The 57,671-nt window shown below is 48.4% G+C and carries 54 protein-coding genes, 1 tRNA gene and 1 pseudogene (2 of these 56 running past the window's edge); 19 read left to right on the top strand and 37 right to left on the bottom strand.

Annotated features, from left to right (window positions below; all coding sequences use genetic code 11):
- Positions 1–50: transfer RNA gene (locus tag M4I31_RS18610), tRNA-Thr, on the top strand; it begins 26 nt to the left of the window's first position.
- Positions 51–64: 14 nt separating this feature from the next.
- On the opposite strand, the pseudogene M4I31_RS18605 reads toward M4I31_RS18610, so the two are convergent.
- From M4I31_RS18605 to M4I31_RS18565, 9 genes and pseudogenes are all read right to left on the bottom strand, one after another.
- A pseudogene (locus M4I31_RS18605) lies at positions 65–363 on the bottom strand (tyrosine-type recombinase/integrase); the annotation flags it as partial.
- Between the two features lie 281 nt (positions 364–644).
- Positions 645–1,274, bottom strand: coding sequence for a hypothetical protein (locus M4I31_RS18600; protein WP_139815548.1), 630 nt, complete (start codon positions 1,272–1,274; stop codon positions 645–647).
- Positions 1,275–1,385: 111 nt separating this feature from the next.
- Positions 1,386–1,742 (bottom strand): DUF4156 domain-containing protein, encoded by a 357-nt coding sequence (locus tag M4I31_RS18595; RefSeq protein WP_071888110.1) that lies wholly within the window; start codon positions 1,740–1,742, stop codon positions 1,386–1,388.
- Between the two features lie 234 nt (positions 1,743–1,976).
- Positions 1,977–2,513 (bottom strand): Ail/Lom family outer membrane beta-barrel protein, encoded by a 537-nt coding sequence (locus tag M4I31_RS18590; RefSeq protein ID WP_085047714.1) that lies wholly within the window; start codon positions 2,511–2,513, stop codon positions 1,977–1,979.
- Positions 2,514–2,714: 201 nt separating this feature from the next.
- Positions 2,715–3,203 (bottom strand): hypothetical protein, encoded by a 489-nt coding sequence (locus tag M4I31_RS18585; protein ID WP_085047713.1) that lies wholly within the window; start codon positions 3,201–3,203, stop codon positions 2,715–2,717.
- The gene (locus M4I31_RS18580) at positions 3,176–3,913 is read right to left on the bottom strand and encodes a response regulator (RefSeq protein WP_085047712.1); all 738 of its coding nucleotides are present in this window, start codon (positions 3,911–3,913) and stop codon (positions 3,176–3,178) included. The genes M4I31_RS18585 and M4I31_RS18580 overlap by 28 nt, the downstream gene beginning before the upstream one ends.
- 56 nt (positions 3,914–3,969) lie before the next feature.
- Complete coding sequence (locus M4I31_RS18575) at positions 3,970–5,532, bottom strand: EAL domain-containing protein (RefSeq protein ID WP_085047711.1); 1,563 nt, start codon at positions 5,530–5,532, stop codon at positions 3,970–3,972.
- Between the two features lie 61 nt (positions 5,533–5,593).
- Entirely contained in the window at positions 5,594–5,929 is a 336-nt protein-coding gene (locus M4I31_RS18570) for a hypothetical protein (RefSeq protein WP_233638875.1), read from the bottom strand.
- A gap of 137 nt (positions 5,930–6,066) precedes the next feature.
- Positions 6,067–6,813 (bottom strand): hypothetical protein, encoded by a 747-nt coding sequence (locus M4I31_RS18565; RefSeq protein ID WP_085047709.1) that lies wholly within the window; start codon positions 6,811–6,813, stop codon positions 6,067–6,069.
- Positions 6,814–7,278: 465 nt separating this feature from the next.
- Between M4I31_RS18565 and M4I31_RS18560 the strand changes: the two genes are divergently transcribed.
- The 5 genes from M4I31_RS18560 to M4I31_RS18540 are packed head-to-tail and all read left to right on the top strand — an operon-like array spanning position 7,279 to position 13,212.
- Positions 7,279–7,815: a fimbrial protein gene (locus M4I31_RS18560; RefSeq protein WP_085047708.1), complete on the top strand. Its 537-nt coding sequence runs from the start codon at positions 7,279–7,281 to the stop codon at positions 7,813–7,815.
- Between the two features lie 60 nt (positions 7,816–7,875).
- Positions 7,876–8,634, top strand: coding sequence for a fimbria/pilus periplasmic chaperone (locus tag M4I31_RS18555; protein ID WP_085047707.1), 759 nt, complete (start codon positions 7,876–7,878; stop codon positions 8,632–8,634).
- Positions 8,618–11,173 (top strand): fimbrial outer membrane usher protein, encoded by a 2,556-nt coding sequence (locus M4I31_RS18550; RefSeq protein ID WP_085047706.1) that lies wholly within the window; start codon positions 8,618–8,620, stop codon positions 11,171–11,173. Before M4I31_RS18555 ends, M4I31_RS18550 begins: the two co-directional genes overlap by 17 nt.
- A gap of 4 nt (positions 11,174–11,177) precedes the next feature.
- A complete protein-coding gene (stbD, locus tag M4I31_RS18545; protein WP_085047705.1) occupies positions 11,178–12,512 on the top strand; it encodes a fimbrial usher protein StbD in 1,335 nt (444 codons plus the stop codon).
- On the top strand, positions 12,478–13,212 hold the full coding sequence (locus M4I31_RS18540) for a fimbrial assembly chaperone (protein ID WP_085047704.1): 735 nt from the start codon (positions 12,478–12,480) through the stop codon (positions 13,210–13,212). The genes stbD and M4I31_RS18540 overlap by 35 nt, the downstream gene beginning before the upstream one ends.
- Here M4I31_RS18540 and M4I31_RS18535 read toward each other — a convergent pair.
- From M4I31_RS18535 to M4I31_RS18495, 9 genes are all read right to left on the bottom strand, one after another.
- Positions 13,162–13,413 carry a glycosyltransferase gene (locus M4I31_RS18535; protein WP_233638874.1) on the bottom strand — a complete coding sequence of 84 codons (252 nt, stop codon included), beginning with the start codon at positions 13,411–13,413 and terminating at the stop codon, positions 13,162–13,164. The two genes, M4I31_RS18540 and M4I31_RS18535, sit on opposite strands and share 51 nt — an antisense overlap.
- Before the next feature lie 191 nt (positions 13,414–13,604).
- Positions 13,605–13,997: a VOC family protein gene (locus tag M4I31_RS18530; protein WP_085047703.1), complete on the bottom strand. Its 393-nt coding sequence runs from the start codon at positions 13,995–13,997 to the stop codon at positions 13,605–13,607.
- Between the two features lie 31 nt (positions 13,998–14,028).
- On the bottom strand, positions 14,029–14,283 hold the full coding sequence (locus M4I31_RS18525) for a zinc ribbon domain-containing protein (RefSeq protein ID WP_038637880.1): 255 nt from the start codon (positions 14,281–14,283) through the stop codon (positions 14,029–14,031).
- Between the two features lie 298 nt (positions 14,284–14,581).
- Complete coding sequence (locus M4I31_RS18520) at positions 14,582–15,754, bottom strand: MalY/PatB family protein (protein ID WP_085047702.1); 1,173 nt, start codon at positions 15,752–15,754, stop codon at positions 14,582–14,584.
- A 12-nt stretch (positions 15,755–15,766) separates the two neighbouring features.
- A complete protein-coding gene (gene nhaC / locus M4I31_RS18515) occupies positions 15,767–17,218 on the bottom strand; it encodes a Na+/H+ antiporter NhaC (protein ID WP_038637884.1) in 1,452 nt (483 codons plus the stop codon).
- A 140-nt stretch (positions 17,219–17,358) separates the two neighbouring features.
- Positions 17,359–18,369 carry a LacI family DNA-binding transcriptional regulator gene (locus M4I31_RS18510; RefSeq protein WP_038637887.1) on the bottom strand — a complete coding sequence of 337 codons (1,011 nt, stop codon included), beginning with the start codon at positions 18,367–18,369 and terminating at the stop codon, positions 17,359–17,361.
- A 101-nt stretch (positions 18,370–18,470) separates the two neighbouring features.
- Positions 18,471–19,082: a LysE family translocator gene (locus M4I31_RS18505; RefSeq protein WP_085047701.1), complete on the bottom strand. Its 612-nt coding sequence runs from the start codon at positions 19,080–19,082 to the stop codon at positions 18,471–18,473.
- Between the two features lie 236 nt (positions 19,083–19,318).
- Positions 19,319–20,125 carry an AraC family transcriptional regulator gene (locus M4I31_RS18500; RefSeq protein WP_085047700.1) on the bottom strand — a complete coding sequence of 269 codons (807 nt, stop codon included), beginning with the start codon at positions 20,123–20,125 and terminating at the stop codon, positions 19,319–19,321.
- A gap of 117 nt (positions 20,126–20,242) precedes the next feature.
- On the bottom strand, positions 20,243–20,692 hold the full coding sequence (locus M4I31_RS18495) for a GNAT family N-acetyltransferase (protein ID WP_038637894.1): 450 nt from the start codon (positions 20,690–20,692) through the stop codon (positions 20,243–20,245).
- A gap of 126 nt (positions 20,693–20,818) precedes the next feature.
- On the opposite strand from M4I31_RS18495, the gene M4I31_RS18490 reads away from it, so the two are divergent.
- Entirely contained in the window at positions 20,819–22,288 is a 1,470-nt protein-coding gene (locus tag M4I31_RS18490) for a PLP-dependent aminotransferase family protein (RefSeq protein WP_085047699.1), read from the top strand.
- 364 nt (positions 22,289–22,652) lie between these two features.
- On the opposite strand, the gene M4I31_RS18485 is transcribed toward M4I31_RS18490, so the two are convergent.
- The 3 genes from M4I31_RS18485 to M4I31_RS18475 are packed head-to-tail and all read right to left on the bottom strand — an operon-like array spanning position 22,653 to position 24,453.
- Positions 22,653–23,477 carry a hypothetical protein gene (locus M4I31_RS18485; protein WP_085047698.1) on the bottom strand — a complete coding sequence of 275 codons (825 nt, stop codon included), beginning with the start codon at positions 23,475–23,477 and terminating at the stop codon, positions 22,653–22,655.
- Positions 23,470–23,937: a CaiF/GrlA family transcriptional regulator gene (locus tag M4I31_RS18480; protein ID WP_085047697.1), complete on the bottom strand. Its 468-nt coding sequence runs from the start codon at positions 23,935–23,937 to the stop codon at positions 23,470–23,472. Before M4I31_RS18480 ends, M4I31_RS18485 begins: the two co-directional genes overlap by 8 nt.
- 57 nt (positions 23,938–23,994) lie before the next feature.
- Positions 23,995–24,453 (bottom strand): hypothetical protein, encoded by a 459-nt coding sequence (locus M4I31_RS18475; RefSeq protein WP_223229535.1) that lies wholly within the window; start codon positions 24,451–24,453, stop codon positions 23,995–23,997.
- Between the two features lie 597 nt (positions 24,454–25,050).
- On the opposite strand from M4I31_RS18475, the gene M4I31_RS18470 reads away from it, so the two are divergent.
- The 4 genes from M4I31_RS18470 (at position 25,051) to M4I31_RS18455 (ending at position 29,921) form a co-directional block, all read left to right on the top strand.
- Positions 25,051–25,641: a fimbrial protein gene (locus M4I31_RS18470; protein ID WP_085047696.1), complete on the top strand. Its 591-nt coding sequence runs from the start codon at positions 25,051–25,053 to the stop codon at positions 25,639–25,641.
- Between the two features lie 70 nt (positions 25,642–25,711).
- The gene (locus M4I31_RS18465) at positions 25,712–28,180 is read left to right on the top strand and encodes a fimbria/pilus outer membrane usher protein (protein ID WP_233638877.1); all 2,469 of its coding nucleotides are present in this window, start codon (positions 25,712–25,714) and stop codon (positions 28,178–28,180) included.
- Positions 28,181–28,192: 12 nt separating this feature from the next.
- Complete coding sequence (locus M4I31_RS18460; protein WP_085047694.1) at positions 28,193–28,924, top strand: fimbria/pilus periplasmic chaperone; 732 nt, start codon at positions 28,193–28,195, stop codon at positions 28,922–28,924.
- A 43-nt stretch (positions 28,925–28,967) separates the two neighbouring features.
- The gene (locus M4I31_RS18455; protein ID WP_161668145.1) at positions 28,968–29,921 is read left to right on the top strand and encodes a fimbrial protein; all 954 of its coding nucleotides are present in this window, start codon (positions 28,968–28,970) and stop codon (positions 29,919–29,921) included.
- 83 nt (positions 29,922–30,004) lie between these two features.
- Here M4I31_RS18455 and cbdX read toward each other — a convergent pair whose 3' ends face one another.
- The 13 genes from cbdX to puuD all read right to left on the bottom strand — a co-directional run bounded on the left by cbdX (position 30,005) and on the right by puuD (position 42,869).
- Complete coding sequence (gene cbdX / locus M4I31_RS18450) at positions 30,005–30,094, bottom strand: cytochrome bd-II oxidase subunit CbdX (RefSeq protein WP_069323885.1); 90 nt, start codon at positions 30,092–30,094, stop codon at positions 30,005–30,007.
- A gap of 13 nt (positions 30,095–30,107) precedes the next feature.
- Positions 30,108–31,244 carry a cytochrome d ubiquinol oxidase subunit II gene (appB, locus tag M4I31_RS18445; RefSeq protein WP_085047692.1) on the bottom strand — a complete coding sequence of 379 codons (1,137 nt, stop codon included), beginning with the start codon at positions 31,242–31,244 and terminating at the stop codon, positions 30,108–30,110.
- Positions 31,245–31,255: 11 nt separating this feature from the next.
- Positions 31,256–32,800, bottom strand: coding sequence for a cytochrome bd-II oxidase subunit 1 (appC, locus tag M4I31_RS18440; protein ID WP_085047691.1), 1,545 nt, complete (start codon positions 32,798–32,800; stop codon positions 31,256–31,258).
- Between the two features lie 90 nt (positions 32,801–32,890).
- Positions 32,891–33,748: a hydrogenase expression/formation protein gene (locus tag M4I31_RS18435; protein ID WP_085047771.1), complete on the bottom strand. Its 858-nt coding sequence runs from the start codon at positions 33,746–33,748 to the stop codon at positions 32,891–32,893.
- Positions 33,748–34,149, bottom strand: coding sequence for a hydrogenase-1 operon protein HyaE (gene hyaE / locus M4I31_RS18430; protein WP_085047690.1), 402 nt, complete (start codon positions 34,147–34,149; stop codon positions 33,748–33,750). The genes M4I31_RS18435 and hyaE overlap by 1 nt, the downstream gene beginning before the upstream one ends.
- A 5-nt stretch (positions 34,150–34,154) precedes the next feature.
- Positions 34,155–34,736, bottom strand: a complete 582-nt coding sequence (gene hyaD / locus M4I31_RS18425; protein ID WP_085047689.1) for a hydrogenase 1 maturation protease — start codon at positions 34,734–34,736, stop codon at positions 34,155–34,157.
- A complete protein-coding gene (hyaC, locus tag M4I31_RS18420) occupies positions 34,733–35,467 on the bottom strand; it encodes a Ni/Fe-hydrogenase b-type cytochrome subunit (RefSeq protein ID WP_069323888.1) in 735 nt (244 codons plus the stop codon). The genes hyaD and hyaC overlap by 4 nt, the downstream gene beginning before the upstream one ends.
- Before the next feature lie 19 nt (positions 35,468–35,486).
- On the bottom strand, positions 35,487–37,280 hold the full coding sequence (hyaB, locus tag M4I31_RS18415; RefSeq protein ID WP_085047688.1) for a Ni/Fe-hydrogenase large subunit: 1,794 nt from the start codon (positions 37,278–37,280) through the stop codon (positions 35,487–35,489).
- Positions 37,277–38,404, bottom strand: a complete 1,128-nt coding sequence (gene hyaA, locus M4I31_RS18410) for a hydrogenase 1 small subunit (RefSeq protein WP_071888112.1) — start codon at positions 38,402–38,404, stop codon at positions 37,277–37,279. Before hyaA ends, hyaB begins: the two co-directional genes overlap by 4 nt.
- 208 nt (positions 38,405–38,612) lie before the next feature.
- The gene (locus M4I31_RS18405) at positions 38,613–39,893 is read right to left on the bottom strand and encodes an FAD-binding oxidoreductase (protein WP_038637921.1); all 1,281 of its coding nucleotides are present in this window, start codon (positions 39,891–39,893) and stop codon (positions 38,613–38,615) included.
- Between the two features lie 2 nt (positions 39,894–39,895).
- Positions 39,896–41,383 carry an aldehyde dehydrogenase PuuC gene (puuC, locus tag M4I31_RS18400; RefSeq protein WP_038637924.1) on the bottom strand — a complete coding sequence of 496 codons (1,488 nt, stop codon included), beginning with the start codon at positions 41,381–41,383 and terminating at the stop codon, positions 39,896–39,898.
- Positions 41,384–41,521: 138 nt separating this feature from the next.
- Positions 41,522–42,079 carry an HTH-type transcriptional regulator PuuR gene (gene puuR / locus M4I31_RS18395; RefSeq protein ID WP_038637926.1) on the bottom strand — a complete coding sequence of 186 codons (558 nt, stop codon included), beginning with the start codon at positions 42,077–42,079 and terminating at the stop codon, positions 41,522–41,524.
- A 25-nt stretch (positions 42,080–42,104) separates the two neighbouring features.
- Positions 42,105–42,869, bottom strand: a complete 765-nt coding sequence (puuD, locus tag M4I31_RS18390) for a gamma-glutamyl-gamma-aminobutyrate hydrolase (protein ID WP_003838709.1) — start codon at positions 42,867–42,869, stop codon at positions 42,105–42,107.
- 211 nt (positions 42,870–43,080) lie between these two features.
- Between puuD and M4I31_RS18385 the strand changes: the two genes are divergently transcribed.
- Together M4I31_RS18385 and M4I31_RS18380 are read left to right on the top strand one after the other, a co-directional pair.
- Positions 43,081–44,499 (top strand): glutamine synthetase family protein, encoded by a 1,419-nt coding sequence (locus tag M4I31_RS18385; protein WP_085047687.1) that lies wholly within the window; start codon positions 43,081–43,083, stop codon positions 44,497–44,499.
- 343 nt (positions 44,500–44,842) lie between these two features.
- The gene (locus M4I31_RS18380) at positions 44,843–46,231 is read left to right on the top strand and encodes an APC family permease (protein ID WP_038637934.1); all 1,389 of its coding nucleotides are present in this window, start codon (positions 44,843–44,845) and stop codon (positions 46,229–46,231) included.
- 186 nt (positions 46,232–46,417) lie between these two features.
- Here M4I31_RS18380 and M4I31_RS18375 read toward each other — a convergent pair whose 3' ends face one another.
- Positions 46,418–48,640 (bottom strand): EAL domain-containing protein, encoded by a 2,223-nt coding sequence (locus tag M4I31_RS18375; RefSeq protein ID WP_085047686.1) that lies wholly within the window; start codon positions 48,638–48,640, stop codon positions 46,418–46,420.
- 952 nt (positions 48,641–49,592) lie between these two features.
- On the opposite strand from M4I31_RS18375, the gene M4I31_RS18370 reads away from it, so the two are divergent.
- Positions 49,593–50,168 (top strand): DJ-1/PfpI family protein, encoded by a 576-nt coding sequence (locus tag M4I31_RS18370; protein ID WP_085047685.1) that lies wholly within the window; start codon positions 49,593–49,595, stop codon positions 50,166–50,168.
- A 43-nt stretch (positions 50,169–50,211) separates the two neighbouring features.
- On the opposite strand, the gene M4I31_RS18365 is transcribed toward M4I31_RS18370, so the two are convergent.
- Both M4I31_RS18365 and M4I31_RS18360 read right to left on the bottom strand, forming a co-directional pair.
- Positions 50,212–50,958, bottom strand: coding sequence for a cyclopropane-fatty-acyl-phospholipid synthase family protein (locus tag M4I31_RS18365; RefSeq protein WP_069323894.1), 747 nt, complete (start codon positions 50,956–50,958; stop codon positions 50,212–50,214).
- Between the two features lie 10 nt (positions 50,959–50,968).
- Positions 50,969–51,226: a YjhX family toxin gene (locus M4I31_RS18360; protein ID WP_042310296.1), complete on the bottom strand. Its 258-nt coding sequence runs from the start codon at positions 51,224–51,226 to the stop codon at positions 50,969–50,971.
- Between the two features lie 1,400 nt (positions 51,227–52,626).
- Here M4I31_RS18360 and pepT point away from each other — a divergent pair.
- From pepT to M4I31_RS18335, 5 genes are all read left to right on the top strand, one after another.
- Entirely contained in the window at positions 52,627–53,883 is a 1,257-nt protein-coding gene (pepT, locus tag M4I31_RS18355; RefSeq protein WP_085047684.1) for a peptidase T, read from the top strand.
- A complete protein-coding gene (dcuC, locus tag M4I31_RS18350; RefSeq protein ID WP_038637951.1) occupies positions 53,880–55,241 on the top strand; it encodes a C4-dicarboxylate transporter DcuC in 1,362 nt (453 codons plus the stop codon). Before pepT ends, dcuC begins: the two co-directional genes overlap by 4 nt.
- Positions 55,242–55,540: 299 nt before the next feature.
- Complete coding sequence (locus M4I31_RS18345) at positions 55,541–56,170, top strand: DUF2913 family protein (protein WP_069323895.1); 630 nt, start codon at positions 55,541–55,543, stop codon at positions 56,168–56,170.
- A 15-nt stretch (positions 56,171–56,185) separates the two neighbouring features.
- Positions 56,186–56,434 (top strand): hypothetical protein, encoded by a 249-nt coding sequence (locus M4I31_RS18340; RefSeq protein ID WP_038637956.1) that lies wholly within the window; start codon positions 56,186–56,188, stop codon positions 56,432–56,434.
- Between the two features lie 315 nt (positions 56,435–56,749).
- A protein-coding gene (locus M4I31_RS18335; protein WP_161668043.1) for a methyl-accepting chemotaxis protein crosses the window boundary here: on the top strand, positions 56,750–57,671 show its 5' portion. 662 nt of this gene lie beyond the right edge of the window; 922 of the gene's 1,584 nt are visible here — the first part of the coding sequence; it begins with the start codon at positions 56,750–56,752; its stop codon lies off the right edge, out of view.

The following is a 57,671-nucleotide window of genomic DNA, read 5'->3' as shown; positions in this document are numbered from 1 at the left end:
GCGCATTCGTAATGCGAAGGTCGGAGGTTCGACTCCTCTTATCGGCACCAGTAATCACGCGGCTTCACGCGATATTCACAAAGTCTGCAAACGTGTCTTGTGCCGTATTTGTGTCATTTCCTGTCGGAAATGAATCAATTTGCATCGCATGCTGCGTCAGCCGATCGGGGGCCAGATGAGCATAATGCTTAACCATTTCAATGCTCTTCCATCCTTCTATTTCCTGAGGCGCTGATAGCGGAACTGGGCAAGCCAGCTTGTCCATGTGTGCCGCAAATCGTGGAAGCGGAAGTTTTCAATTCCTGCTCTACTTAACGTCGCCCTCCACGCTGTGTTCGCGTCGTTCCTCATTTTCCTGACCTCTTTAATCCCACTTCCATAGGGACGACTGAGGATTTAGTTTGAACAACTATGGGAAATACATTGAAAGTGTGTTCGAGAAAAATAGTCGTTTAGCCGCAAGTTAACTAAAAGGAGTTGAGCTGGGTATACGTTTTCTGCATGGAGAAATCAGTGTGCTGAAAATAATAGCATCCTCGGGGACGGGACTGAATCTGAAAAAGCTTCCAGATTTACGGCATCAAATTGCGCATCGATCGATGCTGATATACAAGGGAACGTAAACAATCAGGCTGCGTGTTTTCCTAATAGTAGTGATGAAAATGGTTAATAAATAGTTTTTTCAGATTTGGTAAATTCCCCAGTTTTTTACATAAAGAATAATGATAATTATAGACGTTCTTTAATGAACAATTCAGAATAAAAGCCATTGTTCTGATAGACTTTCCTGCTATCTGCTTACGTAATACAAGAATTTCATTTTCTGTTACGGCGGTAACACCATTGAGCACAATGTTTTCCCCATCCAGAATACGATCTAAATTGTGTAAGAAAGTTGTTATCCCTTCGCTTGTTACGGGAAGTAACGCTATGTCAGGATACCTGGCATACCAATATTGGGCTATTGGTTTCATGAAACTATCGATGACCAGCACGATACGCATCCTCGTTTTTTTTAAGCTTACCATCCAGTCTTCATCAATAAAATACGCAATATTATCTCTACTGAAGTCAACAAACAGAACACCTTCGGGCATTTTTGTATTTCTGTTTATAAGGTGATAAATAGAATCAATGAATAAGGGATTTGTCTCGGGCCAGACGGCAGTTTGTCTCGTGATATCGGGCTCACTCTCGAACAGATTTACATCATCGACAGGGCAACGAGAACAACCGTCAGCGTTAAACATCTTCCTCGGTACTGATGATGACACTATGAAACCTCTTTTAATCACTTCGCGATAGGGTTAATAAAGAACGCTTGAATAAACAGGTAACGTAGCTTCAGCTTCGCTACCTGCGTTAGAATCAGAGCTTTGTTAAAATCATGGGCACCGATAAACTGTACCGCTCAATGTCACATTGGTTTGCTGGCTTGAGCCTGAGCCACGATAGGTACTTCCGGTTTGTCCCGCCCTTTGCGTTAAAAGTACCACGACGTTCCCCCCCATTCTCCAGGCTTTATTTTTTAGATCGTTACGGGCCCCCGTTTCCAGGTTGCTGTTTGATGTCCATCCACCCGTGAAAAAATTTCCCTGGCTACCGGTGACATCACCTAAATAGGTGCATGAGGCATTCGGTTCGTTATGTGTTACACGCACACCCTCAGCGCCGTGCTGTAGTGAATTAGCACTGCAAGCTGTTAGCATAAGAGAAGTTAAAAAAACTAATTTTTTTTTCATGTTAGCTCCTTAATAAATTTAGCTAAAAATAATTCAATATGCTGCTAAAACTATCGGGTGTTGAGGCACATTGTACTGGTAATAAATTGTCCTACCCCGGAATTTTAAAGGAGTATGGCTCATAAAAATAATTCATACAGATATTTAAGTAAATTATAACGTTTCTTTCTATAAATATAAGGCTCTATTTTCTGTATAGGAGTTCCTTGCCATAAACTGAGGCTTCTTTAATTATTAAAAACGATACCCTACGCTTACGCCAAATGTGTTTGTATCAACGAAAAGTAACTTAGCTGTCTCCCACGATAGATCCAGGGAAAGATTAGCGAATGGATTTAAAATAAGACCTGCTCCATAGGCAAAAGCATCTTCTGAAGAAGACTGATTATCATGGTTCTTGGTCTTCATCCCAGCCATGCCTACATTTCCATATAAACTAACATAATCATTAATTCGGTAGGTCGGCCCTATCATAAACGAACTATAACTAGTTGTGTTATCTCCATCTTTATGCAATTTCCCTGCATCCCAACTGTAATTTTGTACGTCATGACGAGTTGCAGTGAGAGAGGTCAAAATACCCCATTCAGAATTAAACTCATAACGGTATTTTAGATTGAGCCCGTGAAGATCTTTACTTGCAGATTTGTTTAACGCACTAAGATGCGTTTGGGCATAGCCAAGCGAGAGGGTGTGATTTTCCATTGCTAAGGCTAATGAGGGAAAAATGAATAATGCTGCCATAATCCATGACGAAAAAATACGCTGCATCTAAAGCTCCTTGTTGTTGATGAAAATATCAATGCTTATATAAGCAATGACCGTAGAAGGATGATTGCGGCAGCAATATAACCAGAAAAGTCGAGTAAAGTTATGAAAATGGTCTTACATAAATTTTACCGACAATTTCAGAAAAAAAGTAAGATGTGGTAACTTATTGATATGAATAGATTTATAATCAGTTTTGTTTGTTCATTGCGCAGTGCATACGTTATATATTTGTCGATTTATGGAGTACAAGTAGGTGTTTTCACCGACCCTGGTGACTCGAATTTCATTGGCGGCATCAGGATGTAAGAGTCGAAAGTGTGCTAAAAAATCACCAGCTGTGTCAGTAGAAAATACTTTTACCGAATCAACATCAAATGTATAAATGCCTGGCCCAGGCATTTGTAGATTCTTCATATATACATCGCGATACAACACTTTTTTTATCTGCTCTTTCGTGATGATGTCATATTGCAGAGTAATACGTTTGTTTTTGAAATCGAGGACGATATTGCCGTCAGCAAGAAAATTGCCAGGCAGTACTGACGTTACCGTTTTGGTGGTACATAAAAATGAATCGGCAACTAACAAGGGATTGCGCTGCTGGCGTGCCTGTAAAATCAGCAGCACAAAAGCTGCTGCGAAAATAAGCAGCGTAATGCTCCTTAATACCGTTCTTTGATAGTAATGCATTTGGGCTCCGAAACATTAAGTTGATTCAAACACTGAACAAAAATATTGGTATTAGGAACGCGAATATAATAAATAAAATTGCCGTTTTGTTTATACACTTGCTGACTCAGTTCGGAAAAAGCCCCCACAGCGTCCTCGAGAGAACGATTATCTTCAGTAACACCATAAAAGGTATATCCGTTATAGGTACCCAACTCAGAAAAGTAGTCTGGATGGCGTTTGCTATATAGATAAATCACCACCAGCAGGAACATCATTGCGCAGATTAAAAATAACCACTCTTTCCAGTTCGAAACTGGCTGCGAGGATTTCTTTGGCTCAGACAAGGATTCTGCAACTGGCGCAACAATATCACTGGCTCTATTTTGCGTTGTGTGTATTGATTCATCAGGCAGTGGTTCGATTGTTATCGAGAGCGTCACGCCAACCTTAGGGCGCGTTAATATTGCAGAAGCAGGAAGGCCGATTTTTTCGAACGAACCGCGTAATTGATTGATTAATTTGTAATAGCTGGCACTGGAAACCACCACACCTTTTCGTCCCCACACCCAGGCAATTAGATCATCTTTTTTGAAGAGCCCCTGATGAAAAGCAAGGAGCAAATTGCATTCGGATTCAGATATTTTTAAGCTTTCGCGATCGCATGATAAGGTCATCCGCTCACAATCAAGAATGACTTTCTTATCAATTAGGTACTTCTTTTTACTCATAGGGCCTTCTGCTAAGAATGAGTCGTTCTGGTTAAACCATTATGTTACCTCAGTGACTACCGATCTATTGAACGGTTTTTACTTTTAATCCTTTCATTTTGCTCATTGGCATGCGTATCAAGCCAGGTCGTAAAATCAGACGAACTCATTGGCTTTGCATAAAGATAGCCCTGCATAAAACCTACATTATGATCGAGGATATAGCATAGCTGATGTTCTGAACTGACGCCTTCCGCAACGATATTAAGCCCCAGCTTTTGACTCAGCATAATAATGGTATCCAGGATGGGCACGTCGCTGCCGCTGGTATCAATCGTATCGACAAAAGAACGATCGATTTTCAGATAATCAACCGGAAGCTGTTGGAGATAAGATAGCGAGCAGTAGCCGGTACCAAAATCGTCAATCGCTATCAGTACCCCTTTTTCACGCAACTGCATGAGCTTATCTGACACTAAAGCCGGTTGGATAATTAGGCTGCGTTCGGTGAGTTCCAGCATGAGGCGCAGTTTCCCTAAGCTTGTGAGTAGCGACTCAACATCGGCAATAAAACTCTCATGCATCAAATGTTCAGGTGAAATATTTACGCTAATATAAAAATCTTCGGCAACCTGCCACCGTGCGACATCCTGTGCGATGAGTTCAAATAAGTGACGCGAAAGCGGAACGATCATGCCTTCGTTTTCTGCTGCGGTGATGAAGATGTCGGGCGTAATTGAACGTCCATCCGGAAGGGGCCAGCGCATTAATGCCTCCACGCCGCCACAATTACCGCGGCTGACGTTAAATACAGGTTGATAATGCACGGTGAACTGCCCATGTTTCATACCGCGGGTGATTTCTCGGGCCATGGATAGCCGTTTCTGGGCCCATTGCCGGTAAAGAAAAAGGGTCATAAATGAGAAGCAAAGCGAGAGAGGGATGAAGATAAGGAGAGATTTCATCCACAGAGTCGTCAATGTCGTGAGAGATGCGGCAACGGCAAGCGAAATCTTTCCGTCGGCGGTGGCGAAATGCTGGGTCATCACTATGCTGTCACGCTGCGCTGGTTGGCTGATAATCGTATCACCCTCGCCAAACCGCAGGCTGAACAAGGCGGCTCTTTCCTCTGCGAGGACATCCATCAATTCCTGAATATATCGAGAATCGACGATGACAAACGCCGCTTTATCCGTCGTCACCTGCTCCGTATAAACCACAGCGGGCCTGCCAGGTCCTCCGGCCATCAAGCCGAATGAGCGGACCCATCTGTCAGGTAACGGCGTCGGAAGCGTTTTACCTGGCGGCAGAGGAAAAGGGTGCGCCTGCTCCCGGGTAACAAAGGAACAGAGCAGATTGCCGTTTTCCACCAGACCAATATCGCGGATATAAGGGGTAAAGGCACGGGTACGATTAAGCTCCGACAGCATTTCAGTACAGGGCTTGTCCGCTAATTTTACGGTCTTCTCGGTGACCCGCCATGAGGCGGTTGACACATCGTTACTAAAACGTAATAAGGTATTCGCACTTAGTGCGACATCCTGTTTAAACTGCAGCACGCAGACCAGCAATGCTAATACAATCATAATGACCAGTGGTACAAGCACTGCATAAATCACAAAAGATAGCTTTAGTTTCACTGGGCGTTGCCTCTCACACACCAATGGAAGTGTGGTTTTGTATCCATGGCCGCAACACTCATTATGCTTTAGCGCTGCCACTCGTTGTGCAGAAATTATAGATCTGCCGGTTCAGGGAAAAAAGATAGGCTCTCTGACCGATTTTGTTTATCGTCAGCTCATTCACTGTTGCCGGTTGCAGGATTCGCAGCCAGGAAAACATATCGCCTGTCGTATCAGAATTAAATCTGTGCACGGCTTTAACCCGAAAGGTGTAGGTTTTCATGCCGGTGCGGTTAAGTGGGGTGATTGCGACATCCTGAAAGAATAAGTGCTGCTCCCGCTGTTGATCCTGCACGGCATAATGAATGGCAATTCGGTTCGACTTAAGGTCCAGCACCAGAGTTCCGTTCAGCATGAGCTCTCTCGGTTTTATATAAATATTTGATTTGGCAGTGCAAATAAGATTACGCACTTCTTCCGTATCGTGCCTGGCTCCTTGATATATCTGCGTTACCAGGATGATAAATCCACAGAGCAGACCGCTCAGGATGATTAGTAACGTTCTTTGATGGTAATGCATTTAGGTACCGCCGTTTCGACAGGATTCAGACATTGCAAAAAAAGATTCATGTTCGGCTCCCGAAGGTAATAAAGATAATGACCGTTCTGGCTACATAGCGGCAATGTCAGGGTTTTATAAGCCGAAGCCACCTCCTTAAATGTTACTTTATCGTTAGCCATCTTAAAGAAGATGTACCCATCCTCATCGCCAAGCATCCTGAAGCTGCTGTTGTATTTATTTTGCGCTGGCGCATGCTGAAAAAGCATCGCAATCCCCGTTAACAGCAGCAGTATAATGGTCAGGATGAGAAGGCGTATTTTCGCTGCAATCTTTTTAACGTCCGTAATGTGAACCTGTTGACTATCTTTTTCACGCCCGGCATCTCCGACGTTTTCGCATGCTGGTGTAGGATCTTTTTCGATTGGATCTAACGCCAATGATAACGTTACGCCAATTCGTGGCCGTGTAACAATATCTGCTGCATTCAGGCCAACAAGATCAAATTTATTTCGCATCAGGTTAATGAGCTTGTAATAACTTGATTCGGAAACACAACCCGCACGGTTCTTCCAGACAAAATTAATAATATCTTCTTTTTTATATATCCCGCGATAAAACGCCAGGAGTAAATTTGTCTCCGATTCTGAAATTTTAATGATTTTATCACCGTTGGTTAATGTCATTCTGGCGCTATCAAATATCACCTTTTTATCTATTAGTAACGATTTCTCATCCATGTCAAACCCGATCTTTTATACATTTCTCTGTCGCTTTGTATATTAACATGGAGCAGAGGGATTTCATCCCGCTTTGCATCTTCAGTTTTTTGCTATGACATTTATGTTGGTGGTTAATTTCATTTTAAATCATGTGGTTATTTGTGCTTTATGAATTTTTCTTACCTGGTTTTGAATTTATGAATTTCAGTGCGTCAGGTGAGTAAGAAAAATGTAAGGGTTATTCAGCATGCAAGGAAGCTCTTTTCTGAAAATGATTTCTAAGATTAGCCCTAAAACATGATAGCGCCGTTGGGGTATAACGTCAGTCGCTATGCGTCTTGTGACAGAGGGCGCGCAATAAAAATCGCCCAGCGAGATGATATTTTTGTTTTTCCTCAACCAAAGGATGTTTGCTTTATCTGTGTTATTCACAGAGCGAGTAGCGTTAGTTGAAAGTAAATAGTAATCAAGGAATAAACGACCATGTTCAAGAAAACTAATCTGGCTTTACTCACAGCCTCACTTTTTATTTCTACCAGTACGTTTGCGATGTCCAATAATACCATTACCTTTCGCGGTGAAGTTTCCGATGAAACCTGTTCTGTAGCGATTAACGGTAATCAGGCAAAACCAGTAGTTATTCTGCCGACGGTGAGTGCAAAAGAACTGGCGAAAGGCGGAAATACCGCAGGTCAGGTGACATTTGATATTGGTCTCACTGGCTGTACGAGTAATGCCGATATACCGACCAAAATCTCTACCGTCTTTGTCGGTAACCAGGTGACCAGCAACGGTAATCTTGGAAATACCGGGGACGCCGCCAATGTTGAAGTCCAAATTCTCGATACGGCTGAGAAAGTTATCAACCTGACCAACGGCTTCAAAGGTGAAGGCGATCTGCAGTTGAAGCCGGGAGAGACAGAAGCCAGCGCCACCTATACTGCGCAGTATTACGCCACCGGCGCGGCATCGGCTGGTACGGTCGAAGCCACTCTCCAGTACGCCGTTTCCTACCTGTAAAAACGCTTCCAGGTCCGGTGCTTGTCGTCGGACCCTTTTGATAGCAATGGAGTTGTTGCAATGAAAAAGGATGCTACCCGTTCAGGGCTGCGCTATCTGATGGTGCTGCTAGTCCTGCTCCTTCCCGTTGCCATGTCATGGGCCAGCGTCACCATTGTAGGCAGTCGGATTATCTATCCGTCGACCATACCCTCTGTCGATGTACAGCTAAAAAATAACGATGACTTTCCCTACGTCGTACAAACCTGGTTTGACAATGGTGATATGCGTATTGGGCCAGAGAATGCGAGCGGCATTCCTTTTATCGCTACGCCGCCGGTATTTCGTATCCAGCCAAAAGCAGGGCAGGTGGTGCGCGTGGTGTACAGCCAGAGTAAAGCGTTACCGAACGATCGTGAATCTGTCTTCTGGTTCAACGCGTTGCAAGTACCGCCGGCCAATATTGGCGGCCGTCAGCAGAATAAAGTGCTGGTGATGTTACGCACGCGGATAAAACTTTTTTACCGGCCGGAAGGGATTGGTTCACCGGGCAATCTGGCTAAAAAGCTGCACGTTACCGTGGTGCGTAATGCCCGAAAAGGTGCCGGTATTGTCATCAGCAACCCGCAGCCATGGTATGCGTCCCTCAGCAACCTGAGCGTGACGGCAAGTGGTGTATCACGTCAGCTCAATGTCGAAATGATTCCACCTTTCTCCAGCCGTACTTTCTGGATACCTGGGAAATTCAGCGCCAACTCGCTTAACGGTACCGTCATCGTGACGTTGGTTAACGACCAGGGAGCAAGGATAAGCGAGCGTTATCATGTCGCCGAAGGTTAAATTCTGTCGCAAAAATATCTTCGTTATCTTAGCCGTAGTCTGCTCCGGTCAGGCATTTGGCGAAGAATACTATTTTGATCCTTCTCTTCTACAGGGGACGGCTTACGGACAAGGTATGGCGAGCGTTAACGGTCCCGGCACGCCCGCCGGAGAGTATCTGGTTGATGTTATGGTCAATGGCTCGCTGCTAAAATCCGGCGCAAAGATACGCTTTAATCCAGTCAATGGTGGACAACGCACGGAGCCTTGCCTTCCGTTCTCGCTGATGCAGGCTGCTCGGGTAAAATCGCTCCCGGATAAAGCACCTCCAAATAGCTGTCGTCCGCTAAGGGAATGGGTATCCCGAGGCGAATGGCAATTTGATAGCGCGACGCTACAGCTCAGGCTTACGCTGCCGATGAACGAGTTGATGCACAGGCCGCGCGGCTATCTTCCGCCTTCGCAGTGGGACAGCGGCGCATTGGCTCTGTTTTTACGCCATAACACTAACTGGACCCACACTGACAACACCAGCCAGCACTTCCGCTACCAGTATTTGTGGAGCGGTATCAACATTGGCAGCAACATCGGACTGTGGCAGCTCCGCCATCAGGGTAACCTGCGCTATGCCGACAGCAATCAGAGCGGAAGCGACTGGCATTACAATCGCGTACGCAGTTGGGTGCAGCGACCACTCGCCGCAATCGACAGCATCCTGACGTTTGGCGATAACTACACTGACTCCAGTTTATTCGGTAGCTTGTCGTTTAATGGCATGAAACTCGCCACGGATGAGCGCATGTGGCCGCAGGGTAAACGCGGCTATGCGCCTGAAGTACGCGGCGTGGCGGCAAGCAGCGCGCGGGTGGTCGTCAAACAGCTGGACAAAGTGATCTATGAAACCCATGTTCCGCCTGGACCGTTCTCTATTGACGATCTTTACAACACCCGTTATCAGGGAGATTTGCAGGTTGAAGTGATTGAGGCTAACGGAAAAGTATCGCGTTTTACCGTGCCTTATTCTGCGGTTCCCGACTCAGTACGACCAGGCAACTGGCACTACTCTTTCGCTCTTGGCAAGGTCCGCCAATATTACCGCATCGACAACCGCTTTCTTGAGGGGACGCTGCAGCACGGGGTGAATAATAACCTCACTCTTAACCTCGGATCGCGGCTGGCGCATGATTATCAGGCCTGGCTGGTCGGCGGCGTATGGGCGACCCGCTTCGGCGCATTTGGTATGAACGCCACCTGGTCTGGTGCGCGAGTGGAGCATAATGACCGCCAGCAGGGCTGGCGTACGGAACTGAGCTATAGCAAGACTTTTTCCACTGGTACTAATCTGGTGCTGGCGGCCTATCGCTACTCAACCGGTGGATTCCGCGATTTGGAGGATGTATTTGGCGTACGCCGACAGGAGCAAAACGGCATTGATTACTACTCTGATACGCTGCATCAACGTCAACGCCTTTCTGCGACCGTCAGCCAGCCCTTAGGCCATTCAGGTACGCTCAATCTCAGCGCCAGTACCGCTGATTACTACCATAATCAGTCGCGGATCACGCAGTTGCAGCTAGGCTACAGCAACCAGTGGCGAAAAGTGAGTTATGGATTCAACCTCGCCAGGCAGCGTTCCACCTGGGACTATGGCCGCTTCTACCGCAGCGTTAACGAACCGCAGGATCTGAGCCAGCGGCAAAAATATACCGAGACGACGCTGTCTTTTACTCTCTCCATTCCCTTTGACTGGGGTGACAGCCCGACATCCGTGGCGATGAACTATAACCAGTCGCGCGCGAATCACTCTTCAACCCTGTCGATGACCGGGACCCGTGGCGAGCAGAGCGAACTCTCCTGGTCTGTTTATGGCGGCTATGAACGCTATCGCAATGGGGATGAAGGGGCATCGACGACTTTCGGCGGTAATTTTCAGCAAAACACCCGTTTTGGCGCGCTGCGTGCGGGCTACGACCAGGGAAAGGACTATCGGCAGGTGGCACTGGGCTCCTCCGGGACCCTGGTGCTGCATTCCGGTGGCGTGACGCTCGGTCCTTACGCCAGCGACACCTTTGCATTAATTCACGCCGATGGCGCGCAGGGCGCAGTCGTCCAGAACGGTCAGGGAGCGGTAATCGACAGTTTCGGTTACGCCATTTTACCTGCGCTATCTCCGTATCGTCGCAACAACGTCTCTCTCGATACTCGCCAGATGCGCAGCGATGCTGAACTGACGGGGGGAAGCCAACAAGTTGTTCCCTATGCCGGCGCGATCGCGCGGGTGAACTTCTCCACAATTACCGGCAAAGCGGTGCTTATCGCGGTGAAAATGGCGGATGGCGGCGTTCCGCCGATGGGGGCCGAGGTCATTAACAGCGAAGGAGCTGTCATTGGGATGGTCGGGCAGGGTGGGCAGGTTTATGCCCGTATCAGCACTCCTTCAGGCTCATTGCTGGTGCGTTGGGGAAAAGGGACCGATCGACGTTGCCATGTGCCCTACCAGTTCGATCTGCATTCGCCTGAAAACGTGATTTATCTTACAACGACCTGCGAGAGGGAATAGTCTCATGTGTTATCTTCGCCAAACGCTGCTACTTGCTGCTACCCTGCTTTTCAGCACTGCGCCCTGGGCTAACTGCGTTAAAGTGACGGATAATAGTTTCCTTTCTGAGGCGGCGATTAAAGCAGGCTATACCGCACGCTACTGGCGCGGTGCCTTTGATGACAATATCGGTCATCTTGGTCTGCCGTCAGTCATTAGCGTTAGCGCGAATAATAAGTTCCAGCCTTCCGGCACCGTGCTTGCCAGTACGGTGGGTAATTTCCTCACTGCAGGCGTTCAGACGCCCTATACGGCAAAGCAGGTGCTTTACCGCTGTGATTTGCAGGACGCCGGGAAGCTGTATGAATTGTATTCAACCAACGGCGATAACTACTTTGTTGGTGGAAGTCGGGCGAAAGAAGTGGAGGGAGCCTACTATGACGCGGAACGTAACGTCGCGGTACGCATGACGAATTTGAGTACCGGCGAATACTATAGCCGTTTCTGGAAGCAGCGCCAGCTTACTGCGGATAGTTGGTTTCAGGACGATCGCGCAATTTATATTCCCGCAGGCGCATTTAGTAATGTCCTGTATGAGATGATTAAAATCGCCGCCTCAGGTCCCTATGTTTTTGGCGACAGAATTAACAAAGACACCTATAACCAGCCGCGCGGCTATATCGCATTCAAGGGGCCTGGCTTACTGACCTCTGCTATTCAACCCGGTATGGATCATGCTTCAAGTTATTATGGTTGGCCAGAATCCTGGCCCGGTGCGTGGAGTAGCTACAATCAGGTCACCTATATTCGCGGCGCAGCCTGCTCCATTGAAGATTATCCCGCGACGGTGCTGCTTCCTACCATTACAACGGAGGCGCTCTCTTCTGGCGAAAGCAGCGAAGCGCCTTTCAGTATAACGCTTGAGTGCGAGGCTGGCGCGGTGTCCTCGACTCATCCCACCACTAGTGTCGCTAACGTAGCCATGGGTTTTTTAGTCAATCAGCCTGGCGCTGTGGCCGCCGCGCGCCGCCTTGGCCTGACGACCACCGGCGGTGGATTGACCTGGTTACTGGACACGCATTATGGCGAAAAGGGCGTGGCTTCCGGAGTAGGAATACGGATTTACGATGAGGGCGGTGCGCCGCTTAACCTTTTGCCGGACAAAATGAGTACCGGAACGGGCAACGCCCGTGGCTGGTATGGATATAAGGAACTCACCGTACTAACGAGTAAAAAAGACCGCGGTTCAGTGGAGGTCTGGCACGGTGATTTTACCGCCTCCCTTGAGGCGCTCGCTGGACAACCGGTAACGGTAGGGAGCGTGAATGCGCAGTTACAGGCAGTGGTTAGTTTTCAGTAAGGCGGTATTAGCGCTGCTGTTGCTGGCAGGCGTCATTTCTGCGCCGTTTGCTGCGGTTAACGTTGACCGAACCCGGCTCGTATTCGCCTCTAACGATATTGCCCAGTCGCTGACGCTCGCAAACGACAGCGTAACGCCAATGCTGTTACAAATCTGGACCGACGCCGGAGAAATAGCTTCTTCCCCCGATAGCACCCGTACGCCGCTGGTAGTATTGCCGCCCGTCTTTAAGATGCAGCCGGATGAGTTGAGAACACTTCGCGTGATGCTGAGCTCACGGCGCAGTCTGCCAGAGGATCGGGAGAGCCTGTTCTGGCTCAACATTTACCAGATACCGCCTGAACTGAGCGCGACGAAAAGCGCCAGCCGCAAGCTAGTGTTACCCCTACGGCTGCGGTTGAAGGTATTTATTCGTCCGACCGGCTTAAAGGCGCCCACCGCCAATGATGAACAGAAACTGCGCTTCAGCATCACTTCGCAGGGCATCACGATAACCAACCCAACGCCGTGGTATATGAGCCTGACAGTAACGACAACAAAGGGAATCAGGATCGATAACATCATGCTCGCGCCGTATGAGCGGCGAGATGTCGTACTTTCTCAGGCTCCAGGCGTGGGGGCAACGTTAAACTATGCGGTGATGAACGATTCAGGTAACTGGCGGACCTATACCGCAACAATTATGCATAATGAGATTTGAACGCTGTTTTTCACGGATATCCATCCCCACACTGAGGCATTTTTCCATCGTACATTCATTCTTCAGGCCGGACTGAATATCGACAATAATAAGTTCAATAGCCATGCGGGTTTCACTGAGGATTTTATTAACCGGACTACCAATGGTCTTAGTGGCATTGTAAGCCGGAAAGATGAGGCTGACGTCGATTTTATTCTTCATCTTTCCGCGCCGTGATGGCCTCATTATCTGGTTTACCAGGCAAGTGTATGCAAGATAATCGTTTTGATAGATCAGCTTTTCGATATTGATCGTTAGCGCCGATCGATAAGCGATGTATTGATGCGATACTATGCCTTCACAATACAGTAAAGCTGATCTCTGCCAGTACCGAATCGCCGATAAAGATTTCTTTAGACTACGTTCGCGTAATAGATAAACGCGAGCTTGTTGCCGTCCGGATCGCGTACGTAGGCGCTGTAAAATCCCTGACCATACTGCGGCCTGTGACCCGGCGCGCCTTCATCTGTGCCGCCCAGGCTGAGCGCGAGGGTGTGTAACTGCTCAATATGCTCGACGGAACGTGCATTCAGCGCCACCATCGTGCCATTACCAACGCTGGCAGGTTGTCGATCGAAGGGGCTGCCGATACACAGTCCAACGGTGTGGTTGCCGTTGAATGTTCCCCACGACGCCCCTTCTTCATTACGCCCGGCCTGCGGTTGCCCAAGCAGTTCCATTAGCGGATCGTAAAACTGAATGGCGCGTGGGAGATTGTTGGTACCTAACATAATGTAAGAAAACATACTGTCCCTCATATTCATGATGCCAGAAGGCTCAGTGGTTATCCGCCTTATGCGCCCAGGCGGGCATCGCTGTAAGATAACGCTTAGCACGTATACGCGCCTCTTCCGGGCCGACCTTTTGCCATGAGTCGAGAAACGCCGCCAGACCTGCAACGGCTTCATCCCAGGATTTCAAATTACCGTCGGCATCACTACACCAGGTGCAATATTGATTGCTGGCAACGTTGGCATCACTACCGGAGATTGGCATTCCGCAGGCCTGGCAAAACCGTTCATGCTCTGTCATACAACGTTCCTTTTGTTAGAGGGGTGGTTAATAAATATACACCCAATGACGAGAGAACTTAGGGGGCTAGATCAATTGTTGAGCGCTCGCGACAACTCGCAAGGGGGCGCTGACCGCACTGCCGGATATCGAAACGCTGAATGCTTTTATTACGCAATGTCATCTACCGGACTACGAAATAAAAGACCTTTAAGCATGATAACGGCGAGCTAAATAATTTTAGCTCTCTAAGATTTTTGTGAATGTCCCCGCATCCTCATCGGATGGCGGGGATTTTTACTTTATTTTTGCAGGAAGATTAAACTGTAATACGCTTCAACCCCACTATCGCTTTTTCGAGGTAGGCGCGTGGACATCCCATGTTCAGGCGAATAAAACCTTTGCCAGCCGAACCAAAGCTATTTCCCATGGAAGGCGCAATACCGGCAACATCAAGCATAACCCCTTTGAGTTGCTCATCATCCAGTCCAAGCGCTTTGCAATCGATCCACAGCAGATACGTACCCTGGGAAGGAACAACCCGAGCCCACGGGAGATATTCATTAATCTGTTGAATAAACCAGCGTCGATTTTCAGCCAGATAATCTAGTAACTCGTCTAACCAGGGCGCGCCATGCTGCCATGCTGCCGTACTTGCCTCGACGGATAGCGCATTGAACACATCCAGCCCATGGGCATCCAGACGGCGTAAAAAGTGTTCACGCAATGCCGGTGCCGGTATCAGAAAATTAGCAATGCGTAGTGTCGACAAACCAAATGTTTTACTGGCGGAGGTGGCAGAGATAACGCGCGAATGCCAGCGCGCTCCCAGATGCAGAACTGAAGTAAATTTTTCCCCTGGCAGTAATAAATCAGCCCATATTTCATCAGACAGCAACGTAACATTATAGGTCTCACATAAGGTGAGTAACTGTTCCAGCTCCTGCGCAGACCAACAACGGCCGGTTGGGTTATGCGGATTACATAAAATCATCAACGGTGGGCGTTCAGTCCGGAATAACATTTCCAGGTGCACAAAATCCATTTGATAACCCGTAACCGGATCCTCAGATAATGGGTTTTCCAGGAGCTGCCTGCCGTTCAGAGAGATAATTTTGGCGAATGAGCCGTAGTACGGCCCCTGAACGACCACGCCTTCACCGGGTTGACTCAGCATTTGCACCAGTAGAGATAACCCCGGAACGACACCTTCAATGCTGCAGACCCATTCCTGCTTTATTTCCAGTTGATGGCGGGTGGAGAACCATGAGTTTAATGAATCAAAGTAACTTTGTGGGCGTTCGCTGTAACCAAAAATGCCGTGCCCGACGCGGAGTGTTAAAGCCTCCTGAACGGCAGGGGGGCAAGCAAAGTCAAAGTCAGAAACCCACATTGGCAACAGTTCATGTGTATCTTCGCCGAAATATCGCGTCATAAAGTCCCATTTCAGCGAACCGGTATTGTGGCGATCGATAACCTTATTAAAATCCATTACATGCTCTCCCTATTCTGTTGCCGTAATTTTTTTAGCTGTACCTGCCGCTGATGGCGCTTTTGCGATACCGATTCCTGTAAAACCATAAATCAAGGCGAAGAAGATTGCGGCATAGCACTGAATTGCCCATGGCAGTAAATCCAGCGTGCTCACGCCTAATGTCGTTGCCATATAGACTCCGGCAGAGGTCCACGGCAATAGCGGTTCAATAACTGTGCCCGCATCTTCAATAGTGCGGGATAGATTTTTAGTATCCAGTCCCATACGACGGTAAGCGTCTTTAAATAATTCAGCTGGAACCAGAAGAGCGAGTTTGCCGTCGCTTGTCGCACCTGTCACCAGAATGGTGGTTCCAATGGTCGCCGCAATTAGCTGACCGACACTGTGAATGACGGTCAACAGGCGGTTAATAAGAATGTTGAGCGCCCCCGTTAACGTTAAAGCCCCGGCAAAAGAGAATGCGCAAAATACCAGAAGGATAGTGCTCATCATTGAGAACATTCCACCACGGTTAAGCAGGCGTGGTACATCCGCAATAATGCCCTCGCTCCCTTGCGGGAACATCGTAATATTAAAGCCATCGATAAAGGCATCCAGTCCTTGCTTGATGCTAAGTCCCTGCATCACAACGCCCAGAATCAGGGCTAATACGCACGCGCTCAGCATTAAAGGAATGACCGGTTTTTTACGAATCGCCCCCCATAAAACGATTACTGGCGGCAAAATCAGAATGATATTGAAGTGGTACAGCGACTCCAGTGCGTTGACAATATCGGTCACCCGTTGTGGCGTGGCGACCTCGCCCAGCATATTGCTGTGGCCCGCAATTAAATAAACCACGGCTGCAAGCAGAAAGCTGGGAATTGTGGTCCACAATAAGTGCTGAATATGCTCGAAAAGGGTAGTATCTGCGACAATGGCCGCAAAGTTAGTTGAGTCTGACAGAGGCGATATCTTGTCGCCGAAGTAAGCACCTGAAACAACGGCTCCCGCAGCCGCTGCCATCGAGACATCCAGTCCGGCGGCAACCCCCATCAATGCTACGCCCACCGTTCCGGCTGAACCCCAGGAGGTTCCGGTACATACGGATACGACGCTGGTCAAAAAGAAGGCGGCGATGAGAATGTATTCGGGGCTGATGAGTTTAAGTCCCCAGTACACCATATAAGGGATGGTGCCGCTAAACATCCATGTTCCAATCAGGCCGCCAACGCAGATAAGAATCATAATAACCGGCATTGCTTTGGCGAGTTTATCGACCACCGAATTAATGATGTCTTCCCAGCAATACCCTTGCCACCAGGCCATCCCTGCGGCGACAGCGGCAGAGCACAGTAACAAAGGTTCAATGCGTAACCCCATAATGCCGTAGCCAATAATTAATAGCAGGAGCATGGCTAAAATAGGGATCGCTGCCAGTCCAAATGAGAGCGTTTTTTTCTGATTTTGAGAGGCATTCATTCATGAATCTCCAGTCTGTAAGGTCGTTCAAGAGTAGAGAACACCCTTAGGCCTGACTGTGATCGTTCATTGGCCCTCATGTAAGCGATTACATGAGAACGTTAAACTTGAAGTCGATCACAATTCAGGGGCTTGACGATTTACGCATTGATGACGGGGGGAAGAACAGAATCGCGGATCACCAGATCCGCAGTGAAGCTATTCACACTGGGACGCTGGGTTGCGCCCTTAAAAAGCTGTATCGCCAGGTGCGAAGCACAGCGCGCCATCCGTTCAACGGGGTAATGCATTGTTGTCAGCGCGGGATAGAGATAGCGCGCCATCACCACATCATCGAACCCAACGATTGAAAGCTGCTGTGGAAGGGTAATTCCTTGTTGATGAAGGATGCGCATAATCCCGGCGGCCATCACATCATTAAATGTCACCGCTGCGGTGAAAGGGATGCCGCAATTTAGCAACTGATGCGCAGCGCGTTCGCCCCCCTCTTCATTGAAGGGGACGCTAATAACCCAGTTTTTATCTGGCGTAATGCCATATTCGGCCAGCGCCAGCTGATAGCCTTCCAGCCGCTCACGACGATCGATAATCGGTAAATCACTTGTCACGCAGGCAATACAACGGTGTCCTTGTTCCAGTAGATGTAGCGTGGCTGTTTTAGCTGCTTGACTATTTTCCAGCCATACGCAGCGATTGGCCATCCCGGCAATATAGCGATTCACGACGACCATGGCCGGGAAATGCGCGGCATATCGCAACAGTTCTTTTTCGGAGAGCCTACTGGCATGGACCACAATAGCTTCACAGCCCTGGTTGATCAGGAAATCGAGCCCGGATTTTTCCATTCCTTCATCGTGGCCACCGCTGCATACCATCAGCCGAAATTGCTGCTGGCGTGATACTTCTTCCACGCCTCGGGCAAGTCTGGCAAAAAAAGGATCGGCAAGATTGCCGGTCAATAACCCGAGCATGTCCCCGCTGCGTTTCGCTAATGCAATTGCGGCGGCATTGCGATGATAATTCAGCTCGCGCATAGCTTTTTCAACACGCTCACGCGTCACGGGTTCAACCCATGCAGTTTGATTAATAACGCGTGAAACGGTTGCAGTGGATACTCTTGCTAACTCTGCAACATCCTTTATCGTTGCCATACCGGCTCTTTACCTTATTGATGCTTGAGAATTTGCTTATCACTGGTTTTTATTTGGAAAATTAACTATTGGATTTTATTTATCATGAGTTCATCTGACGTCTAGATTTGCATCAATGCCAGTTTAACGGCAAGCCCGGCAAACGCAACAGCAAAGAAACGCAATACCCAACGTTGCACAGCAGCATTAGCAACCACATGCTGGCGTATGCTGGCTGCACTAATTCCATATACGGTAAATACAAAGAAAGTCATAACCATAAAAATCAGGCTCATCTCCATCATCTGAGAAACAGGTGAGATCTCACCTTTAATAACGAACTGCGGTAAGAATGCCAGGAAAAACATGGAGAGTTTGGGGTTGAGTAGATTGATAAGTATCGCTGAGGTTATAACTTGCCTTAAACTCTGTTTTTTAGTTTTACTAGCCATATTCAGATTTTTATTTTCATTAAGCGTTTTCCATGCCATATAAAGCAGATATGCTACGCCCAAATATTTAATTATCTGAAGGGCCATTTCACTAGTATGCAGTATTGCAGCCAGTCCTGTAATAACTGTTAATATGTGCGGAACAATACCCAGCGTGCAACCCAATGCAGCAATTATACTTACGCGAGCACCATCTGAAATGCCCGTGGCGACAGTATAGAGTACGCCAGTCCCTGGAGATGCCACGATAATGAGAGTGGTAAGGAGAAACTCAAGCGTCATAATGAATTTCCCCCACAGACTTTTACTTCGGACTCGATGTAACGGGGCAACTGAGTCTGCGCAGTGAGGTTGGTACGGGAAATAATGCCATCTGCATGAATTATTCCAGTGTAGAGTCGTTCAACATGATTACGAATGATGGGAGGGTAGAATAGTGACATTGGCAAATCTCTCTTCCGGAATGTTTCCAGCAGCATGCCGAGTGTCACGATTGGTGTATTGAATAAAATTGCAGCTTACTTTATCGCAGCAGCATAGGCGCCGGGCGTTATGCCATAAGTACGAACAAAAAGTCGCGTCATATGACTTTGATCTGCAAAACCGGCGGTATAGGAGGCATCAGTAAGAGGCATTCCTCCAGCGATAAGCTGCCTCGCCTTTTGCAGTCTCCGCTGGATAAGATAAGCATGTGGAGTAAGCCCTGTGACTGTAGAAAAAGCGCGTAGTAGCTGAAACTGACTCACGCCTCCCAGAGCTGAAAGCTCATGGAGTGATAACGGTAATGAGGGGTCATCATCAATACGCTCCTTTGCCAGGATAATTGATTTTGGTACGCCTTTTTTCTCAATACGCGGGCTTGCGAGTAAGCCTGCCAGTAAAAAGAGCAGGGTTTCTTCCTGTTCAATTTCGCTGTGCCCGCCGCGGGAATCCGTCAGAATTCGAAAGAGTGTCGAGAAATGGGCCGCAGGCTCACGATTACGAAATACTGGGCTGGATAGCTCAACGCAGCCAGAGCGACTTTCCGTCAGAACTTGCATGGCGCCGGACAAAACGGTGGGGTCGAAATAGAGCATGCGCCACGACCTGCTTTCTGTTCCCAAAGGTGAGCCATCATGGACTTCACCAGGATTAACGGTGATCACATTCCCCACTACAGCTTCTACCCTACCGCGCCCGCTCATCGAAACCTGAGCTCCACGAACGATTAAGCCAATGCCGAACTGATCATGAGTATGACGCCCAAACCGGAAGGACGTATCGGCAGATACCGCATGGACACCTGCCATCCCACATCGAAGGGTTGTGAAACGTTCTTTCTTCATCGAATTAAGACCGGGGTGATGAGTTATCAGTACATCCTCTGAGTATATCTACTCAGAGGCTAATCTTTGATTTTTTTTAAACTGAATGATTAACGTCTGTGAAAAGTATTATTTCTCTCACATACGATATTCAATCATCCCACTCTTTTTGGCAACCCAGTCATACAGTCTTTGTCCACGCAGGTTGGTTTCATGCGTGTGCCAGTATAATCTTGACGCATGGTTTTTTTGGGCTTGCTTTTGAACATACTCGATCAGCTGTTTACCGATATGTTGACCGCGCACTTCTTCGCTAACAAATAGATCTTCGAGATAGCAATAGTTTGATTCTGCCCAGGTTGAACGGTGAAAAACATAATGCACCAGGCCCACAATTTTACCATCATATTTGGCAACTGCACAATAAACTGGTTCGTCTGGCGTCAGAAAACGCTCCCATGTTAATTTCGTTACTTCATCTGAAATTTTAGTACGATAAAATGTTTGGTAGTTTATCCATAAAGGAAGCCAGCTGGAGTAATCTTCTTGTTCTGCAGCTGCAATAGTAATAGTATTTTTGCTATTCATATATTTCTCCTGATATTGTATAAGAATAATGTCTCAGGAGTATGATCCTAGGGGCTTTATAAACTCTGGTAAAGAGACACTTTTTACCTATTGATAGGATCCACTTTTAGCATAAAGGTTAATACAATGAAGAAAAATAATGCACCTTTATTTCAAGGATTTGTTTTAGGAAAAGGTGTCGTGAAGGAACAGGTTTATCATGCTCTTCGTGAGCACATTCTTGCAGGCCGATTACCAACAGGAACAAAGATGCCTTCAACCCGGGCGTTGTCCGAGATGATGGCAATTTCACGAAATTCAGTGATTGCCGGTTATGACAGGCTATTAGATGAAGGGTATATTTTGACCCGGAAAGGGTCTGGAACCTATGTTGCGCACAATATTCCGGATCGGAGTATCAGCAATAGCTATCCAATGATAGCGCCGGGGGAAGTCGTCGCGCCTGATGAACAGGTAAATGGCCAAAATAATCCTGTGCGCGATTTATGGTCAAATGAGTATGAAGGGCGCGGCATGAACCGTCTATTTGCGGTTGGTGTTGGCTGTACGGATCTCTTCCCGCACGCACTATGGGGCAAATTACTGCAACGGGTCTGGAGACAATCCCGGCACCAATTGGGGGGCCACACTCACCCTTGCGGATACTTTCCTTTGAGAAAAGCGGTTTGTCGTTACATCAAAACAACGCGTGGAGTGAACTGTAACGAAGAGCAGATAATCATCGTAAATGGTATCCAACAAGCATTGAACATTACCGCACGAGCGCTGCTGTCGACAGGCCATGAAGTTTGGCTGGATGAACCGGGTTACAAAGGCGCACGAGGGGCTTTTATGTCTGTTGGCGCAATTGTGAGGCCGGTACCGGTAGACAGCGAAGGAATGAACGTCCGCTATGGTATTGATCATTTCCCTGACGCTAAGCTGGCCTATGTTGTCCCGTCGGATCAATATCCATTAAGTGGAACATTGAGTTTATCCCGGCGTTTTGAGCTGTTGGAATGGGCGAAGTCAAACCAGGCATGGATATTTGAAGATGATTATAATAGCGAGTTCCGCTATGCCGATCGCTCTTTACAGGCATTGCAGGGATTAGATGATAATCAACGGGTTATTTATGCCGGTACATTTTCGAAAATGATGTATCCAGAATTCCGTTTAGGTTTTTTAGTTGTCCCGCCAGGTTTACAAGAACAGATTATGGTGACGAAATATTTTACAGATCTCGGCACCAGCTATCTTGAGCAGGCAATGATGGCGAGTTTTATTGAGGATGGGCATTATGCCAGTCATGTGCGTCGAATTCGCAAGACGTGTTATGAAAGAAGAACTGCGCTGGTCAATGCTATTCAAGAATACCTTGCTGATAAAATGATTGTTCAGCCTTCTGACTCTGGCGTTCATATTGTGTGCTGGCTACAAAACGGATTGATCGGAAATGATGTCGAGGAAAAAGCCAGAGCACTGGGGATGGGAATACTATCACTGAGCCGTTATTACCAGGGAGATATCAGCCGACAGGGGATTTTGATTGGTTTTGCAAATCACCCGGCAGAGGCACTTGTTGATGGGATACGTCGTCTGGCTCAGGTTATTTAAATAATAATTTGTTCAGAACGTCTTAATGTTGTTTGCCATGCAAAGTATGGTTATGAAGCGTACTGCGAAGCGAGCGATTTTCGTGACTAGACATATCTGGCGGCATGGCCTTTTGAAACTTTTGACGCCTTCCTGAATGATGTAAAAAACATGCAAGAACAGACAGAACCGAGGCATTGATGGTGAGTACCTGACACCGCGACCGGCCTACGATATGTGGCTCAATGAGCGTAATTTCGATAACCTGAGACGGCAGATTAAACGTCCTGGTGAGCTGATGGAAAGGAGCAGGTTTGAGGTCATTTAAAGGCGACTCCCCAATATAGCCTTCAGGGGAGTACCATTTCGACTGAAATGAGGGTTTTCACTGAAAATGCTCACCTATGTCAATCTCATGATCAAGCATCTGAATAAGAAATAGTAGATTTCGGCTATCTTCTTTTTTGGCGCGGTTAGCTGGAAGCTCCTTTTTTTGATTGCGTTTATCATCTGGTTTGTATTGTTGTAATATAGATTTCACAAAAACACCACGATAAACATCATAGCTACTTGTTCCCATTCCTAAATGATGGAATCCTTTGAGTTTATATAAACTTACTGTTTTTATATTAATGCTTAATGTTTGCGCAATTTTTTTCACTGATAAACCACATGCCAGCAAGAGTAATACTCTTCTCGGTTGCTTTCCTATTCCATAATTTGAAAGAGTCTGGTAAATATAGCTATTGACATGATAAATTAAATCATCAGTATTTGATGGAATAGGGTGACGATATTTTTTAATAATATCAGAGCTATCAATTTTTGAAATGATAAGGCTTGATAACATCGTGATGATTTGTTTTGGTGTTTTATGCATATATTCAATAAATTCAATATCTGTAGGGACAAAATAGAATGGAACTACGCGATCGGCATAGTTAAATTTTTGACCGAAAAATAGTATTCGTCGTTGCTGTAGATGAGGAGATAATCTGGATAATAACAGAATACTCTCATGTGGAAGTATTCCAAGAATTACTGGCGCAGTGGTATACACCTCCAATAATTCTACGAGTGATTGTGGTGAGAAGCAGGTCTTAATCTGGGTATCGGGAAATAGCTGGCTATACAACTCCTCGATTGCATAAGTTTCAGGCCATTGTAGTGCATATACGATCAGAAATTCGCTATAGCTAATATTATTCATCTTCTCCCCCCATTTTTGTATTCCGCATTATGACAAGGGTATGCCATATATCGTTGTTACCCGACATACCATTCCCAACTCGTGAACGATAAGATCCCATAATAGTTCTCCGGGGTTTTGCATTTGATGGGGGCGACTTTTTTATCTTGTTCTTCACTGATTCGATTATGACGCGTTCCACCCATATTTCATTACATGGATGGCGCATTCCTGGCTGTATCTGCTGTCGTGATCGAAAATGAATAGAGTTAGGGCGACTTATTATATATGATAACTGGAAAGAGGCCCTTCGTTTAGGCATCGCAAAAGCCTTAGCAATGTCGTTGCGATTCACCCATTTTTTTTGTTGCTGACACCATAGAGCAATAATTATGTATAGTGGTTGCTTTGAGTATTGTGAAACGCTGTCAGGTATAATTGCATTGTGATAGTTTTTATTTCTGAGTGATTCGTTTTTCATGCTATTATCCTATTTAAGACAGCGAGAGTGTTTAAAACGTTATAATTTGTTAAGTTTTTATATTGACTGATTTTTGGGTAGGGTTATATTAATGGGGTTGGATGTAAACATTTGTTTTAAGTCAATATCCAGGTTTTGTTCGCTATGTTCTGTTGTGTCTGTACTTATGCTATCAATTAAATGGCGAATAATAACGTACAAAACTGGCATGCAATAGATGTCACCCTTCATACCTTCTTTTACTATTATCCTGCCACTTGTTCTAAAGCAACTAAAAAGAAGTTGTCCATTAAATTGATTATTAATTAAATCAATAATCAATTTAATTTCAAATTTATTATTATCTGGAGAGAGTAATACTTCCATTAGCTTTAATAATCGATTTATTTTTCTGTCACCAATAATTTTTCTCCACTGATTGAATTTGCCAACATTCATATCGCTTAATTGCATTTTTGAACGATGTAATACTTCTGCCCAAAACGTTTCCAGCTGTTTCTGTTGGATATTATTCATCAGTACACCATGAACCGTGTGCATTAAAAATTAAAATGTTTTTTCCATAAATTGTCCTGATAACAGTGTGGATAATATTAAAAGCAAAAAATATCAATCGGTAAAAGCAAAAAATATCAATCGATAAGATAGGCAATATACATCAAAAAGATAGATACAGGCTCCAGTGATTCTTACAAATAATTTAGTCATAGAAATCCCGTCACAAAAGGCCTCTGCATGGGTGGGTTACTGTGTCTGTAGTTTTTTAGCCAAGGCTGTAATGGCTGGTTTCATCAGTAATAGAGATAGATAGTGTATTAAAGGAAATATGATGATTTTTCCTATGTCATTGTTTTGTAACTGTATTTTGTTTATTTTTTATTGATTTCTGACGTGATGCTTAGCACTTTACTCGTTATTGTCGATCGTAAAGATCGATTTTACTTGTTGTAAGCATTATATAAAAAATGATTAGGCTTTTTAGCAATGCTAGGAAGTGACGGTTGGTTGATAGCCAGGTTTTTCACAAACTGAACTACGCTCCCTGTTGACCGATAAGCAGAACAGTATGTCGGGTTTTATCTGTCTAAATTGCCTAAATGAACGGACTGAAAAATGAATAAAGTAAACAAGTTAATCTTATCGGCCTGCGTTGCTGGCAGTATGGTAAATGGTGCATGGGCAGCGGCCCCAGTTGGTGCTGATTATGGACATGGTACCCTGCACTTTACGGGAAGCGTGATTAACTCTCCATGCAGTATTGCTCCGGGAGACGAGGATATAGACGTTCCATTAGGTCAGGTTGCCAACAAAGTTTTAGAAGCTGGTGCTGGTTATTCTCTCACACAGCCAATCACAATTCATCTGCAAAACTGTGATCTAACTGCACATACGGGCGTAAGCAGCGGTACTGGTACCGTCGACTATCCTTCATTCTCTAAAGTCACCGTTCAGTTTGCAGGATCTGCAGATGCTAACAATGCCGAGTTGTATGCAAACACGGGTACCGCCCAGGGCGTAGGTATTCGTCTGATGGATACTATGGCGGGAAATGTTCCACTATTAGCGAATGCTACTTCGGCTGAGCATGGCCTGACATCTGGCGATAATTTACTGAAATTCGGTGCGCGTCTGGAAAAAAATGGTCAGGCTGTTGTAACGGGGACAGTTGCTGCTGATGTTACTTATGCATTGAATTACAAGTAATCTCTATCGATACAAAATCCAGACAAGACATTTATTCTAAATAATAGATATAAGATTATTGTATATGAGTATTAGACCTGCATATCTCGCATTGCTTCTGGCTATCTATTTTCCTGTGGTGAATGCACGGAGTGTTGAGTTTAATACTCATCTTTTAGATGCTGATAATAAGAAGAATGTCGATTTGTCAGCTTATTCTCAACAAGGTTATATTGCGCCTGGTGAATATATTTTAGATATTGTCCTTAATGGCCGAACGATTAAAGAGCAACAGATTGTTAATTTTTATTTAAATGATGATAAAAGTAACAGCTTTGCCTGTTTGACTCCGTCATTGATTGGACTGATAGCGTTCAAAAATGAAGTCAAAAATAATCTGTCCTTTTACCCTGGAACACAGTGTGTCAATCTTACTGCCTCCGACAGCAGTGTCGTTTATTCTCCTGATAACCAGACTCTATCTGTGACGGTGCCGCAGGCCTACCTTTTATATCAGGATGATGAATGGTCTCCGCCATCCCAGTGGGAGGACGGTGTCAACGGTTTTATTTTTGACTATAACCTGCTTGGCAACCGCTATATGCCACATCAAGGAGATGTAAGTAGCAATTACAGCTTATACGGTACGTCAGGATTGAATTTTGGCGCATGGCGCTTACGTTCTGATTACCAGTACACCACAACCAGGGGAAGTGGGGAAAATGAGTCATCACTGACTTTCCCGCAAACATACCTCTTTCGTCCTGTTCCTTCTCTCCAGGCCAGACTGGTGATGGGGCAAACATATCTGAACTCCGATATTTTTGATACGTTCCGTTTTAGCGGAGTGTCACTTACCAGCGATGAACGTATGCTGCCCCCGTCGTTACGTGGTTATGCGCCACAGATAACCGGAATAGCACAAACCCATGCCCAGGTCACTGTATCCCAGAATGGGCGTATTCTCTGGCAGTCTCAGGTACCAGCGGGTCCATTCGTTGTGCCTGGATTAAGTGAAACGGTCCGTGGAAATCTCGATGTTACCGTTCGGGAAGACAATGGGCAGGTACATACCTGGCAGGTGAATACAGCCAGCGTTCCGTTTCTTACCCGAAAAGGAAACGTTCAGTTTAAAACCGCGGCAGGTAAACCGCTGATCTACGCTGGCAGCAGCCACACCGTCGAGCCGTTTTTCTCAACCGGCGAGATGACGTGGGGAGCATTTAACAATACATCCCTTTATGGCGGCTTTATTGCTAGTGATGGTGATTATCGCGCACTGGCACTGGGGATCGGCGAAAATATGGGGGTATTTGGTGCCGCGTCATTTGATGTCACGCAGTCTGTAGCAAAGATACAAAACGAGTCTCAGCAAACGGGTTACAGCTATCGTTTTAATTACGCCAAAACCTTCGATAAAACGGGTAGTACAATCGCATTTGCCGGGTACCGTTTTTCTGAAAAAAGCTTTATGACGATGAGCCAGTATATAGACCGCTCGAATGGCTATGGCTCGTCACTGTCCGAAAAACAGAGCTATGTACTTACGTTTAACCAATCCATCAGCTCACTCGGGCTCAATGCTCTGTTCTCCGTGAGTCATCAGAATTACTGGAACAGTAATGTCAGTGAGAACTACACCGCTTCATTGAATAAGATCTTTAACCTAGGTCCTTTTCAGGGAGCAACCGCTTCACTTTCTTTGGGACGAAATCGCACATTACGTAATGAACAGGATAATCAAATTTATCTTTCACTAACCTTGCCCTGGGATACACAACGGCAGGTCAGCTACAGCATCCAGCATGATAGCAATGGACGTTTGAATCAGACCGCAACCCTCTATAACCGGCCATCGAATAAAACCTCCTGGAGCCTGGGGGTCGGTCAACAGCATGATGAAGGGCAGCAGGACGGTACGTCACTGAACGGAAATATTCAAACAATGACGCCATACGGTCAGGGTAATGCGAACTTCAGTATGCTGAGCCAGCAGTATAAGAGCTTATCCCTGAACTGGTATGGCTCTTTCACGGCTACGCGTTATGGCGCTGCGCTTCATCAAAATATGGCGGGAAATGAGCCGCGGTTGATGATTGATACCGGAGATGTGGCGGGGGTGCCTGTTGATAATGATAACGGTACGACAAACCGCTTTGGTATTGCGGTGGTACCGGCTGGTTCAAGCTATGAACGCTCAGACATTGCTGTTGATATTACCGCCCTGCCTACAGATGTTAACGTGTCGGGTAATGTCATTAGTAAAGTGCTGACTGAAGGGGCCATCGGATATAAGAAGATTATGGCTACGAAAGGCGGTCAGTTGATTGGAACTATACGACTGGCTGATGGTTCGTTTCCACCGCTCGGTACACAGGTAAAAAACCAGAAAGGTAGGGTACTGGGCATTATCGGTGATCAGGGTTTTACCTACCTTTCCGGTATCAGCCATGAAGATCGCAATAATGTCAGCGTCGCCTGGTCACAGGGGCAGTGCAAATTACAGCTTCCTGAACATTCGGACCTGACATCGGGCGTATTGTTATTACCCTGCCATTAATGGAGATGAGTTGTGTTATCTAAACGTGTTTATAAACTTTTGGCATCGCTTGCTGTTGGTCTTTTACTGGTAAGAGCAGGGACTACTAATGCGGCTGTAAATATTGACAGGACCCGAATCATCATGGATGGTTCTGATAAATCACTGGCAGTCACGTTAACTAATCAAAGTAAAACACAGCCTTATCTGGCACAGTCATGGATCGATGATGCCAATGGAAAACGCTCAGAATCATATTTACTGGCATTACCACCTTTACAGCGAATTGATGCGGGGAAAAAAACGCAGGTCAGAATTATGGCATTACCCGCTATTGCCTCTCTGGCTAAAGACCGGGAGACACTTTTCTACTTTAACGTCCGCGAAATCCCGCCGAAAAGCGACAAGGAAAATGTGCTGCAAATCGCCCTGCAGAGTCGTTTGAAGTTATTTTATCGTCCTGACGGCATAAAGAAAAAAGCCAGCGACCGCGTAGAGGAAAAAGTTACGGTAACACGTCAAAATGGTAAGCTGGTGCTTAATAATCCGACGCCCTACTATATTACCTTAGGGTATTTAGGTGCTGATAATAAAGGGAGCTTCCCTGGTTTTGACAGTATTATGATAGCACCACTCTCCTCGTTGGATTTTAACGTTAAATTTGGTGGTAACTCATTGAATGTAGGATATATAGATGACTTTGGCGGGCTTCACATAAATCCGTATCGCTGTGCGGAAATGCTGTGTGTTTTTGAAGGGAAGTAAACTTAAATTAAATGGGTATGCACAACTTTTTGGAGGGGGGGAAATGCCAAGACTTGCGTTGTTTTTATTAGTTTTCAGCAGTGGATATTTACCATTGTCGTTTGCTTATGCGGCAGGGTGTCAGTTCAATGGTTCAGCTCAAAATATTTTTCTTAGTGTGCCACAGATGTCTATTCCGGCTGATACACCAAATGGCACAGTACTTTACACATCGCCGAAGACATCTATTAATCTGAGTTGTGAAGGTGAGACTTATGGGCAATTCGTTACCGCAGTAACTACATCTGATTTTAATTCTTATCTGTCAAGAAAAAATGGAATTACAACAACAATATACATTGACGGTAAGCCTTATGATCGTCAACAAGAAAATGTGATCGGTTTTACTACGGCAACGGGAAATAGCTTTAAAAAAAATCTCTCAGTCTGGGTGGAAATAAAAGTAGATTCATCAAAAGGAAAAGTACCTCCTGAAGGAACATTATTGAACGGTTCTTTCCAATCAATATATTTTCTTGTTGATAATAATTATTTTCTTCAAAGATCGATAATATCAATCTCAACACCAGACATTACTTTTATACCTTGTACGATGGAGGTAGCTGTCTCTCCCAACACCATTGACTTTGGTGCAGTTAAAATCAGCGATATGGAAAAGGGAATGAAGCTGCAAAGGAAATTCACAACGTTAATTCAGAAGAGTAAAGGCTGTACCATTGCGGTCAGCGCGCCATTTGGTATCAATATGTACTTTGAACCAGCAGCTCCAGGGATTAATGCTGATGGATCTCTTAACTTAAATAACGGGTTAGGATTATCTATTTCAGATACATCTGGAAAATATATTCCTTTTAATACCGCATGGAAGATTGATGATGTAAAGGTAGACTCAATCCTGAAGAATTATTTCACCGCGAATTTACAAAAGATATCGGGTCAGGACGTTAAGACAGGGCCTTTTAGTGCGGACGTAGTGGTAAGGCTCAATTTTTACTGAGATTCCAGACATCTGGCTCAGAATACGCAATGAGTACCATAAATATAACAGGAGGCAGTATGACACTCCCTCCTGTTACAAAACTACTTCTGCCGCGACTCAAGCCAGACCAGCGCCAGCGTGGAGAACGCGCACATCAGCAGAATGCCGACCAGCCAAAACAGATACCACATTGTGCATTCCTCCCTAGTAAAGTTCGTGGTTGTGGCGGCGGATCGTTTCTACCTTGATTCGCCCCAGCATCTTGTAATAACTCCAGGCGGTATAAAGCAGCACTATCGGTAGAAAAATCAGCACAATAACCAACATGATACTGAGCGTCATCTGGCTGGAGGTACTGTCCCACACCGTCAGGCTGGACAGGGGTTGCACGCTTGAAGGCATCACAAACGGAAACAGGGTGATTCCGGCGGTGAAGATCACGCAGGCCTGGGTCAGGGAAGCGCACAAAAATCCCCACACGGCCCGACGTTGCCCGCAGGCATAGATCGTGAGCATTGGGAAAATCATGCCAGCTAGCGGAATAATCAACAACAGTGGTGACTGATAAAAATGCGCCATCCATGCGCCCGGCGAGGTTGTTACCGCTTTTAATAGCGGGTTGGAAGGACCATTAGGATCCTGGTTAAGCAGCACAAAGCCATCAATTCCTGTCCACAGCCAGTAACCAGCTAACAGGAAGCAGAGTACCACCAGCATTGCGCTGCGGCGGGTGGCGGACAGCGCGCGTTGGCGAACGATGCCATCGGTTTTTAACTGGAGCCACACGCCCCCTTGCAGAATAACCAGCATCAAGCTTAACGCGCCGCACAACAGGGCAAAGGGAGAGAGTAACTGCCAGAAGGTGCCCAGGTATTGCACATGCAGTTGCGGCGTGTGGATAAAAGGCACGCCCAAAAACAGGTTGCCGAACGCAATGCCGAAAATAACAGGCGGAACCAGACTGCCGATAACCAACCCGGTGTCCCATATTCTGCGCCAGCGCGCGTTGGCTATTTTACCGCGATAGTCAAAAGCCAACGGGCGAAAGAAAAGGGCGCATAGCACCAGAATCATCGCCACATAAAATCCCGAAAAAGCGGCGGCATACACGCGTGGCCAGGCGGCGAATAATGCGCCGCCCGCCAGAATGAGCCACACCTGATTACCTTCCCAGTGCGCCCCGACGCTATTGATTAATACCCGGCGTTCGTCATCGTTACGCGCGATCAGCGGCAACAGGCAGCCGACCCCCATATCAAATCCGTCAGTGACCATAAAGGCCACCAGAATGATGCCAATTAGCAGCCACCAAATGAGCCGCAGCGTTGCATAATCCAACATGATTATCTCCTTTATCCCTGTTGTTGCGCCGGTTGTTGGTCCCGCATCGTATCTGGACCCAGACGCGCGTATTTTTGCATCAGGTAGAGCTCTGCAATTAAAAACAGGGTGTAAAGCGTAAGGATAAGCCCCATGGAGAAGGCCAACTGGGTCGCGCTCAGCGCGGAGTGGGCGTACCAGGTGGGTAAAATATCCTGAATCGCCCACGGCTGACGGCCAAACTCCGTCATAAACCAGCCTGCTTCAATGGCAATCCACGGTAGCGGCAGACTCCACAGCGTCATGCGCAGTACCCAGCGATGCTGGTCGATACGCCAGCGTAAGGTTTGTATCAGCGCAATCGCCATCACCAGCAGCAGCAGAGAACCGCATCCAATCATGATGCGAAAGCTCCAGAACACAGGGGCCACCTGCGGGATAGCGCCGCGTTGCGCGGCCTGATATTGCGCGGGCGTAACGTGGTTCATATCAGGCGCGTAGTTCGCCAACAGGATGCCGTAACCCAGATCATTTTCTACTGCGTGGAAAGCCTTCAGCACCTGAGGCGTGCGGTTACCGTTGGCGATTTCCTGCAACAATAACCACGCTTCCCGGCCCCGCTGCAGGCGGGGGAGCGCGTCCGCCATCAGATTTTTGAGTCCCGGAACCGGGGTATCTAACGAGTGGGTCGCCAGGATACCCAGCAGGGCCGGTATCTTCACGGAAAAGGCGTTACGCTCTTGTTCCTGCTGCGGCCAGGCGATGACATGAAAAGGAGCGGGGGCGGGCTCGGTTTGCCATTCTCCTTCCATTGCCGCCAGTTTTACCGGCTGGAGCCGGGCGACCTCATAGGCTGAACTGTCACCCAGTTGCAGGGTGCCGAGGATAGCCAGCGTGCCGAAAACGGAACCCACCGCGAAGGAGCGCAGGGCAAACTCGCGATTGCGACCACGCAGCAGATACCAGGCGCTGATGGACATCACAAACATGGCGCCCGTGACATAACCGGACATCACAGTATGGACAAATTTCACCTGGCTGACAGGGTTAAAGACCAGTTCGCTAAAACTGCTCATCTCCATGCGCAGGGTATCGATATTAAAGTGAGCACCGGTCGGATATTGCATCCAGCCGTTAGCGTTGAGGATCCACAGCGCCGAGATATTGGATCCAAACGCGACCAGCCAGGTCACCAGTAAGTGCTGGTACTTGTTTAAACGCTGCCAGCCGAAGAAGAACAGCCCGACGAAGGTGGATTCAAGAAAGAAAGCCATCAGGGCTTCCATCGCCAACGGGGCGCCGAAAATATCGCCCACATAGTTGGAATAGAGCGACCAGTTAGTGCCGAACTGAAACTCCATGGTCAGGCCGGTAGCCACGCCGAGCGCAAAGTTAATACCGAATAACTTTCCCCAGAAACGCGTCATGTCGCGGTAGATGGTTTTGCCGGTCACCACGAACAGGGTTTCCATGATGGCCAGCAAAAATATCAGCCCCAGCGTCAGGGGAACAAACAGAAAATGGTACAGCGCGGTCAGCGCAAACTGCCAGCGCGATAAGTCAATGACGTCCCACATGCGAACTCCATCAGGCATTAGAGAGTGAATAGATAAAGAAGAAAACGTCAGACCCGCAGCAGAAAAGTACGCGGGTCTTATAGAGGGGAGTCAGGCAGGCGGGCCGGATGCCAGCCAGGCGCAGACTTCATCCAGGCGCTCGAGCGAGTCGAGCAGATCTTCCGGCGCAGCCAGTACCAGTTCCGGTAATGGACAGATCTCATAACTCTCGAGCAAAAGCCCTTTCAGGGTATCCAGACAGCGAACATGCCAGACATGGCGCAGCGCCGTGGCGTCGATTTGGCTCTCGCCGTAGCCGATGGTGCGGATCTGAATGTGCCCTTCGCCGCACAGATTGGCGAGGAATCGGCGATCCGCGTCGCTAACAGGCAGTTGGGTGAGGTTAATGCTATGAGGAAGCGTGGCCGGATCGCGCAGGTGCGCCAGCAGTTCCTGGGCCAGCGTCAGGCCATTCATCAACCCGTCGATGGGCGGAGGCAGCAGGCTATCGTTCGGCAGCGTATTGAGTGTTGCCGCCTGCCACAGCGCCTGCGGCGCGCCACCGGCTTCCAGATGTTCCTCCCATTGGCCCTTGTCATTCTGACAACGCACTCGCCAGATACCGCAGAAAATCGACTCCTGAATTTCGCTTTCCCGGCCGTCAGCATGCTGGATGCGCGCTGAAACTTCGCCTTCACCGAGCAGCGTATTCAAAAACGTGAGATCGTCGGCGTTGAGCGTGGATAGATCCCATATCAACACCTCCTGCCTGACGGGAATTTTCCGGGTGAGCTGGTGGCGAACATCGGCTAACAATGCCATCACCGCCGGGCTGTGCGGGCAGTTTTCCAGTATCGCCATGCTGGGGTCGCAGTTGACCTGGCAGGTGAGGGGCAAGGGATTCATGCTGAAGCTATCATCGCCCGGCTGCGTACCCGGACCCAGCAGATGAAAAAAGGAATCGCTCATCATGCAGACTCCGGCGGTATCTGTTCTTCAACTAAGGGCCGCATCAGGTTAAGCAGGTCAGCCCAGGGGTGGATGCCGCTGAGAATGCCGCGCAGCTCACCGTGGATAAACACCAGTGTGGCCGGGAAGCGGAACACGCTAAAACGATCGCCGATCGCCTCGCTGTGTTCGAGGTCGGCCATGGCTATTTGCCAGGCAAACTGGGGAAACTCGCGCAGTAACTCGGCAATCATGACCGGGTTGTCGCTGACTTCCGGCGTGCGGCGGGGATCGCTGCTGAGCAGGACCACGCCATTGCCCACGCGGGTTACCCAGCCATCCAGTTCAGACGCGCTCAGCGGTTGCCAGCCACGCGCCAGCATACGTTGCCATAACGCAGAAAATGGGGTGTCATTTAACATATTGTTTATTCCTCCAGCGTCACGCGATACTGGCGAATACGCACGCCTTCATAGTTTTCCATCGACAGGCATTCATAGTTCAGGCAACGCGTTTCCTCGTTTCTCTGTGGCGCGATACCCCACGCGGCCAGCTGCGTAAGCGCGGCTTGTTCCGCCGCCGGGAGCTGAGCGCGTGCGATGTCGGTCAGGCTGCCGCCATAGTCGTCCAGTTGTACCGGCTGCAGTCCCACGAGAGCGATGTGCGCGGGGAGATGGCCGCGAATATCTGCCAGCGCCAGCACCTCGGAGAAGCTGTTCTGGTGCAGACTCATTTTTTTGGCGCTGAGGTAACTGGGGACTTTGTCACCGGCGTAGGTTTGCAGGGTGCCCGGCGCGAGTCCGTAGTCGATGGCGTCCAGCAGCAGCAAATGGCTGGCCTGTTCAACATAGCCCAGCAGATTCAGCCCTTGGGTGCCGCCATCGACAATCTCTACCCATTCTGGCCAGTGATAGTGGGCGTACAGGCGCTCCGCGAGGCGAATGCCAAACCCTTCATCTGCCCACAGCAGGTTGCCCAAGCCCATCACAATGACGTTCGGTTCGCTCATGACGCCTCCTTGTCGCGCTGACGTTTGGCAAATTTGTGGCTACGATAGCCGTTGACCATGGTCGAGATGACGGTATCGTCGGACATGATGTCCTCGCGGATAGCCATGTACACATGACCTATGATGAAGGCGGCGATGAACCACATTCCTAGCCGGTGCCAGCTGTGAATATCGAGAGAGTTGCCGCCGGTCCAGTAGAAAAACTCCGTCACATAGCGGAAGGGAGTGAAGATGGCGTACTGGCTATGCTCGCTGTATAAGGCAAAACCGGTCAGGATCATAAAAACAGAGAGCAGGAAATAACCAAACATTGCCGCCTGCGCAACGGGGTTATGTCCGATATCCTCCCCTGGTTTCTTTTCCAGAAACAGATACCAGCGCACCACCGAAAACGCCCCCTGCCACCAACTGCGACGCCAGACCGGCACGATAAACAACTCGCGTGAATAACGGTTACCGACAAAGGCCCAGTAAACGCGCATCAGCAGTATCACCGTGAACACCATGGCGGCGGCGAAATGCGCCAGCCGGATGTCGCCCATATAGAACAGATAGGTGGCCTCGCCGCTGACCGATGGCAGCGGTCGGCCAATAAAGTATCCGGTCACCATCAAAACCAACATGCAGCCTACCGTCAGCCAGTGCCACAAGCGAACAGGCGCTTCAAACACATAGTGGCTGACGGCGGTATCACGCGCCTCCCCGACGCGTGGGGATATCTTTCCAGTCATCGTTCCTTTTCCTCAACGCTTAGCGAACCTGGACTGCGATCAGTTCGCTGCCGTCGTCGCCAAGCACGTGGGTTGAACATGCCAGGCAGGGGTCGAAGCTGTGCAAGGTGCGCAGGATCTCCAGGGGTTGATCCGGTATCGCCATTTGGGTACCCATCAGCGCCGCCTCGTAAGCGCCAATTTGCCCCTTTGGATCGCGCGGGCTGGCATTCCAGGTGGTTGGCACCACGCACTGATACAGATCGATTTTCTGGTCGCGAATCGATGCCCAGTGGCCTAATGCCCCGCGCGGCGCCTCGGTAAAACCGATCCCGCGGCAGTGCTGCGGCCAGCTTTCTGGCTCCCATTTTTCGGTATTCGCCGTCGCCAGGTTGCCGTTTTTCAGGTTGGTCATCAGCTTGTCGAAGAAATATTGCAACTTGCTCACGGCCCACTGCGCTTCGTGCGCCCGGCACAGAATTCGGCCCAGCGTTGACTGCATGCCCGACAGCGGCAGTTTGAGGGCGGACATCATGCGATCTACGGATTCAATCGTCGCGGCATCCCCTTTGTGATAGGCAATCAGCGTGCGCGCCAACGGTCCAACCTCCATGGCGTGTCCCCGCCAGCGCGGGGCTTTAATCCACGAGTAACGTTCCTGCTCGTTAAGTTGCTGGATATTAATATCGCTGCCTTTCACATCGCCGGGGTTATACCAGGGTTCGGTAATGCCTTCGAAGGGGTGGCGGCCCAACTGATCGTCCGGGTAACGGTACCAGGCGTGATCGACAAACTCCTGAATTTGCTGCTGATCGGCGAGGTCCACAGGCAATACGTTGTTAAAATCACCGTTAATCACCGCGCCGCCAGGCATCAACAGGCTTTTGTCGCTGAAGTCGTTGGCGATATCCGGGAACGCGCCGTAGCTCAAAACGCATTTATCAGAAAGCCCGGTGCCAATCTGGCTCCAGGATTTATTGAACTGACCGATAGCCAGCGCGTCAGGCACCATCACGTTGTTGATAAAGTCAGCGGTGCGGGTGATGATCGACTGCACCAGGTTCAGGCGTTCCATATCGACCGCGCCTACTGCGCCACTCTGATCGATATTGATAGCGCACGGCATACCCCCGACAATCCAGTTAGGATGGGGGTTTTTACCGCCAAACACCGTATGGATTTTGATAATCTCGCGCTGAAAATCGAGCGCTTCCAGATAGTGGGCAAAGCCCATCAGGTTAGCCTCTGGCGATAGCTTGTACTGCGGATGGCCCCAATAACCGTTACGGAAAATCCCCAACTGACCGCCTTCGACAAATTTCTTCAGCCGATTTTGGACGTCAAAGAAGTAGCCCGGTGAGGACATCGGCCAGGCAGAAAGACTCTGCGCCAGTTGCGATGTGGCGCGAGGATCTGCTTTCAGAGCATTCAGCACGTCAATCCAGTCCATTCCGGCTAACTGGTAAAAGTGCACCAGATGGTCGTGGCACCACAGCGTGGCCAGCATAATATTGCGAATGATGTTGGCATTGTCGGGCACCTTAATGCCAATGGCATCTTCAATGGCGTAGACAGAGGCAAGGGCATGTACACCGGTGCACACCCCGCAAATTCGTTCGACAAATGCCCATGCGTCGCGCGGGTCGCGACCCTGAAGAATGATCTCCAGTCCGCGGAACATGGTGCCGCAAGAAACCGCGTTGGTGATGATGTTCTGCTCATCAATGTTCACTTCACAACGCATATGACCTTCAATGCGCGTAATGGGATCCACAACCAGACGGCGACCGGCATTGTTTAAGGTATATCCCTGGGTTTGATATGAATGGCTCATGCCTGTTTATCCTCATTGTCTGACGACTGCTGTCTGGCGTCGGCTAATTGCTGTTTGTGGCGGTTGTGTTGGTTGACGGCGCTGGCGACGGCGTGGACGCCGACGCCGGCAGCCACGACGCCAAGCGCGGTGAGGCCCACGGTATCGGCGGTTGAATGCGTTCCCATCTGTGGAATATCAACCACGCGGCTGTAGAACGAACCGCGATCCCAGAAGCCGTTCTCTGAACATCCCAGACAACCGTGACCGGACTGGATGGGGAAGGAAACGCCGCCATTCCAGCGGGTGGTGGAGCATGCGTTATAGGTGGTTGGCCCTTTACAGCCCATTTTGTACAGGCAATAGCCTTTGCGGGCGGCGTCATCATCCCAGCTTTCGACGAACTCCCCGGCGTCAAAGTGGGCGCGGCGATAGCATTTGTCGTGAATACGCTGTCCGTAGAACATCAGCGGACGCCCCAGACGGTCGAGTTCAGGCAGCCTGTCAAACGTCACCATGTAGGTGATGATGGCGCTCATGACGTCCGGGATCGGCGGGCAGCCGGGCACTTTTACGATCGGCTTATCGGTGATCACTTTATCGATCGGGGTTGCCTGGGTGGGGTTAGGCCGGGCAGCCTGCACGCAGCCCCAGGAGGCACAGGTGCCCCAGGCGATGATCGCGCTGGCTCCGGCGGCGGCGCGTTTGAGTTTTTCCACAAAGGGTTTTCCGCCGCTAATACAGAACATCCCTTGTTCACCCAGCGGAGGATTACCTTCGACGGCCAGAATGTAGCGGCCGTGGTACTGGCGCAGAATGTCTTCAAATACCTCTTCGGCCTGCGTTCCGGCGGCGGCCATCAGCGTGTCGTCGTAATCGAGGGAAATCAGAGAGAGGATGACGTCTTTGGCGAGTGGGTGCGAGGAGCGAATAAACGATTCGGTACAGCAGGTACATTCCAGCCCGTGGATCCAGACGACCGGGATCCGGGGTTTGTTCTCCAACGCCCAGGCTATTCGGGGCGTCATTCCAGCCCCTAATCCCAGCGATGTTGCGGCGAGGCTACAATATTTAAGAAAACTGCGTCGGCTCACTCCCTTCCGGCGCATCGCCTGATAAAAGGTCTCCTCATTATTCGTATTCATAACACGCGTTTCTTCCCCCGTTGAGTTCTGGCGCACGCCGCCAGCGATATCTAAAAAAGCGTATCCGATTAGAGGAGAGAAACAATGCGAAGAGTATGGTTATGTCCTATAGCGATATATTCGTGACTGTTATCTGTTTTTCACCGACCGGGAATAAAAAAACGCACAGGGGAGACCGCCCTGTGCGTCGGGTTTATCGCGGAAGAACTTAAACCCCAAGGCGATCGCGTAAGCTGTAATAGGCCGCCCCCATGGCGGTAAACGGAATGCGCAGGCTACGGCCTCCCGGGAACGGGTAGTGTGGCAGGTTGGCGAATGCGTCAAAGCGCTCGGCATCCCCGCGCAGCAGTTCGGAAATCAGGCGTCCAGCCAGATGGGTACAGGTCACGCCGTGACCGCTGTAGCCCTGCATATAGTAAATATTGGTATCAAGACGGCCGAACTGCGGCATACGTGATAACGTCAACAGGAAATTACCGGTCCAGCGGTAATCAATTTTTACCCCCCGCAATTGCGGGAAGGTCTTCAGCAGATTCGGCATCACCAGGCGTTCAATATCGTTCGGATCGCGTGCGCCGTAGACCACGCCGCCGCCGTACAGCAGGCGGTTATCGCCGGTCAGACGGTAGTAATCCAGCAGGTAGTTGCAATCTTCCACACAGTAGTTTTTCGGGATCAGCGAACGCGCCATTTCAGCGGACAGCGGTTCGGTGGTTAACACCTGGGTGCCGCACGGCATGCTGCTTTTGGCCAGCGCAGGTTCCAGTTTGTCGCCGAGGTAGGCGTTGCCCGCGACGATCACAAAGCGGGCTGTCACCTGACCTTTTTCCGTGCTGACCACCGCCGGGCTGGTGTGTTGAATACGGGTGACCGGCGACTGTTCGAAGATGCGTCCACCGTTCAGACGAATGGCGTTAGCTTCGCCAATCGCCAGATTGAGCGGATGAATATGGCCACCGCTGTGGTCGAGCAGCGCGCCGACATAGCGATCGCTACTGACTTCGCGGCGAATTTCGCTACTGTCTAACAGTTCAAGCTGTGTGTTGCCGTAGCGTTCCCAGTTCGACTTCTGCTCTTCCAGCGTTTCCATCTGCTTATGGTTCAGCGCCACAAACAGCCCGCCAGGACGATAATCGCAGTCAATCTGATAACGTTTAATGCGTTCGCGAATGATATCGCCGCCTTCAAACATCATGCTGCCGAGCATTTTGGCGGCGTCCGGGCCGTAGCTGCGTTCGATAACATCAATATCGCGACTGTAAGAGTTAACCAACTGGCCGCCGTTGCGTCCGCTGGCGCCAAAACCAATACGTGCGGATTCCAGTAGCACCACGTCATAACCCATTTCCGCTAAATGCAGGGCGGAGGAGAGTCCGGTATAGCCGCCGCCCACGACACAAACATCACAGCTAACCGATTCGCTAAGGGTGGGAAACGGTTCGTACTGATTGGCGCTTGCGGCGTAATAACTGCTGGTATGTTCAGTCATGATTAAGGCTCCAGGGAGATCCAAATGGTTTTCAGTTCGCTAAATTTTTCCAAGGCATGCAGGGACTTATCGCGCCCGTTTCCGCTTTGCTTATAACCGCCGAACGGTACGGTCATATCACCGTCGTTGTAGTTATTCACGAAGACTGAACCGGCCTTCAGGCGACGACTCATGCGATGGGCGCGCGACAAATCGCGGGTCCAGACCGCGGCGCCCAGGCCGTAGTCGCTGTCGTTGGCCAGCGCCAGGGCTTCGGCTTCGCTGCTAAAACGGGTGATGACCAGTACCGGGCCGAAGATCTCATCGCGGCTGACGTGGGCTTGCGGCGCGGTATCGACAAAAATCGTCGGGCCGATAGCCGCCGGATGGACATGGCTGCGGCCATCCAGCGCCAGCGTGCCTTGCGTTTCACCGTCGCGAATAAAGGTGTCCACGGTGTCGGCATGCGCATTGTCGATAAGCGTGCCCATCGTGGTTTCAGGATCGAGCGGGTTGCCCGGCTGCCAGTTTTTCGCCTGCTCTTTCAACAGCGCGATAAATTCGTCGGCAATACTCTCTTCCAGCAGCAGACGCGTACCGGCGATACAGACCTGACCCTGGTTGTAGAAAATGCCTGCCGCGGCAGTGGCGGCGGCTTTCGCTAGATCCGGGCAGTCGGCAAACACGATGTTGGCGCTTTTACCGCCAGCTTCCAGCCACACGCGTTTCATGTTGCTGTCGCCAGCATCTTTAAGCAGTTGCTTGCCGGTGCGGGTTGAGCCAGTAAAAGTGATCACATCGACATCCGGATGTTGTGACAACGCCTGGCCCGCTTCATGACCATACCCGCTAACCACGCTGAGAACGCCATCGGGCAAACCCGCTTTTTTAGCCAGTGCCGCAAGACGTATGGCGGTCAGCGGGGACTTCTCCGAGGGTTTGAGGATCACGCTGTTACCGGCGGCCAGCGCGGGGCCAAGTTTCCAACAGGCCAGTAGCAGGGGAAAGTTCCACGGAACGATAGCCGCGATTACGCCCACCGGTTCGCGCACAATCAGCGCCAGATCGTTTACCGAGGTGGTGGCAACTTCGCCATAGACTTTATCAATAGCTTCGGCGTACCAACGAATGGCGCGCGCCGCGCCTGGAATATCATCACGCAGGCTATGGCGAATCGGTTTACCGGTGTCGAGCGTTTCCAGTAGCGCCAGCTCCTCGTGATGCTGCTCCATTAAATCTGCAAGCTTGTGGAGAACCGCCTTGCGCTCTGCGGGTGTTGCCTGCGACCAGTCACCGCGTTCAAAGACGGCGCGGGCTGCGGTGACCGCACGATCCACATCCGCTTTTTTGCCGCGGGCGACTTTGGCGAGTGGGCGCTGGCCGGCCGGATCCTGAGTAATAAAGGTTTCGTTATCGGCGGCGGCGCAATATTCGCCGTTAATAAATAAACGGGTTTCCGGCGAATAATGACTGGCTTTCTCACGCCAATATTTAAGGTTCTGAAAGTTCATAGCTACTCCTTTTATATCAATAAGATAAAGTTCGTTGCTGATCTTTTTCAGGCAAAATCAGGCTGCACGATGCCCCAGGGAATTACCCTGTTAATGCGCGTTATTTAAGAAGGCCTGAGAAACTCAGGCCGCTACTTATTAGAATGTGGTGGGAGTGTGGGCGCTGATAATGCGGCAGATCCCTGCCGAGGTGTTGCTGAAGCTGTGTGGAATGCCAGTGTTAATGGCATAACTTTGCCCTGCAACAAGATGATACGTTTGACCGTTGATGGTCAAAACGACTTCACCTTCCAGTATTGTCCCAATCTCTTCACCCTGGTGTTTAATTCTCTCCCCGGTTGTCGTGCCTGGCTGATAGGTTTCAAACATCATTGCCAGCGTACGATTCGGATTTCCGTTGTGAACTAACTTCATGGATACTCCCTGACTCCCGATCTCAATCAAATCATCCTGATTGATAACCACCTGCGGTTCGTCAGGCTTTTCCGGTTCCGCGAAGAACTCGGAGAGCGACAGCCCATATACTTTCAATAGCTTTTGCAGCGTACTGATGGCAGGACTGACTTTGTCCTGCTCTATGGTGCTGATGGCGCTATGCGTCAACCCAGACAGTTCGGCGGCACGACGTTGCGAAAGACCCAATTGCTGGCGGATCTCTGACAAACGTTTACCCGGCGCCAGGCCGTCATCGCTCATAATTGCATTTCCTTAACAGTAGTGGTCAGAGTCGCTGTTTTTCAGCGAGGTGGTTCTGACAAGCGGTGATAAAACCTTCAAGTAACAAACGCGACAGGGCGTATTCGCTACTGTTCCATTCCGGGTGCCACTGCACGCCGAGCGCGAAAGGATGGTCGTGAACGCTGGCCGCTTCCACTAATCCATCCTGCGATCGTGCTTCCACACGCAGCTGCGGGCCAAGCGTTTTTGCGCCCTGACCATGTAAGGAGTTAACCCAAAACGTGCTGCAACCTGGTATTAATTGCGACAGCAATCCTCCCTGTTGAACCTGGACTTCATGAGATGGGGCGTATTGCTGCTCCACCGGGAGTTCCGCATCTTCACGATGTTCCAGGAACTGTGAGTGATCGCACAGGCGACGATACAGAGTCCCGCCAGTGGCGACAACTAATTCCTGTAAGCCCCGGCAGATGGCGAAAATGGGAATGCGCCTTTCGAGCCCGGCGGTAATTAGCGCCATGCTCAGAAGATCACGCCCCGGATCGGCGTCAGACTCATCGCCATTTTCACCATAGAGGTGCGGTTGCACATTGCTTGGGCTTCCAGGCAGGAAGATACCATCCAGTTTTGGTAACAGCGCATTCAGTAATTCTGGCTCCGCGAGCGCATGAGGTAACGCTATCGGTAATCCACCGGCATTCAAAACCGCATTCAGGTACTTTTCTTGCAGAGTCTGGGTCTCATGACCCTTAAGCCTGTTCCTACACATCACTACACCAATAACTGGCTTGTCAAATATATTGCCCATGATCGACCTCACGTTTTGGAATAAATTATTGCCAAACGGTTCCTTGTTGTGCAATTCCGTTCATTATTTTCTCAATCTAGCAGCGTAATAACCTTCTAGCAAACTTAATTTAACATTTGACAAACAAATTGTTTGCATCCAGAGTCGAAGGGTGGACATTATATTTAACAGTCAAATCACAGAAAGCTTACCAGGCCAACGGCGGTGAATCATGGAAACCAATATCGTAGAAGTTGAGAATTTTGTTCAGCATTCTGAAGAGAGGCGAAGTAGCGCGTTTGCGCGCGAAGTGAAGCAATATCTGGAACGTTATCCCAACACGCAGTTTGTCGATGTGCTGTTAACCGACCTTAACGGTTGTTTTCGCGGTAAACGCATTCCCGTGTCGGGATTGTCTAAGTTAGAGAAGGGCTGTTATTTTCCCGCATCGGTGTTCGCGATGGACATTCTGGGCAATGTGGTGGAAGAGGCGGGATTAGGACAAGAACTTGGCGAACCGGACAGGACCTGTGTGCCGGTACTCGGAACGTTAACCCCTTCGGCCGCCGATCCGGAATTTATTGGCCAGATGATGCTGACAATGCTGGATGAAGATGGCGCTCCCTTTGACGTTGAGCCGCGGAACGTTCTCAACCGACTCTGGCAGAAAATGCGCCAGCGCGGTTTGTTCCCCGTCGTAGCGGTAGAGCTGGAGTTCTATTTACTCGATCGCAAGCGCGATCCCGAAGGTTATCTGCAGCCGCCATGCGCGCCGGGAACGGACGATCGTAATACCCAAAGTCAGGTTTACTCCGTTGATAACCTGAACCACTTTGCTGATGTGCTGAACGATATCGACGAACTGGCCCGTCTGCAGTTGATCCCGGCCGACGGTGCGGTGGCCGAAGCATCTCCTGGTCAGTTTGAAATCAATCTCATCCATACCGATAACGTACTCGACGCATGTGACGATGCGCTGGCGCTGAAGCGCCTGGTGCGGCTGGTGGCGGAGAAACATAAGATGCATGCCACCTTTATGGCAAAGCCCTATGAGGAGCATGCCGGTAGCGGGATGCATATCCACATCAGCATTATGAATAACAAAGGCGAGAACGTGCTGGCCGATGCGAATGGCGATGATTCCGCGTTACTTAAGCGTGCGCTTGCCGGGATGATTGATCTGATGCCCGCGTCGATGGCGCTGCTGGCGCCAAATGTGAACTCTTATCGTCGCTTCCAGCCGGGGATGTACGTCCCTACCCAGGCTTCCTGGGGGCATAACAACCGTACTGTGGCGCTGCGCATTCCCTGCGGCGATCGTGATAATCATCGGGTTGAATACCGTGTGGCGGGGGCTGATGCCAACCCTTATCTGGTGATGTCGACCATTCTGGCCGGGATCCTCCATGGTCTGGATAACGAGCTGCCGTTACAGGAAGAGGTGGAAGGCAACGGACTGGAGCAGGAAGGTTTGCCGTTCCCGATCCGTCAGAGCGATGCGCTGTGGGAGTTTATGCAAAACGACAGTCTGCGTGAATTATTGGGGGAGCGTTTTAGCCACGTGTATCACGCCTGTAAAAACGATGAATTAATCCAGTTTGAACGTCTTATCACCGACACTGAAATTGAGTGGATGTTGAAAAACGCCTGACCGTCGAACAGGTCATTTAAAAAGAAGTCGCATCATGCGGGCTGAGCGGAGCCAGCCCGTAAAAATTGCAGGAATACCTGCCATTTCCCGGATGTCGCGTAATGGAGCGCGGGCGACAACGGGTCTTCAGATAACCGACAGAGTTTGTGACGAGGAAATGTGATGATGCCAGTGTTTAAAAACCAGCCCCGCGTGAGCATCCATGGCTCCCGCAGTAAGTACGGACCACACCTTTGCCGTACGACATTGACGCCTTACTTTTGGAGATCCGCCCCGACACGACTCAGGTTTGCGTTACCAACGTTTCGAACGCAGACCTGGACTCGTTGCGGGGAGGATCGCTATGTCGACTAATTCTCCTGTGGACGTTGCAGCCCAGCCGGGCAAAACACAACTGCGAAAATCCCTGAAACTGTGGCAGGTGGTGGTGATGGGGTTGGCCTATCTCACGCCGATGACGGTGTTTGACACCTTTGGGATTGTTTCGGGCGTCAGCAATGGCCATGTTCCGGCCTCCTATCTGCTGGCCCTGGCGGGGGTGCTGTTCACCGCCATCAGTTACGGTAAGCTGGTACGCCAGTTTCCGCAGGCCGGTTCGGCCTACACCTATGCGCAAAAAGCCATCAATCCGCACGTGGGGTTTATGGTTGGCTGGTCGTCGCTGCTTGACTACCTTTTCCTGCCGATGATTAACGTCCTGCTGGCGAAAATTTACCTCTCCGCGCTGTTCCCGGAGGTTGCGCCATGGATTTGGGTGGTGATGTTCGTGGCGATCCTCACCGCGGCCAATTTGAAAAGCGTTAATCTGGTGGCGAACTTCAATGCGCTGTTTGTGCTGGTGCAGGTGGCGATAATCGCCGTGTTTATCTTCCTCGTGGTACAGGGACTGCATAAAGGCGAGGGGGTCGGCACCGTCTGGTCGCTGCAACCATTTATTAGCCAGAATGCACATTTGATCCCAATAATCACCGGGGCGACCATCGTCTGCTTCTCGTTCCTCGGCTTTGATGCGGTGACGACGCTTTCTGAAGAGACGCCGGATGCGGCGCGTACCATCCCGAAAGCTATTTTCCTCACCGCCCTGTACGGTGGGTTGATCTTCATTGCCGCTTCGTTCTTTATGCAGCTGTTTTTCCCGGATATTAGCCGCTTTAAAGACCCGGATGCGGCGCTGCCGGAGATTGCGCTGTATGTCGGCGGCAAACTGTTCCAGTCCATTTTCCTGTGTACGACTTTTGTGAATACGCTGGCGTCAGGCCTGGCGTCACATGCCAGTGTATCTCGTTTGCTGTACGTGATGGGCCGGGATAACGTCTTCCCGGAGAAGTACTTCGGTTATGTTCATCCGAAATGGCGCACCCCTGCGCTAAACGTCATTATGGTCGGCATTGTGGCGCTGTCGGCGCTGTTTTTTGACCTGGTGACCGCCACTGCGTTGATTAACTTTGGCGCGCTGGTGGCCTTTACGTTCGTCAATTTGTCGGTGTTTAACCACTTCTGGCGTCGTGAAGGGCGTAAACATACCTGGCAGGAGAAATTGCACTATCTGGTATTGCCAATGGTTGGCGCCGCCACGGTTGCCGTACTGTGGGTCAATCTGGAGGTGACATCGCTGACGCTGGGACTGGTATGGGCCGGGTTAGGGTTGGTGTATCTCGCCTGGCTGACCGGACGTTTTCGTAAGCCGCCGCCGCAGTTTGACGCGGCGAAAACTGAGCGGGCCTGGGAGTAATGGAAGCGGAATCAACAATAGCTTTCGGCTGAATTGGGCTAAAAATAAAATACGCTATGCCGCGGCAGACAGTTGCGGCATAGCTGCTTTAATTAATGTACAGCTTGCATTAGGCAATAAAAAAACCGGCACGGGAGCCGGTAAGTGAATCAATGTTGTAAGATAATTATTATTATAATAACTGAATTACAATTGAGCTAACTCTATAGGAACGGGTTTTCCTATATGGTATCCCTGTAACCAACCAATACCCATCGTGATTAGCATCTTTTCAATTTCCTCATTTTCAACAAACTCCGCGACGACTTCCATTTTTTTCAGTTTCGCCACTTCGCAGAATGATCTGACCGCGCATCGACTAAACTCATCGGTCAGAATATTACGGATGAATGAGCCATCAATCTTCAGAATGTCAGCGTCTAACGTTCGTAAACGAGAATAACTGGATGCTCCGGTTCCAAAATCATCAATAGCAATTTTCGAACCGGCTTTACGTAATGCTCTCAGAACATCAGTGACATTGGCGTTATCAATGATATCTGATTCAATGACTTCAAAAATGATACGTTCCGGTGCGATGGCGTATTTTCTAAACAAGGTGAAAACATTATCAAGAAAATCAATTTTATTAAGCGAATCTGGGGTCAGGTTAATAGAAAAATGGCTGTTGGGTTCAGATTTCTGTCGTGACTGTATAAAACGAAATGTCTGTTCAATCACGGTGATATCCAGCGCAGGGAGTAGTCCTGCCTCGCGTGCAACCGGTAGGATGGTATCTGGAAAGATTAATTTACCATCAACCATTTTTATCCGAATAAGTATCTCGTGATAACGTGTCAGTCCAGTGGTTGACACGATCGGTTGAACAACCAACATTGTTGATACGATAGGTTGGGCCATAAGTTCAAACGATTGTCTGTCGATAGCTTTTTGCAACATATGACGAATCACAGCCTGACTGACAATTCTATCACCCGGCATTTGTGGGTTGAGTAATAACGGTTGCCCCTGCATCAACGAGATGTAACTTTGGGTATTAAGCTGCTTAATAGCTAGCGATAAATTTTTAATCAGGTTTTTCTCGGTGGTATACGCCATACCGCAAGATAACCCCAATTGGTAGTCTTTCCAGTTAAAACGGAAAGAGTTTAGTTTTTTATACAGTTCAGAAATGTCAGGTATGGCATTAAGGCGAAGAATTATCCCGTGACCTGGGGCATAATAGATATTATCGTCACCGCTTATTAATTTACGCACATAGGTGCTTAACCCTTTTACAAACTCAAAACGGAACTCGATACCATGCGTTTGCTCTAGCGTGTTCAGTTCAGTACAACGGATGTAACACAGACACTCAGTTGAGTATTTACGAATATCCATTTGCAGGGCCTGAAAGTTAGGCAGTCCAGTATTAGGCTCTGATCTAAAAAGTTGTTTGAGGCGTCGGAGGTATTTTCGGTTACGAATGGCAAGTACACCGGCAACGACAATCGTCAGCGAAAAGACAAACACGACCGTAGAAGAAATCACCAGACTATGTAAATAGTTTTTATCGTCAGCGGGTGGGATATAACTATTTATGTTATATCCTAGCAAGATGAGCATCGCTACCCAAACAGGGGATATGAAAGCATGACCAATACAGATCACTCCCCATAGCATGAGCGGAAGAAGCCACAGTAATGAGTAGTCAGTAAATATGAGTATATCCTGTCTGCTGACAATCAAAGCAGACATAATGCAGACTAACAGGACCAGCCATAATACTTGACATAAAATAGGTGGGCCGGATTTTATCAATGTCTTCACATGCCTGATGTGTAAAATACACCATACTGGATTTTGAACGCTTCTGAGCAACAGGTAACAAAAAGGGATCCCTGTCAGGCAAGAGTTCATCAACCACTGCAAGTTAATTAATGTTTGCAGTGTAAAAAGATGAGTCATTGGTTCAGAAATAACTCGCGACTGGAACCAGTGCTCAATCGAGATAAAGAGTAAGGAATTGCAGCACACCAGCCAAACAATACGTAGGGTTGTAAGCTGGCTGCGGCCAAAGCTTACGGCACTTCGTTTACCTGTCGAGAACACATAGAATGTCTGGCTAATGAGTGCGGCCAGTACCTGAGCTGATAACGTTAGCAGCGAATCTAATGAGTAAGAGTAGAGCGCATACAAGAAAAAGGCACCTAAAATGGGGAATGCCTTTTGCCTGTATAAAACCAGTAATGCGGAAATGAGAGGTAAAGTGAGATCGTAAAAATGCAGGGTTGCACCCGCAATATCTTCCTGCTTACTGAGATGACCAGCGACAAACTGTAAAGCAAAAAATGCGATGCCTACACAAAAATAGTCTTTAAATGTATTAACGAAATTTATATTTTCCGTTTTTTTTAACGATATCATCATGCGCAATTCTCAGTGAGTTATCACCGCTCTCAATGTAAGCAAGCTACTTAAAACCTGTTAGCCCGGGTGCTGAAAGTGTGTATTTTTGGATGTTCTTGCTAATCGAAATCTATTTGAATAGATGTTACGTAAATTTTTAAGCGTAATCCTTGATAATTTTCTGGTGCGACACAACGCAAGAGAGAAGAATTTTTCTGACTGCGCTGGTAATAAAAATGCCGTCAATAGCATTTATTTCATACAGAATATACGATCGATAAAAACGATCAATATAAATATTTTGATAGATTTAAACGATAGGTTTGGCAGATCGTAAATACGATAAAAGATCGATGAAAGCTATTGAAGTGTTATTAATTAATGTTATTTATTTCATTATTGTTAATTTTGTTGCTTTGTTTTTTAAGTTACTCTGTGGTCATACCTTTCTAAGGAAATCTTTTTTTGTGGCCAGGAACGCGAGTATCCCCACTCTCCTGCAAAAATGCCATCGCGAATGATTAACAGGGCAACTGCTGCATCGCGCAGTGAATTCCAACGCCGCCAGCCGATTGACCGACCGGCCCGCACAGGCACGTGGCGAGTAGCATACCCAATCCTTGCTTGACGAACGAACATCTTGTCATCATGGGAATAATCTTTGCGTATTTTCACCTGACTGCAGGCGAATAAAATAATAATAGATAATAACGCGAGTGCGCATAATTTTATTAAATAATAAAATTATGGATGGTGCTGGCTGATATTAAAACTTCTCAGCTATATATAATTTATATTTATTAACTCTATTTTACCATGCAGGTTTACGTTGAGGCCGCCATCTGGCGGGCCTTGGCGCAGATTGTGATCTGACCGAATGTTCTGCTGTATTTATCAATGTCGCCTATCGCGTGGACTATAGTAAAGATGGCCGCTATTTCTCATCATTAATAACCGTGAGTGGGGGACGTGAATGAAGAAAATACTGATGTTAGTTGGCGATTATGTCGAAGATTATGAAACGATGGTTCCTTTCCAGGCGTTGCAAATGCTGGGCCATCGTGTTGATGCAGTCTGTCCGGATAAGCGTCAGGGGGATTACGTTCAAACGGCGATTCATGATTTTGAGGGGGCGCAAACCTACAGCGAAAAACCGGGACACCGTTTTACGTTGAATGCGAATTTTGCCGAAGCACGGGCCGTTGATTACGACGCGTTGGTGATCCCCGGCGGGCGCGCTCCGGAATATCTCCGTCTGAACCCGGAGGTCATTCAACTGGTGCAGGATTTCAACTCAGCGGGTAAACCTATCGCCGCCGTCTGCCATGGCCCTCAGCTATTGGCGGCAGCAGGGATATTAGAAAACCGTACCTGTAGCGCCTATCCGGCCTGCGCGCCTGAAGTGCGTTTGAGCGGCGGACATTATGCGGATATCGGCATTGATCAAGCCTACGTCGACGGTAATCTGGTGACTGCGCCAGCCTGGCCCGCGCATCCGCAGTGGCTGGCTAAATTTGTTGAAGTATTAATGCAGCCAGCGGCAAAGTGATGAGCAAGTCGGTATAACCTCCCGGCTATACCGACCACACATCTTACCTCTTCATGAGTGCGAACACGCCCCAGCCAATGTATTCCCGGGTGAAGGTGACGTGGCGTCCCGGTGAACTTCTCAGTTGCTCCCTGACTTCAGTTGCAAACTCATCGTCCTGATTAGCTTCCAGCCAGCGGCGCATCGTCAACCATTTTGCCGCCTCGTACCTGTCCCAACCTTCCTGGTCAGCCAGAACCATTTCAACCACGTCATAGCCGAGCGGGTCAAAAGAAGCAATGAGTTCCGCCAGGGAAAGAAAATCGGCGACAGCGGTCGCGCCGCAGGACTGGGCGATTTCCTCTGTTGCGGGTATCTGGCGCCAGTACGGCTCACCGATAAGTATGATTCCGCCAGGCTTAAGACTCTGCTCCAGTTGTCTGACCGTTCCGGCGACGCCGCCTGCAATCCAGGTTGCGCCCACGCAGGCGGCAATATCGCATTTTTCTTCAGCGATATAGCCCGTTGCATCGGCGTGGACAAAACTCACCTGCTGACTGACGCCCAGTTCTGCTGCGCGCAGCGTTGCCTGCTTGCTAAACAGCTGGCTCATATCGATACCGATGCCGAAAATGCCATGATCGCGCGCCCAGGTGCACAACATCTCGCCCGAGCCGCTGCCGAGATCCAGAATGCGGGTTCCCGGTTCCATGCGCAGCACCTGGCCTAACGTGGCGTATTTCTGCGCGGTGAACGGATTATGGATGCGATGAGCGCTTTCGCTGATAGTAAAAATTTTTGGGATATCCATCTCTCTCTCCTTAGCGATTATCCAGTTGGGCGCGAACGTTGTTCAGCCCGGTAGTATTGATGCGATAGGGCTGACCATTGACAGATTTGATCAGCTTTTTGGTTCTGAGTTTTTTGAACACGGCGAGGGTGCAGTCGCAGAGCAGTAGTCCTTCGCGGCTGTAGCATTCGACGGAGGTGACGCGGCCTGAGGCGTCGCGGACGTGAACGATACGACCACCTTTGGCGAGAACGTGTAAGGTACGTTGTTCCTGACGGGATAAATTCATACTGGAAAACCTGTTTAATCATCATGTGCAAAACGTGCAAACACACTGCGGTGTCCGCATTCGATTTCGGCGCATTGATAACCAGTCCGTCCTGAAAAGGTCGGCAAGCTGATTATCTGATGATTACATTCTCCAGCATCAAAGCCTCGGGTTGAGTTGAAAGGTATTTACCTGATGAATCATACCAGCCAGAATCTCCAGAGAAAACTCCTTGTACATAAAATGTGATCTATAACGAGTTATAGCGTTTAGTGACTTTATTAACTGCAAATTTTCGTTATGTCAGGTGTCTATTAAAATATTAAATTAATTTGATATTCTGTCTGCGCATAAGGTGTTATCTGTGGTAACGTGGCACTGTGAGCGCATTTGGGGCCACGCAATTGATTAGGATGGATTAATCTTTTTGTCGCTTTATTTGCTGTTTTGATAAGGCGTTTTTTATTATTTTAATGGTTTTCGACCGAATTTGTGATTAATTGATTTTAAGAATTTTCTTAATGCGATGAATTGTGTATACTCGGTTCCGCAAGAAGCTCTTCCGTTATCACTAAAACTATAAATCTGTCCTTAACACCCGTATTACCTCTGCCCTGAATCTCTTCTCAGGGCAGAGGTTTTTTTTGCCGGTGCAGGATTTTATTAATCACCAATATATACAAATATTATGGTGGGTAATGTTTAAAATTAACGGTTAGGGAAGTATTATCCATCGATAATAAGGTAATGTCGAATAGTATCATAATGAATCTATTTACCAGGGGACTATATAGCATTTCTTATAATTCACGGTTTTTCAGTATGATAGAAATTTTTGCTATTGATATAATTGTGAGTTTGCTCACGGATTTTAGTGCGCTAAGTGGCTATTTCTAGAGAAGTGCAAACGGTTGCATGTTGCTGACACCGTATTCGTTCATTAAAAAAATATAGCAATGCTATCTCTTGGGCCGGTATAGAGAAGTGGAGTTTAAATGATTTCTATTATCTCTTGGGCTTACGAGTGCCGTTTATGATTTCTGTTAGCTAAACACCATGGGAAATAGCAGTGAACATAGACAGGGAGTATGGTTTTACCCATCAGTAAGGCGTTTTTGTCACCGACGTAATGACTCATCTCATTATATTCATATATATACCCGTCATACTTCGAGCTGCATGTGCGTTGGCTTTCCTCGCTCGCCCAGTCACGTACTTATGCATGCTCCTGGGAATTCGCTGCGTCGCCGCCTTCCTGCAACTCGAATTATTTAGGGTATAAATCAACGTCGTAATGCTCATAAAATCAGCGTTCCGGGATGAACGCTGATTTTATCTGGTTCCCTGTTTAATATCACTCGCGCTGTACGCGAGCCCCTCTCACAGTATTTCGTCAATAAAATATTAAAGGACCTCCTGGAATGGATATTGTTGAACGTTTTATCAACTACACCAAAATTAATACCACGACTTCAAGAGAAAATGGCGCAAATGGGATAATGCCTTCTTCTGCTGGTCAAATGGTACTGGCAAAACTGCTTGCAGCAGAACTTGAAGCATTAGGAATGGAAAACATTGAGGTCAGGGATACCGCCATCGTAACGGCTACACTGCCCGGGAACACCGATGACACGGTTCCTGTCGTTTCATTCTTTGGACATCTGGATACCAGTGCGGAACAGACTGCGGACACAAATGCGCAACGTCTTCACTATAGCGGTGGGGATTTGTGCCTGAACAAAGAACTGAATATTTTTCTGCGCGAAAGCGAGTTCCCGGAACTGAAAAATTATATCGGTGATGATCTATTGGTCACTGACGGAACCTGCCTGTTAGGGGCTGATGATAAAGCAGCCATCGCTGCAATTATGAACGCATTACAGTATCTGGTGGCACATCCGGAAATCAAACATGGACCGGTGAAGGTGGGTTTTGTGCCTGATGAAGAGCAAGGATTGCGTGGCGCAAAAGCTTTTGATGTTGCCAGCTTCGGCGCTGATTTTGGTTACACCCTGGATTGTTGCGGTATCGGCGAGTTTGTTTATGAGAACTGGAATGCAGGCGATGCGGAAATCATCTTTACCGGCCAGTCTGCGCACCCCATGTCAGCCAAAGGTAAGCTGAAGAACTCGCTGCTGATGGCGCATAAGTTTATTGCGATGCTGCCTGGCGGAGAAGCGCCTGAATATACGGAAGGGCGCGAAGGTTATTACTGGGTTAAGCAGTTGCAGGGTAACAGCGCCCGCACGGTGCTTAAGCTGGATATCCGCGACTTCACTGAAGAAGGCTATAAGGCGCGTATGGCATTTATCCGTCAGCTTGCCGTCAGTACCTGCGCACTATGGGGCGAAAATAGCGTGGTCTGTCATTTAGCCGATCGCTATGCGAACGTGTTCAATAGTTTGCAGGGTGATGCTCACTACCCGATTGATATTGCATTACGCGCCTATCAGAAATGTGGGATTACCCCGGCACCTGTCGCCATGCGCGGCGGATATGATGGTGCGGTTTTATCGCAGAAAGGATTGCCTTGCCCGAATATTTTTACCGGCGCCCATAATTTTCACTCTATTTATGAATATCTGCCGGTGCGTTCACTGCGGGCCGCCAGCGATGTCGTGGTTGCGGTCATTGAGGAAACCTTTGCTGAGTTCACGCAGCGGAGAGCTCAGTCATGATTCAGGTGTTAATTGCCCTGCTGGTTATCGTGGTGGTCGCTCGTCTGATTCTGAAAGGTTATCGTGCGGAACCCGTGCTATTTATTGCGGGTTTGGTGCTGATGATTTGCACCGCCCTCACCGGGTGGGGTTCCGTACTACCGAAAGGCGTTGCTGGCACGGGGATTTCCTTTCTCGATCCGTTCGAGGTTATGCGCGATCTCTTCAGCACGCGAGCCGCCGATCTTGGCCTGATGATCATGGCGCTGATGGGATTTGCGCACTACATGGATCATATCGGCGCCAATGAGGCGGTGGTGCGTGTCGTCACAAAACCCCTGCGTGCGCTGCGTTCGCCCTATATTCTGCTTTTTTTCTCGTACCTGCTCGCCAGTCTCCTGCAGTTAGCTATTCCTTCAGCCACTGGACTCGCCGTACTGCTGATGGGAACAATGTTCCCCATTATGCTGGGATTAGGGCTTTCCGCTGCCTCTGCTGCCGGGGTAATTGCCACCTCGCTGGGCGTGGCGTATACCCCAACGGCAATCGATGCTATCAGGGGATCGAAAGCGGTCAATATGGATGTGGTGGAATACGTGGTCTACCACCAGGGACCGGCTGCTCTGGCTACCGTTTTGGTCGTGGGAGTCTGCCATTTTTTCTGGCAGCGCTATTGCGACCGCAAAGCGGGGACCTTACCACGGGAAATCGGTAGCGCTGAAGTGACTGACTCAGGAACTGCGCCCGCATTTTATGCGCTGCTTCCCATGCTTCCAATACTGATGGCGGTGGGATCCTCTGAAATGTTCGTCAGTGGTATTAACCTGAATATCATTACCATTGTGCTTATTTCAATGGCTATTTGTATGTTGATTGAATGGCTGCGGGTGCGAGATTTAAAGGCGGTGTGCGAAGGATTTAGCCATTTTCTGAAAGGAATGGGTACTGCCTTTACCGGTGTGGTAGGCCTGCTGGTTGCGGCGGGGGTTTTTGCTCATGGTATTAAAGTCATTGGTGCGATTGATCAATTAATCCTGATGGCCGAACACGTGGGATTGCCGCCATTTGCCATGGCGGTGGTGTTTGCGCTGGTGACGCTTGCGGCGGCTATCATTATGGGATCGGGTAATGCGCCATTTCTTGCGTTCGTTGAGCTTATCCCGCAAATCGCTGCCAGTATGGGGGCGAACGCCGTGGCCATGATTCTGCCGATGCAGCAGGCATCGCATATGGGACGGGCCATTTCACCGGTATCTGGCGTGGTGATCGCCGTTTCCAGCGGGGCAAAAATAACTCCATTCGATGTGGTTAAACGCACCGCCGTACCGTTGATTGTCGGCTTTGTTACGCATACGCTAATCATCGGTATTTTCTACTAACAATTGCAGGCCCAGACAAACCTCCGGTTTATTGAATCTGGAGGTTTTCTGGTTTGATACATTGTTGTATTGATTACGCGGGATAATTATTAGTTTTCATCTTTATCGAGCGATTCTTATTATTTGTGGTCAATCTTGTTAACTATAAATGATTAATAAAAATAATGTGTTTCATGGCTCTTTTTTTACATTGAGATAAATTAATCTGGATCATATTATGCTGGTTTTAGTTGTAGTAGGTTTTTAAATTGAGTAGTAACAAATTAAATACAATAATGATTTTTCTGGGTAGGTTTTAAGTGGTAAAAAATTTAGGAAAAGTGAGTAAATCGAGGCATCATTATCAGGATGAGCTGGAAGCATTCACCTGGAGCGCGTTAGTGGCAATTGGTATCGCATTACAGGATCACAAGATCCACTCTAAAATGTCAGAGCATATTTTTATTATGCATTGGTTGGCCATCGCAAAAAAAAGAAAACTCTTTTCACGAAGTGTGGCCAATGAGCTTCAATGGTTAATTGATGAAGGTAAGAAAAAAAGCATCAATGCACAACTAAAATTTAAAATAGAATACTTGTACGCCACCTCAAGTGGTGATGTGACAATGCAAAATGATTATTTTAAATTCACCCACACGATTGAAATGTTGAGAAATAATGGATGGCAGAACTTTCTACTCACACCAGAGAAGTGGCGTGACCTGCATGATAAGATTAAAGTGAGAAAGGGTAACTTTATTTTTATGGATGATACCAGACTCCAGGAGTGCTTTGGTGCTCAGGGCGAGATAGTCAAACCTTTCTGTATCCGGGTGTATGGCGATGTTGAGTTCGCAAAATTAACCTTCATCAAACACCACCTGCCGGTAGAGTTTGTGAAAGATATTTCCAATGAATTTCATCACTTCCAGTTTCTTACTGATAAGTAATGATTAAAACAACTTATGAACAGAGAATTGTTAAAGCAAAAGTTAGAGATCGCGACCGAATGGATTAGGCTGTCTGATACCGCTGACAATTTATCTATATCTTTTCGGGGCATTCTCGAGATTGGCGAAAGTTCTTCTGCGCCAGATAACAGCACGCCGCTACTCCGGTTAGAAAATGAAATGGCGACAATTGCAGTTGATTCAATGTCATGGGTAAGGGTGCCGGCAGATCGTCAGGAAAAAGTGACCGTCTATATTCTCTGACGTTTGGCTGGTGCTTTGTTCGCTTGATGCCGGTCAGATACGGCTATCTGGCCCATACTCAGTGGCGCATTGTATTTAATATAACTACTTTCTCATCCATAAATAATATTAATGTTGGTTTTTTTATAGTGTAATTGTTCCCGGTAATAAAACGGCGATTTGCCGCCATGTGTACCACGGTGTACGTAATTTATTATACTAAGTTGAGCGGGGATACTTTCTCATAATTAACCATTTTATAGGTTAAGATATTACGTGGCGTGTCGATAACAATTTAGTCATAGATGATTGGCTAATTGTTATGGAGATGTTCAAATGTTAAAGAATATGAGGATTAAAACCAGTCTGTTATTATTGCTTTTGGTATTTACCTTTATGCAGTTCCTTTCTAATGGGTTTGAGTTGGTCGATCTCAAAGGAAATCAAAAAAGTACCCTTCTACTGCATAATATAGTAAAGGAACAGGATTCGCTGCATAACGTCGTTGGGGCTGTTTATAAAGTAAGAAGCGTTCTTGATAATATCCAACTGCAAGATATGGCTGCTACCCAACAGACATTGCGACAGGTGCAGGATGAGATAGCTTATGCCAGAAAGCAGTTCGCTATTTTTTGGGATATACCAGGACTGACGGCGGATGATCCCCAGATTGGTAAAATCGTCAGAACTGCTTTTGAGCAACAAATGAATGCTGAGCAAAAGTATGTTGATAAATTAAATGAGGCTATTTCTGACGGTAGTATTGTTGGTACACAAACAAATGCCAACACAGAGGTGCTGGCTTTGCGAAAAAATTTTGATAAGGAGATTGAGAGCTACTACAAATCAACCATGTTGGTCGGTAAAAATATCGTTGAGCAGACACACGTTCAGTTTAATGCCTCAATACTTAAAATATCCTTGCTGCTGGCCGTTACGGTTCTTATCTTTATTCTCTGCAATATCTGGATAAACCGAACAATCATTCGGCCATTAAATATCGTGTCTGAGCATTTTTCACGGATTGGTAAAGGCGATCTGAGTCATCCCGTTAAGGTGCCGGGTAACAATGAAATTGGCTTACTGTGTTTAAATTTACAACATATGCAAAACGGCCTGCGGGAGACCGTCAGTACGATTCGCGATGGCGTTGAGTCTATTAATATCGGTATGCAGGAAATTGCTTCGGGTAATTCAGACTTATCAACCCGGACGGAGCAACAGGCTGCGGCAGTGGTTGAAACGGCGGCCAGTATGG

The sequence above is a fragment of the Citrobacter sp. XT1-2-2 genome, assembly GCF_023516235.1.
Classification (GTDB): domain Bacteria; phylum Pseudomonadota; class Gammaproteobacteria; order Enterobacterales; family Enterobacteriaceae; genus Citrobacter; species Citrobacter werkmanii.
This window is presented reverse-complemented; position numbering and strand designations above follow the sequence as displayed.

What these genes read in the sequence shown, in the direction of transcription:
- M4I31_RS18535 (WP_233638874.1), bottom strand. Translation starts at nt 13,413, where the DNA reads ATGAAGAATAAAATCGACGTCAGCCTCATCTTTCCGGCTTACAATGCC.
- appB (WP_085047692.1), bottom strand. Translation starts at nt 31,244, where the DNA reads ATGTTGGATTATGCAACGCTGCGGCTCATTTGGTGGCTGCTAATTGGC.
- M4I31_RS18565 (WP_085047709.1), bottom strand. Translation starts at nt 6,813, where the DNA reads ATGGATGAGAAATCGTTACTAATAGATAAAAAGGTGATATTTGATAGC.
- dcuC (WP_038637951.1), top strand. Translation starts at nt 53,880, where the DNA reads ATGATTCAGGTGTTAATTGCCCTGCTGGTTATCGTGGTGGTCGCTCGT.
- puuR (WP_038637926.1), bottom strand. Translation starts at nt 42,079, where the DNA reads ATGAGCGATGACGGCCTGGCGCCGGGTAAACGTTTGTCAGAGATCCGC.
- M4I31_RS18490 (WP_085047699.1), top strand. Translation starts at nt 20,819, where the DNA reads ATGAAGAAAAATAATGCACCTTTATTTCAAGGATTTGTTTTAGGAAAA.
- M4I31_RS18485 (WP_085047698.1), bottom strand. Translation starts at nt 23,477, where the DNA reads ATGAATAATATTAGCTATAGCGAATTTCTGATCGTATATGCACTACAA.
- M4I31_RS18375 (WP_085047686.1), bottom strand. Translation starts at nt 48,640, where the DNA reads ATGATGATATCGTTAAAAAAAACGGAAAATATAAATTTCGTTAATACA.
- M4I31_RS18435 (WP_085047771.1), bottom strand. Translation starts at nt 33,748, where the DNA reads ATGAGCGATTCCTTTTTTCATCTGCTGGGTCCGGGTACGCAGCCGGGC.
- M4I31_RS18380 (WP_038637934.1), top strand. Translation starts at nt 44,843, where the DNA reads ATGTCGACTAATTCTCCTGTGGACGTTGCAGCCCAGCCGGGCAAAACA.
- M4I31_RS18550 (WP_085047706.1), top strand. Translation starts at nt 8,618, where the DNA reads ATGTCGCCGAAGGTTAAATTCTGTCGCAAAAATATCTTCGTTATCTTA.
- M4I31_RS18525 (WP_038637880.1), bottom strand. Translation starts at nt 14,283, where the DNA reads ATGACAGAGCATGAACGGTTTTGCCAGGCCTGCGGAATGCCAATCTCC.
- pepT (WP_085047684.1), top strand. Translation starts at nt 52,627, where the DNA reads ATGGATATTGTTGAACGTTTTATCAACTACACCAAAATTAATACCACG.
- M4I31_RS18340 (WP_038637956.1), top strand. Translation starts at nt 56,186, where the DNA reads ATGAACAGAGAATTGTTAAAGCAAAAGTTAGAGATCGCGACCGAATGG.
- M4I31_RS18540 (WP_085047704.1), top strand. Translation starts at nt 12,478, where the DNA reads ATGCGCAGTTACAGGCAGTGGTTAGTTTTCAGTAAGGCGGTATTAGCG.
- M4I31_RS18480 (WP_085047697.1), bottom strand. Translation starts at nt 23,937, where the DNA reads ATGAAAAACGAATCACTCAGAAATAAAAACTATCACAATGCAATTATA.
- cbdX (WP_069323885.1), bottom strand. Translation starts at nt 30,094, where the DNA reads ATGTGGTATCTGTTTTGGCTGGTCGGCATTCTGCTGATGTGCGCGTTC.
- M4I31_RS18365 (WP_069323894.1), bottom strand. Translation starts at nt 50,958, where the DNA reads ATGGATATCCCAAAAATTTTTACTATCAGCGAAAGCGCTCATCGCATC.
- M4I31_RS18360 (WP_042310296.1), bottom strand. Translation starts at nt 51,226, where the DNA reads ATGAATTTATCCCGTCAGGAACAACGTACCTTACACGTTCTCGCCAAA.
- stbD (WP_085047705.1), top strand. Translation starts at nt 11,178, where the DNA reads ATGTGTTATCTTCGCCAAACGCTGCTACTTGCTGCTACCCTGCTTTTC.
- M4I31_RS18590 (WP_085047714.1), bottom strand. Translation starts at nt 2,513, where the DNA reads ATGCAGCGTATTTTTTCGTCATGGATTATGGCAGCATTATTCATTTTT.
- puuD (WP_003838709.1), bottom strand. Translation starts at nt 42,869, where the DNA reads ATGGGCAATATATTTGACAAGCCAGTTATTGGTGTAGTGATGTGTAGG.
- M4I31_RS18405 (WP_038637921.1), bottom strand. Translation starts at nt 39,893, where the DNA reads ATGACTGAACATACCAGCAGTTATTACGCCGCAAGCGCCAATCAGTAC.
- M4I31_RS18370 (WP_085047685.1), top strand. Translation starts at nt 49,593, where the DNA reads ATGAAGAAAATACTGATGTTAGTTGGCGATTATGTCGAAGATTATGAA.
- puuC (WP_038637924.1), bottom strand. Translation starts at nt 41,383, where the DNA reads ATGAACTTTCAGAACCTTAAATATTGGCGTGAGAAAGCCAGTCATTAT.
- M4I31_RS18570 (WP_233638875.1), bottom strand. Translation starts at nt 5,929, where the DNA reads ATGCTGAACGGAACTCTGGTGCTGGACCTTAAGTCGAACCGAATTGCC.
- M4I31_RS18530 (WP_085047703.1), bottom strand. Translation starts at nt 13,997, where the DNA reads ATGTTTTCTTACATTATGTTAGGTACCAACAATCTCCCACGCGCCATT.
- M4I31_RS18510 (WP_038637887.1), bottom strand. Translation starts at nt 18,369, where the DNA reads ATGGCAACGATAAAGGATGTTGCAGAGTTAGCAAGAGTATCCACTGCA.
- M4I31_RS18385 (WP_085047687.1), top strand. Translation starts at nt 43,081, where the DNA reads ATGGAAACCAATATCGTAGAAGTTGAGAATTTTGTTCAGCATTCTGAA.
- appC (WP_085047691.1), bottom strand. Translation starts at nt 32,800, where the DNA reads ATGTGGGACGTCATTGACTTATCGCGCTGGCAGTTTGCGCTGACCGCG.
- M4I31_RS18470 (WP_085047696.1), top strand. Translation starts at nt 25,051, where the DNA reads ATGAATAAAGTAAACAAGTTAATCTTATCGGCCTGCGTTGCTGGCAGT.
- M4I31_RS18560 (WP_085047708.1), top strand. Translation starts at nt 7,279, where the DNA reads ATGTTCAAGAAAACTAATCTGGCTTTACTCACAGCCTCACTTTTTATT.
- M4I31_RS18580 (WP_085047712.1), bottom strand. Translation starts at nt 3,913, where the DNA reads ATGAGTAAAAAGAAGTACCTAATTGATAAGAAAGTCATTCTTGATTGT.
- M4I31_RS18500 (WP_085047700.1), bottom strand. Translation starts at nt 20,125, where the DNA reads ATGAAGAAAGAACGTTTCACAACCCTTCGATGTGGGATGGCAGGTGTC.
- hyaC (WP_069323888.1), bottom strand. Translation starts at nt 35,467, where the DNA reads ATGACTGGAAAGATATCCCCACGCGTCGGGGAGGCGCGTGATACCGCC.
- hyaE (WP_085047690.1), bottom strand. Translation starts at nt 34,149, where the DNA reads ATGTTAAATGACACCCCATTTTCTGCGTTATGGCAACGTATGCTGGCG.
- hyaA (WP_071888112.1), bottom strand. Translation starts at nt 38,404, where the DNA reads ATGAATACGAATAATGAGGAGACCTTTTATCAGGCGATGCGCCGGAAG.
- M4I31_RS18495 (WP_038637894.1), bottom strand. Translation starts at nt 20,692, where the DNA reads ATGAATAGCAAAAATACTATTACTATTGCAGCTGCAGAACAAGAAGAT.
- M4I31_RS18585 (WP_085047713.1), bottom strand. Translation starts at nt 3,203, where the DNA reads ATGCATTACTATCAAAGAACGGTATTAAGGAGCATTACGCTGCTTATT.
- M4I31_RS18475 (WP_223229535.1), bottom strand. Translation starts at nt 24,453, where the DNA reads ATGAATAATATCCAACAGAAACAGCTGGAAACGTTTTGGGCAGAAGTA.
- hyaD (WP_085047689.1), bottom strand. Translation starts at nt 34,736, where the DNA reads ATGAGCGAACCGAACGTCATTGTGATGGGCTTGGGCAACCTGCTGTGG.
- M4I31_RS18455 (WP_161668145.1), top strand. Translation starts at nt 28,968, where the DNA reads ATGCCAAGACTTGCGTTGTTTTTATTAGTTTTCAGCAGTGGATATTTA.
- hyaB (WP_085047688.1), bottom strand. Translation starts at nt 37,280, where the DNA reads ATGAGCCATTCATATCAAACCCAGGGATATACCTTAAACAATGCCGGT.
- M4I31_RS18505 (WP_085047701.1), bottom strand. Translation starts at nt 19,082, where the DNA reads ATGACGCTTGAGTTTCTCCTTACCACTCTCATTATCGTGGCATCTCCA.
- M4I31_RS18520 (WP_085047702.1), bottom strand. Translation starts at nt 15,754, where the DNA reads ATGGATTTTAATAAGGTTATCGATCGCCACAATACCGGTTCGCTGAAA.
- M4I31_RS18555 (WP_085047707.1), top strand. Translation starts at nt 7,876, where the DNA reads ATGAAAAAGGATGCTACCCGTTCAGGGCTGCGCTATCTGATGGTGCTG.
- M4I31_RS18595 (WP_071888110.1), bottom strand. Translation starts at nt 1,742, where the DNA reads ATGAAAAAAAAATTAGTTTTTTTAACTTCTCTTATGCTAACAGCTTGC.
- nhaC (WP_038637884.1), bottom strand. Translation starts at nt 17,218, where the DNA reads ATGAATGCCTCTCAAAATCAGAAAAAAACGCTCTCATTTGGACTGGCA.